Genomic DNA, 54913 nt, shown 5'->3' on the forward strand with positions numbered 1-54913 from the left:
CCGTCGCCACCTTCGCCGCCGTCGCCACCTTCGCCGCCGTCGCCACCTTCGCCGCCGTCGCCACCTTCGCCGCCGTCACCACCGTCGCCGCCGTCACCACCGTCGCCGCCGTCACCACCGTCGCCGCCGTCACCACCGTCGCCGTCATCACCATCGTCGCCGTCGTCACCATCGTCGCCGTCGTCACCATCGCCGCCGCCGCCGCCGCCGGTACCACCGCCGCCGCCGCCACCGCCGGTACCACCGCCGCCGCCGCCACCGCCTGAACCACCACCGCCATTTTCATCAGCAGGGCCGTCTCCTGATCGTTGCTCATTTCCGAGAATAGATGCGGTTGGAAAGTCAGTCAGAACTGCTGCAAAAGCTGGGCAACTCTCCAATGTACGGGACAAGATGTCCTCGAAATCTGAGCGTCGCTGCAAATAGCGCAGCATCCGGGCGTCTACAACAGAACATGCACAAAGCGTTTCAGTCGATACCGACTGTTTGGCTGTTCGTATTGTACACATGTCTGAAGCTGAAGCGGATACAGCTGAAATAACTGGGAATGTTGCTGAAACAAATACTATTGAAAGTAAGCGAGACTTAATGCGCATGGCGCTACTCCTTGATACTCATTACTCAAAACTTGGCAGGCAAACAGGTGCCATACTTTGGACACAAATACATCCCTTTTGAGCCAGAATTACAAGTTTCCTAAAATTGTGAATGTTAAAAGTGAAACAACTTAAAGAAGAAAGTGTAGGTAAAACAAAAAGAAGGCCCGCTTTGAGAGCGAGCCTTCCAGGATGGACCTTAATACGCGTGTGCGCAAATATGTCACGATTGTGTTATTGTTTCCAATCTGTGAACTGCATCACTGCAATGATCAGGCAGATCTTGCCATACGCTTGCGCTCGTGCGGATCCAGAAAGCGTTTGCGCAGACGGATTGCGTTCGGGGTCACTTCGACAAGTTCGTCATCGTCGATATAGGCGATCGCCTCTTCCAACGAGAACTGAATATGGGGTGTCAGGCGCACAGCGTCATCCGATCCGCTGGCCCGGACGTTGGTCAGCTTTTTCCCCTTCAGCGGGTTAACCTCAAGATCGTTGTCGCGCGAATGCTCGCCGATAACCATACCCTGATATACATCGGTCTGAGGGCCAACAAACATGCGGCCACGCTCTTCGAGGTTCCAAAGGGCATAGGCAACTGCCTGTCCGTTCTCCATCGAGATCAGAACGCCTGCGCGGCGGCCCGGAATTTGCCCTTTATGCGGTGCCCAGTCGTGGAACACACGGTTCAAAACGCCAGTACCGCGTGTATCTGTCAGGAATTCACCGTGATAACCGATCAACCCGCGTGACGGCACATGGGCGATGATGCGGGTTTTGCCCGTACCAGCAGGCCGCATCTCGGCCAGTTCACCTTTGCGGACACCTGTTATCTTTTCAATGACCGAGCCGGAATACTCGTCATCCACGTCAATGGTGACTTCTTCGATGGGCTCTAGGCGCTGACCGTCTTCTTCGCGGAAAAGTACCTGTGGGCGAGAGATACTCAGCTCGAACCCTTCGCGGCGCATGTTTTCGATCAGAACACCCATCTGCAATTCGCCGCGTCCCGCAACTTCGAAGGCCTCACCGCCCGGCGTGTCGGTAATGCGAATGGCGACGTTTGATTCTGCTTCTTTCATCAAACGGTCGCGAATGACACGGGACTGAACCTTTTTACCGTCTCGGCCGGCAAGGGGCGAATCGTTGATACCAAAGGTCACTGTGATGGTCGGCGGGTCGATCGGCTGCGCGGGCAGAGCGTCTTCGACCTGTGGGGCAACAAGCGAATCTGCCACGGTCGCTTTGCTCATACCTGCGATGGTAACGATATCGCCCGCCTCGGCCACATCAATGGGTTGCTGCCCCAAACCGCGGAAAGCTAGGATTTTTGAGGCGCGGAAGTTCTCGATAAGTGTTCCATCCCGGCTGAGCGCCTTGAGGGTGTCACCTGCCTTGAGCGTACCACTTTCGACACGGCCAGTCAGAATGCGGCCGATGAACGGGTCGCTGCCCAGTGTCGTGGCAAGCATCCGGAAGGGTTCGTCCTTGCGTTCGATCTGTTTGGGAGCAGGGACGTGGTCAACGATTAGGTCGAACAGTGCAGACAGATCCTTGCGGGGTCCTTCCAGTTCCATATCTGCCCAGCCCGACCGGCCTGAGGCGTACATTGAAGGGAAATCAAGCTGATCGTCATCGGCACCAAGGTTTGCGAACAGATCAAAGCATTCGTCCAGCGCGCGGTCTGGTTCGGCGTCGGGCTTGTCGACTTTGTTCAGCACCACAATCGGACGCAGACCCAGCGCCAGCGCCTTGGAGGTCACGAATTTGGTCTGAGGCATCGGACCTTCGGCAGCATCGACCAGCAGGACAACGCCGTCGACCATGCTGAGGATGCGCTCAACCTCGCCGCCGAAATCGGCGTGGCCCGGCGTATCGACGATATTGATCCGCGTGCCTTTCCACTCCACCGAAGTGGCCTTTGCAAGGATGGTGATACCACGCTCACGCTCGAGGTCATTGCTGTCCATGGCGCGTTCTGCGACAGCCTGATTTTCCCGGAACGCACCGGATTGTTTTAGCAGCTCATCGACCAGCGTTGTTTTGCCGTGGTCCACGTGAGCGATGATTGCGATATTGCGCAGGTCCATGAGAGGTCAGCCTTTGAACGGGAAGTTGACGCGCGCATAACGCGGCTCGGCGAAATATGCCAGCCCTAACCGATCGTCAGTGTCCTGCTGTACTGGAAAAGAGGTGTATGATTAGTATTCCACCCAAAATCATGCTGAGTCCAGCGATCCCGGGTAAATCCAACCTCTGACCAAAGACAATGAAACCGATGATGGCAATCAGCACGATTCCAAGACCGGACCAGATTGCATAGACGATACCAACCGGCATGTATTTGAGCGTGAGGGCCATCAGATAAAAGGCAATTCCATAGCCAACAACCACAAGCACTGACGGCCAGAACCGGCTGAATTGCTGGCTGGCCTGAAGTGCAGTGGTACCAATCGTTTCGGCAACAACTGCCAACAGCAGTAGAAGATATGCTTTGGGCACGGGGGTCTCGCATTCAATAAGGTTGCATTGGGTTGAGCACGAAATGACCGATACGCGCAAGCGATAGCAGGAGTTTACAGGCATCCGTCAGGGGTCAGGATTACCCGACTATGTGGATTTTCGGCAATGTGATACTTTGTCCGGGTTTTATCGTGTTTTTTTATGAGTATCGCCATGACGAAATTTGCAAAATACGTCATCGCTCTTTCGGCACTTATTGTTGCGCTTGGGTGGCTTGCTGGCGGGGGGTCCGTCGAAACAAAAGCAGCCCGAAATGTTGAGCGATTGATTGGTACATCGGTTTAAGCGACTGCCGAATACAGGAAAAAGGGGTGTTATGCTCCTTTTTCCGCTGTGTTTTCAGCCTTCTGCAGTCTCAGAAAAGTAACCCCGAAGCAACGGATCCAGCCATGCCCACAGGGCTGGTGCACCGGGAATAATCACCGTGCCCACACGGCTGTGGATTTGTTCGTATGTGACGTTGTAATCAATCCAGGAACCGCCTCCTGTCTCGAGGTTGCCAACCGGGGTTTGGAAGCGATCAATCGCTTTGGCGAAACAGGCATCGGGGCTTTCAGCCTGTTCAAACTCCTGCCAGATCGACATGAATTCTTGATTTTGCACCTCTGGGAGCATTCCAAACAACCTTTGCGCCGCAGCAAGTTCCTCGGCGGCTTGTGCCGCGTGGTCGACCTGCCCATGAATTGGGTGATCACCGGCGTCAATTTCAACAATGTCGTGCAGCAAAAGCATTCTGAGGGCGCGGTTTACAGAAACGGAAGGGGCTGCATATTCGGACAGGACCCAGGCAAAAAGCATGATGTGCCAGGAATGTTCGGCTGAATTCTCAAACCGGTCATCATAGAGCAGACGCGATGCGCGCTGAACCGATTTGAGTTGGTCAGTTTCGGACAAGAAACCCAAACGCAAAGAAAGCTCGGAGGTTTCGAGTTTGCCTCCATTCAGCAGTGCTTGGGCAAGATTATATGCGTCCGGGAAAGCTTGTTGCAGATAGGCAGCGCGACCTTGTTTCAGGTTGTCATTCACGACAGCTAAATGCTCTGGGTTTGGCCGTTCTGCACACAGCACCTGAAACATCGGTTGCGACCGATCCAGAATCTTGGCGAATTTCGCGTCCGGAGTAGCGTCGGCTTCGAATTCTTGCCAAAGAGCCAGAAACGTCGTGGCCTGATCCGCAGGCAGCATGCCAAACAGCTCTTCAGCAGCTGTTTGTTCCGCCAATTCCAGTGCTTTCCAATCTGTTTTCAGGTGAATCGGGTGATCGCCTACGATGATTTCGACCAGATCATGCAGCAGTAGCATTTTGATCACGCGGTCGATATTCACGTCTGGCCCGGCAACCGGTTCCAAAACCAGGGCCCAAAGCGCCAGTTGCCAACTATGCTCAGCCGCGTTCTCTGGGCGGGACTGATCCAACAAGGCGTTGGCACGATTGACAGATTTCAGCCTGTCCGCGCGTTTAAGGAAGTCGATTTGCGCGGACAATCTTTGCGTCATTGTTTTTCTATAGCTTTCAGTTTTGACCGATGTTCGGTCAATTTCTCGACGACAAACTTGCGGGCCTTACGTTCGGCCATCCGGACACGGATCTCGGTCAGGAATGCTTCTTCCAATGTTTGTGAGGACGCCCCGATCACTTCGCCAACTTCCATGAAGAAGCGGTCGTTTCCGGTTTCGTCCATCACTTTCATTGTGTCTTCGGCCAGCTTGGAAGCAAGCCTGATGATCGTGTCGGACATTAGCGCGTGTTCTCTGTCAGCCGCCGTTTCACATAGTCACTTACATCAGTGATCAGCGTATCCATGTGGCGATCCTGAAAGAAGTGGTCTGCACCCTCAACTTCGTTATGGGTGATTGTGATGCCCTTCTGTTCATGCAGCTTGTTAACCAATGCAGTGGTGTCTGCAGGCGGGGCTACCCGATCAGAGGATCCGTTGATAATCAGACCCGAAGAGGGGCAGGGCGCCAGGAACGAGAAATCATACATGTTGGCTGGCGGAGAAACGCTGATGAAACCGGTAATCTCAGGGCGGCGCATAAGCAGTTGCATCCCGATCCAGGCTCCGAACGAGAACCCTGCGACCCAGCAGTGTTTCGAATTGTTGTTCATCGACTGCAGGTAGTCCAGTGCCGATGCCGCATCACTCAGCTCGCCTACGCCCTGGTCATATTCGCCCTGGCTGCGGCCAACACCGCGAAAGTTGAACCGCAACACGGTGAAACCCATGTTGTAGAACGCATAGTGCAGATTATAGACCACCTTGTTGTTCATGGTCCCGCCAAATTGAGGATGCGGGTGCAACACGATGGCGATCGGTGCGTCTTTTTCCTTTTGCGGGTGGTAGCGGCCTTCCAGGCGGCCTTCGGGTCCGGGAAAAATCACCTCGGGCATGTGTGCATAGGTCCTGTCTTTTTCTTCTGGGTGTCCGGAAATACTTGACGATAATCGTCGGACACCTTAGAACGGTTCTAATTGTGATAGTCGGCGCAAGGGCGCTGTCAGTCGGAGATACGCACTGGCAGCGGCGGCGTCAATGATTTCGCGCGTTAACTGCCATAAGGGAATGAGAATGAAGCTTTCGACCAAGGGTCGTTACGCGATGGTGGCCTTGGCTGATATCGCTCTTCAGTCTTCTGACGGACTGGTAACGCTGAGCGAAATTTCCGAACGGCAGGACATCTCGTTGCCTTATCTTGAACAGCTGTTCGTAAAGCTGCGCCGGGCCGAGCTTGTCTCGTCAGTGCGCGGTCCGGGCGGAGGTTATCGGTTGGCGCGCCCTGCGTCGGAAATCCGTGTAGTCGAAATTCTGTCCGCCGTCGACGAAACTGTAGACGCGTTGAAAAAAGGGGCAGGGGCATCCGGGGCCTCATCGGGCAGTCGTGCGCAATCGCTGACCAACCGATTGTGGGAAGGGCTGAGTGCCCATGTTTATGTGTTTCTGCATCAAACGCGGCTTTCTGATGTGATCAGGAACGACTTGGCACCCTGTCCGGCTGTTCCCAATCTGTTCGCGGTCGTGGACGAGTAAGATGAATTTGCTTTGTCCAAGTCCCTTTGGTTGCCAAAAGGTGCATCCATGAATCGTGTTTACCTTGATCATAACGCCACAACGCCAATTCGCCCCGAAGCGCGCGATGCGATGATCACGGCAATGGATCAGATCGGTAACCCTTCCTCGGTTCACGCTGAAGGACGAGCGGCAAAGGCCATGGTCGAGCGTGCACGGGCGCAGGTGGCCGAAGCTGTCGGGTGCCGACCGCAGGAAGTTATTTTCACCTCAGGTGCGACCGAAGCGGCTCGGGTCCTGCAGAATAGACCGAATAATTGCGATGTGTTCGTCGATGCAACGGCGCATGACGCGCTTTGGTCGCATCTTGATCTATCGAACTGCGACGAACGCCCGTTCGGACCTGGTCACATCTTAGCAATGGGGTTGGCGAATTCAGAAACAGGTATCGTTACCTTGCCACCGAAAAAGGTCGAAGGTCAGTGGCCCTATGGCGCACGGCGCGCCGATTGGTTGTTGCTGGATATTACACAGGCTGTTGGCCGTATTCCCTTTTCCTTCGCCTGGAGCGATGCGGATATGGCGGTTCTTTCGGCGCATAAAATCGGCGGTCCTAAGGGTGTTGGCGCTCTGATCCTAAAACAAGGGCTGGACATCAACCCGCTTGCGGTTGGTGGCGGGCAGGAAATGGGCCGGCGCTCCGGGACGGAAAACGTTGTTGGAATCGCGGGTTTTGGTGCCGCTGCCGAGGCCGCAGTGAAAGATCTGGCTAACGGTGTTTGGGAAAATGTTGCTAAATTTAGAAATATTCTAGAGAACGCTCTTGAGGCCGGATCGAAAGCGACTATTTTTGTCGGGAAAGATCAGGAGCGACTCCCCAACACTTTGTGTTTTGCAACTCCCGGATGGAAAGGGGAGACGCAAGTTATGCAGATGGATCTGGCTGGATTTGCGATCAGCGCAGGTTCGGCCTGTTCAAGTGGCAAGGTAAAGACCAGCCGAGTTTTGACGGCAATGGGATATGACGAGGTAACGGCAGCCAGCGCAATTCGCGTATCGCTCGGCCCTTGGACGACAGAAGATGATGTGCTGCGTTTCGCGGATACGTGGCTGGAAAAAGAGAAAAAGCATCGCGCGCGTGCCGCGTGATCTGACGGAGGATAAGTCATGGCCGCTTTGGACCAGACTCAGGTAAAAGAAGGTGTCGATCAGGAAACCGTTGATGCGGTGCGCGAGGCCGGAACCTATAAATACGGCTGGAACACCGATATCGAGATGGAATACGCCCCAAAAGGCGTGAACCCCGATATCGTCCGTCTGATCTCGGACAAGAATGAAGAACCGGAATGGATGACCGAATGGCGTCTGGCCGCGTTCGAACGCTGGACCAAGATGGAAGAGCCGAAATGGGCGATGGTCAGCTATCCCGAAATCGACTTTCAGAACCAGTATTACTATGCCCGTCCGAAATCGATGGAGGTAAAGCCGAAATCGCTGGATGAAGTGGATCCGAAGCTGCTGGCCACTTACGAAAAGCTCGGTATCCCACTGAAAGAACAGATGATTCTGGCTGGCGTCGAAGGTGCTGAGGATATGCCAGCTGAGGTCCGCAAGGTGGCCGTGGATGCGGTGTTCGACTCGGTGTCCGTTGGCACAACCTTTCAGGCCGAATTGAAAAAGGCCGGTGTGATCTTCTGTTCGATTTCTGAGGCGATCAGAGAGCACCCCGAGCTGGTCAAGAAATACCTGGGCACCGTGGTTCCGGTATCCGATAATTTCTATGCCACGCTGAACTCAGCCGTGTTCTCGGACGGGTCATTTGTCTACATCCCGCCGGGCGTACGCTGCCCGATGGAGCTGAGCACCTATTTCCGCATCAATGCGGAGAACACCGGTCAGTTTGAACGTACCCTGATCATTGCCGATAAAGGAAGCTATGTCAGCTACTTGGAAGGCTGTACTGCGCCTCAGCGCGACACTGCGCAGCTGCATGCTGCCGTGGTCGAAATCATTATCGAGGAAGATGCCGAGGTAAAATACTCGACCGTTCAAAACTGGTACCCCGGGGATGAGAATGGCAAGGGTGGCATCTATAACTTTGTGACCAAGCGCGCGGATTGCCGCGGCGACCGGTCAAAGGTGATGTGGACGCAGGTGGAGACCGGCTCTGCCGTGACATGGAAATACCCGTCCTGCATCCTGCGCGGTAATGAAAGTCAGGGTGAGTTCTATTCGATCGCGATTGCCAATAACTATCAGCAGGCCGACACTGGCACCAAGATGATCCACCTCGGCAAGAACACCAAGTCTCGGATCGTTTCGAAAGGGATCAGCGCGGGCAAGGCGCAGAACACCTATCGCGGGTTGGTCTCGATGCATCCGAAAGCCAAGGACAGCCGCAATTACACCCAGTGTGACAGCTTGCTGATCGGTGACAAATGCGGGGCGCATACGGTGCCCTATATCGAGGTCAAGAACAACTCATCGCGCGTCGAGCATGAAGCGACGACGTCGAAGGTCGATGATGATCAGCTGTTCTATTGCCGTCAGCGCGGAATGGACGAGGAAGAGGCCGTGGCCCTTGTTGTCAACGGGTTCTGCAAGGACGTGCTACAGGCACTGCCAATGGAATTTGCGATGGAGGCCCAGCAGTTGGTGGCCATCAGCTTGGAAGGGTCTGTCGGGTAACCATGAGCCAGTCTGATTTTCAAAGCAGGATTCAGCGTATTCAATCCACGCAGGGTGAGGCCGCAATGTTAGGTGGTGAGGGTCAACAACCCGCACCACGAACCGGTAGCAGCGGAAGTCGTTTGTTGCGTGTCTTTGGGGGGCTATTTTGTGGGCTTCTTGGCCTGGCGATAAATACAATTCTGGCCTTCACAACAGCAAACTACGAAAATTTGAAGGCTGATGCTGAAGAGATGCCGGGTTTCGTATTGTCTGTTCTGGTTGCAGCCGGAGTTTCTGGCTTGGTGATGCTGATCTTTTCCATCTGGGGGGTGATCACTCTTCTGACCTTTAAACGGGGCAGGGTTCGAAACGTTCTTGTAGGCACCTTCTTTGTTGGCATGGGAATTGCAGCGCTGGCGATGCGGGTGGCGGCGATTGGGTGAGAACGAAACATACCGTCGGACATAATTGCGATCGCGATGCGGTCGGACCGGAGAAATTAAGATAAAGGCCTGGTGCGCACTGAGCACGGCCTCCTTAGAAAAGGAAAAAACATGCTGGAAATCAAAAACCTGCACGTCAAACTTGAAGAAGAAGACAAGCAAATCCTCAAAGGTGTGGACCTGACTGTTGAGGCTGGCAAGGTACATGCGATCATGGGGCCGAATGGCTCGGGCAAATCGACGCTCAGCTATGTGCTGTCCGGTCGGGATGGGTATGAAGTGACCGAAGGCTCGGCGACCCTTGGTGGTGAGAACCTGTTCGAGATGGAACCGGAAGAGCGCGCAGCAGCCGGTGTTTTCCTGGCGTTCCAATATCCGGTTGAAATCCCGGGCGTTGGCAACATGACCTTTCTGCGCACCGCTGTGAATTCACAGCGCAAGGCCCGCGGGGAAGAAGAGCTTTCAGCAGCCGATTTCCTGAAAGAGGTGCGCGCCAAGGCCAAATCGTTAAAGATCGATGCGGATATGCTGAAGCGCCCTGTGAATGTTGGCTTTTCTGGCGGTGAGAAAAAGCGCAACGAAATACTGCAAATGGCCATGCTCGAGCCCAAAATGTGCATTCTGGACGAGACAGATTCTGGTTTGGATGTAGACGCGATGAAACTGGTTGCCGAGGGCGTGAACGCGCTGCGCGACGAGGCGCGTGGCTTCCTTGTTATCACGCATTATCAGCGCCTTCTGGACCACATCAAACCTGATGTCGTGCATATTATGGCCGACGGGCGGATCGTAAAAACTGGCGGTCCCGAGTTGGCACTTGAGGTTGAAAACAACGGTTATGCCGACATTCTGGCCGAGGTGAACTGATGGCGTTGCCCCAAGCAAAACAGACTGCGACGGAGGAGCGGCTGGCCGTCCTGTCGTTGCCCGATGCCGGATGTACTCGCGCTGCGCGCGAGGACGCGATTGCCCGTGTGCGTCAAATGGGCTTGCCCAGCCGGCGCGACGAGTACTGGAAATACACCCAACCCGATACGCTCGTATCGGCTGATGCAGCGCATGCGGCGCTGTTCGAGTCGGACGAGCCGCAAATGTTCGATGAATTCGACCGCTTGAAGATTGTCTTCGTTGACGGAGTGTTCAATCCCGAAGAGTCCGATGATCTGACACTCGAAGGTGTTTCGATCGACCGGCTTGAAGATATTTGCTGCAAAGATATCCATTGGGCCAAAGACTTGTATGGCGTTCTTGAAGCGAATGGACAAGTTCCGGTTCAGCGCCCGCTGGCCGCATTGAACACCGCATTTGCATCAGACGGCGTGGCCATCCATGTGACCGGTAAGCCATCGAAACCGATCAGCCTGATCTATCGCCATGCGTGCGAGGATTCGGATGCGATCCTGCATCACGTAGTACGGGTCGAAACTGACGCCGAGGTTACCATTCTCGAAAACGGGCCGGCGGCATCGCGTTTCAACAAATGTATGGAAATTGACATTGCCGATGGTGGCTCGCTGCACCATGTGCGGGCCCAGGGTCGTGACCACGAGCGTCGTGCGGCGACGCATATGTTTACACGGTTGGGTGCCAATTCTGTCTACAAATCCTTCACCCTGACCATGAACGGTGTTCTGACCCGGAACGAACAGGTGATCGAATTGACCGGCGATGATGCGGTGGCGCACGTGGCCGGTGCCTGCGTCGGAGATGGCGACTTTCACCATGACGACACGGTATTCGTCACCCATGACGCGGTTGGTTGCGAAAGCCGCCAGGTGTTCAAGAAGGTGCTGCGCAACGGCGCGACCGGCGTGTTTCAGGGCAAGATCCTTGTGAAAGAGGGCGCTCAGAAAACAGATGGGTATCAGATCAGCCAGTCTTTGCTACTGGATGATGATAGTCAGTTCCTCGCCAAGCCCGAGCTTGAGATCTATGCCGATGACGTTGTCTGTTCGCACGGTTCGACATCAGGTGCGCTTGATGAAACGGCTCTGTTCTACCTGCGGTCTCGGGGTGTGCCCGTCAAAGAGGCAACAAATTTGCTGACCTTGTCGTTCCTGGCCGAGGCTGTGGAAGAGATCGAGGATGAAAGCCTTGCGGAGGCTATGGTTGACCGCCTTGAAGGCTGGCTTTCTCGGCGAAGCTGATGCCGGTAACGTCGGACATAGTGGCCACATACCGTGGACCAGGCCGGGTTGTAAGCCGGCTTCTGGATTTGGGCGAACGTGAGGACCGCGCTTTGGTCTTTGTAATGGCGTTCTGCGTGGTGGCATTCATTGCGCAACTGCCACGTTTGTCCCGGCGGGCGCATCTCGAAGACCTCGAGCTTAACATGCTGTTGGGCGGTGCCTTGCTTGGAACCGTCATTATCTTGCCGCTGTTCTTCTACCTTCTGGCCTTCGTGTCCCACGGTGCGGCGCGTCTGTTCGGCGGAAAGGGGACTGCCTATGGCGCAAGGTTGGCTCTGTTCTGGGCGTTGCTATCCTCGACGCCGTTGATTTTGCTGAACGGCCTTGTCGCTGGATTTATCGGTCCGGGGACAACCATGACCACTGTCGGGTTGGTCTGGTTCGTCGTATTCCTGTGGTTCTGGTTTTCGGGCCTCAGGCAAGCGCAAAGGTATGCGGAATGAATCCGGCCGCGCTGAGTCAGATTGCTGTTCTGACCCTGACCAACCCTGTCGAAGCGGCAAGACGGTTGCTGGATCTGCGTCCCGGGCGTGAAGTTGTCTGGCTGGCATTCTTTCTGGCTGTCGTTCTGAACGGTGCCATCCAAATTGGTATCGAACAGATGGTCCCTGTCCCGCAGGGTGAACCGCTTCCCGTTTCTGATCCTGTTATTCTGAACCTTCTGCGTTCGTCAGGCGCGATGCTGCTCAGCGTGGTGGCTCTTCTTTTTGTTGGTCGTACTATCGGGGGCGTTGCGACATTCAAAGATATCCTGATCCTGACGATCTGGCTGCAATTCCTTCAGATCGCAGCGATGTCGGTAACGCTGATCGTTTCGATGGTTGTTCCATTTATGATGGTCATGTTTTTGCTGGCGACCGCACTTGTCAGCCTTTACGTCTCAATGCATTTCCTGAATGAAGCTCATAAGTTCAACTCGATGCTGAAATCTTTTGGGGTCATTCTGTTATCCGCACTGATTTCAATTTCATTTGTCCTCATGTTCACACCCAACGGCCCGGTCTAGGGAAGAAAAATACGATGTTCGATCTGCAGAAAATTCGCGCTGACTTTCCGATCCTTTCCCGAGAGGTAAACGGCAAGCCGCTGACCTATCTGGACAATGGAGCATCAGCTCAGAAGCCACAGGTTGTCATTGACGCTGTGACGCGGGCTTATACCGAAGAATATGCAAATGTGCATCGCGGGCTGCACTATCTGTCCAATCTGGCGACCGAGAAATACGAATCCGTTCGTGGAACTATTGCCCGATTTCTGGGCGTAACGGATGAAGATGAAATTGTTCTGAACTCGGGCACGACCGAAGGCATCAATCTGGTCGCCTATGGCTGGGCGATGCCGCGTCTTCAGGCCGGGGACGAGATCGTTCTGAGTGTGATGGAGCATCATGCAAACATCGTACCCTGGCATTTCCTGCGCGAGCGTCAGGGAGTAGTGCTGAAATGGGTGGATGTGGATGCGGATGGCGGGCTTGATCCGCAAGCTGTCATTGATGCCATCGGTCCAAAAACCAAGCTGGTCGCGGTGACCCATTGTTCGAACGTGTTGGGCACGGTTGTGGATGTCAAAGCAATCACAGAAGGCGCCCATGCCAAAGGCGTCCCGGTGCTGGTGGATGGCAGTCAAGGCGCCGTGCATATGCCGGTCGATGTCCAGGATATCGGCTGCGATTTCTACGCCATCACCGGGCATAAGCTTTATGGCCCATCGGGATCGGGAGCGATTTACATCAAATCTGGCCGGATGGCCGAAATGCGCCCGTTTATCGGTGGCGGTGACATGATCAAAGAGGTCAGCAAGGATCAGGTGATCTACAATGATCCACCGATGAAATTCGAGGCGGGAACTCCTGGCATCGTGCAAACCATCGGACTGGGCGTCGCTCTGGACTATCTGATGGATTTGGGGATGGACAACGTTGCTGCTCATGAGGCCGGGATCCGAGACTATGCGATGCAGAGGTTTGCGGGGCTGAACTGGATTCAGCTTCAGGGGACACGGCCGGACAAAGCGGCGATCTTTAGCTTCACTTTGGACGGTGCAGGCCACGCACATGACATTTCGACGATTTTGGATAAAAAGGGCGTCGCTGTTCGGGCCGGGCACCATTGTGCTGGACCATTGATGGATTTCCTCGGAGTCACCGCGACATGCCGCGCCAGTTTTGGTCTCTATAACTCGAAAGATGAGGTCGATACCCTGATCGAAGCGCTTGAACTTGCGCATGATCTGTTCGCGTGAAACCTGTTTGATCCGGGTCGATTTTCAGTTGCACCCGGACCGGAACAAGGTTAGCTAACGGCTCAGGCACCTGTAGCTCAGCTGGATAGAGCGCTGCCCTCCGAAGGCAGAGGCCAGAGGTTCGAATCCTCTCAGGTGCGCCATTGCTTGAATATTTGGGCTCGTATTGAAGATCACCTGCAACGGCCGGTATGCGCAGGATTTATGAGGCTGCCTGAGTGGAATGGCACCTACGTAATGGCAGATAAATCTACTCATTCAAACGGTTACGTGACCGACAAACTTCTCTTGACGACGGGCGGGGCGGATCAACCGCCCCAGCTTCTTACCACACCGCAATCCATATGCACGAAGTTCGAGCGGTGGTATTTGCCAACACCACCAGCACGGCAAGACATCGCCGCTTTGGCCATTTGCGAGACCGAACGAGATGACAGGCGGAGGTCGGCTGCCTGGCCTTTCATGTGCAACGAATTCTTGGCAACACGGCGCGACCGTGACCGCAGCATCGCGTTGGTCTGCGGCGAGCGATAGCCCGACAGCAGCATATAGGGTTCGTTGACATCCAACAGATTATGCGATGCCGCCATGATGTCGATCGTGCGGAGGTCCATATCTTTGGCCTGGTCGGTGCGCCAATCGCGCATGAAGTGGTTCACTTCTTTGACCGCGTCTTTGATGTATTTACCGTCAACCCAATAGATCATATCGATCCGCTCGCCAGTGCGTCCGGAATACATGCGAATACGGCGAATATCACCACCTCCACGAAGGAATCCTGCTGCATTGGAGTAGGTTGGAGTTGCTACAACTGCTGTAGCTGCGAATGCGCCCAATAAAGCACGCCGGGTCAAACCCGAGGAACTGCTCGTCGTCATTTTGTGTTTCGTCCCGTACTGTTCCTGCCTGCACACGATGTTACGCGCGCTGTATTAATTTATTCCCATCCCAGATGAGGGATTTATGACACAGTCGTGAAGGGCGGCCAAGAAGTCTTTCGAATTCATCTTTTCAAGGGGGAATTTTCGGCAGTTTTTTGCGCAGGTGGTGCAAAATGGCAAAGATCCAACGTCTTAGGCCGTCGCCGAAATCTGTCCGATGCAAACAAGCATCACGCTTGGGTATAAGCACGAAATTGATGCATTTGTGAATAGACAATGGGTTTCAAGCAAAACCATAATTGTTCGGCATTGCCTGAAACGGCGTATTATATTGAAAATTCAAGGGCTCCAAATGTTCTCTGTTCTTCGTGCAAGCACCGGTATTGCTTTGGCCGCATGTTTTCTAACGTCTTCGGCGATGGCGAACACTGAGGCCAAGCCTGACACCGCATTCCAGATGGCGGTTGCCGAATTTGCACCTTCCGGGTCTGAGATTGCCGATTTCTACCGTGAAAGAGGATTCGTGCCTGTTTGGGTTGGCGACACGGCTGCACATGCTGAACGTCGTCAACGGTTGATTGAGGGGCTTTCTGCGGTCGAATTACACGGGCTACCCGCGAACGCCTATGATGCGCAGGGCTTGGTTGACCGGCTTCAATCAGCAAAATCAGCGCGTCAGCTTGGGGCCGTCGAGGTCGAGTTGACACGCGTTTTTGCAGCCTATGCTCAGGACATGAGGACAGGCCTTTTACGACCATCCGATATAGACGATGGATTAGTCAGGAAGGTCGAGCCGACCTCGACAGCAGGGCATCTGCGTGGACTGACGACCTCGGAGGATGCGGCCTATTTCGATCAGTTGGCGCCAAGCTCGACCCAGTACCGGGCTTTGATGAAGCAGAAACTTGCGTTGGAAGAAATCGTTCGCCGGGGCGGATGGGGGACCACAGTTCCACAAGCGAAGCTAGAGCTGGGAGACACGGGACCCGCCGTAATAGCGATGCGTAACAGATTGGTTGAAATGGGTTTTATGAACCCAACCGCCAGTCCGGTTTTTGACGATTCCTTACTAGCAGCTGTCCAGCGGTTTCAGATCGCACATGGTCTCGCCGCAGATGGCGTCGCGGGTCCGGGCACAATTACTGAACTGAACCGCAACGCCTCGGAACGTCTGAAGGCCGTTTATGTCGCGCTGGAGCGTGAGCGCTGGTTGCCGCGCGAGCGCGGTGAACGCCACATTCTGGTCAATCAGGCTGATTTCTCAGCCAAGATTGTTGATGACGGCTTTATTACCTTTGAAACCCGCGCTGTGATCGGCAAGAACACCCATGATCGTCGGAGCCCCGAGTTTTCCGACAAGATGGAGCATATGGTCATTAACCCCAGCTGGTATGTTCCACGCTCGATCATCACCAAGGAATACCTGCCAAAGCTGCAGTCCAATCCAAATGCCGTCGGGCATATTCAGATTACCGATCGCAGTGGTCGCCAGGTCAATCGCGGGGCAGTAGATTTCACCCAGTTCACCGCAAGCAACTTTCCTTTCGCGATGCGCCAACCGCCCAGCAAAAGCAATGCCCTGGGGCTGGTGAAGTTCATGTTCCCCAACAAGCACAACATCTATCTGCATGATACACCGCAGAAAAGTCTGTTCGCTCGGGAATCTCGTGCCTTCTCGCATGGTTGTATCAGATTGGCGCAGCCTTTCGAATTCGCTTACGCACTGTTGGCGAAGCAAGAAGAAAACCCAAAGGCATTTTTCCATCGGATTCTCGCGACTGGAAAAGAGACCACTGTGAAGCTTGAGCAGCATGTTCCTGTCCACTTGATTTACCGCACTGCCTTTATTGGCCCGAAAGGTGAGGTACAGTACCGACGCGACGTCTATGGCCGTGATCAGAAAATCTGGAATGCTCTGCAGAAAGCAGGGGTGGCCCTGCCGGACGTTCAGGGGTAATCACCGGGGGCAGGTCCTAGTTCCGGGAAGCCCCACATGAAATATACAGTTCAACAAATCGCAGATGCCCTTGACGCTGAGTTCAAGGGCGATGCCAGCCTAGTCGTACATGCTGCTGCTGAACCGTCGGATGCAACTGCCACTGATCTGGCGATGGCGATGTCGCCGAAATATGCCGAGGATCTGGGATCGGGTTCGGCGCAGGTCGCCATCCTTTGGGAAGGTGCTGACTGGCAGGCGTTGGGGCTTAAGGCAGCAATTTTCGTTCGGCGACCGCGGATGGCGATGGCCGGGATCACCTCCATGCTGGATAAAGGGCAGGGCTTTGGGTCCGGGGTTCACCCTTCGGCAGTCATCGACCCAACTGCGGATGTGGCAGATGGGGTCTCAATCGGCCCTCTGGCAGTCATTGGTGCACGGGCCCGGGTTGGCAGAGGGGCGAATATCGGACCGCATTGCGTCATAGGCATGGATGCTGTGTTGGGCGAAGACGCGGTTCTGCGCGAAATGGTCAGCATTGGTGCCCGTGTGCAGATCGGGGATCGTTTTATCGCGCAACCAGGGGCAAGGATCGGTAGCGACGGGTTCAGTTTTGTTACGCCCGAAGTATCGGGGGTAGAGAACGCGCGCAAGACCTTGGGGGATGCAGGAGACGCCAGCGCGCAAAGCTGGCTGCGCATTCATTCACTTGGTTCTGTGGAAATTGGCGACGATGTCGAGATCGGCGCGAATTGTACGATCGACAACGGGACCATTCGTAATACTCGCATCGGGAATGGCACAAAACTGGATAATCAGGTCCATATCGGCCACAACACGCGCGTTGGTAATGACTGTCTGCTGTGTGGTCAGTCTGGTATTTCCGGTTCAGTTGAGCTTGGCAATAACGTGGTTCTGGGTGGGCAGTCAGGCGTTTCGGACAATATTTTCGTTGGCGACGGGGTGATTGTCGGCGGTGGTACCAAAATCCTGTCAAACGTACCTGCCGGTCGTGTGTTGATGGGCTACCCGGCTGTGAAGATGGAAACCTTTACTGATGTCTATAAGGCGCAGCGCAGATTGCCGCGGATGCTTCGTGACGTGGAGGCGTTGAAAAAGGCTGTTTCCAAACAGCCTCCGAGCGATTAAATCACATTCAACGTGATAATCAGAGGATCGATATGAGCATCACCGACCGCGTCATTGCCATCATTGCCGAACAAGCCGTGTTGGAGCCTTCGGATGTGACGCCCGAAAGTACGCTCGAAGATCTGGGGATCGACAGCCTGGGGCTGGTCGAGAGTATCTTTGCCATCGAAGAAGAGTTCGACATTACCGTTCCGTTCAATGCCAATGAACCAACGGCCAGTGACTTTGACATCTCAAATGTCGCCGCGATCATTGCTGGGATCGAAAAGCTTGTGGCAGAAAAGGTCTGACCCAAGCAAATGAAACGGGTAGTAATAACCGGGGCAGGCACGATCAATTCGCTTGGTCATTCAGTTCCAGATACGCTTGAGGCGATGCGGGAAGGCCGTTGTGGCATTTCGGAACTTGAATTTCGAGACGTCGACAGGTTGGCGATCAAGATCGGTGGGCAGGTCCGGGGGTTCGAAGCCGAGGGTCGGTTCAACCGCCAACAGATGACTCTGTATGACAGGTTTACACAGTTTACCCTGACCGCGGCCAAAGAGGCCATAGATCAGTCCGGGATCGAATTCCACGGTGAGTTGGCTGCACGATCTGGCGTGGTTCTGGGAACAGCAGGTGGTGGCGTTTCGACCTGGGACGACAACTACCGTTCAGTCTATGAGGACGGGAAGAACAGGGTCCATCCATTTGTTGTTCCTAAACTTATGAACAACGCGGCGGCAAGCCACGTATCGATGGAACATAACCTCAAAGGTCCCAGCTTTACGGTATCGACTGCTTGTGCCTCATCGAACCATGCGATGGCGCAAGCCTTTCAGATGGTGCGCAGCGGGGCGGCCCCTGCGATGATCACCGGCGGCTCAGAATCCATGTTGTGCTTTGGTGGCGTTAAGGCCTGGGAAGGGCTGCGGGTGATGTCCAAGGATGCCTGTCGTCCCTTTAGCGCCAACCGAAACGGTATGGTGCAGGGTGAGGGCGCAGGCATCTTTGTCTTCGAGGAATACGAGCACGCGAAGGCGCGTGGGGCAGAAATATTGTGCGAAGTTGTTGGTTTCGCGATGACCTCGGATGCATCAGACATTGTGATGCCCAGCAAGCAGGGCGCTGCCCGTGCGATGTCAGGGGCGTTGTCTGATGCTGGCCTGAATGCCAATCAGGTGGGTTATATCAACGCCCATGGCACAGGTACTGCGGCCAATGACAAAACGGAATGTGCCGCTGTAGCTGGCGTTTTCGGCCCGCATGCGGACGAACTTTTGATCTCATCCACAAAGTCGATGCATGGTCACTTAATTGGCGGAACCGGCGCGGTAGAGCTTTTGGCCTGTATCATGGCCCTGCGAGATGGGGTGATTGCACCGACGATTGGCTACGAAGAACCTGATCCGGAATGTGCTTTGGACGTTGTGCCCAACGAGGCACGCGAAGCGAAAATCGAGGTTGCGCTAAGCAACGCTTTCGCTTTCGGAGGTCTGAACGCTGTACTTGCCTTGAAGCGGATTTGAGAAAGCCGCTGGGTTAAACGGCTTTCTCGAAATGTAGTCTTCAGTTGGTTGCGACATCAACAATGTCGTAACCTGCAGTAAACCCGGACAAAGATAGGTCAAGTTCGATCACCTGATCCGGCGCGGGCGCTGGAACGATGGTCAAAGTCGCCTTGCTACCCTGCTTCATTGCGTCGATATCCCCTTGGGTCAGGCCGATTTGGGCAACACAGCCAACAGGGTTACAAAACGAATAGTTGTAGCGTTTGGCAGGCGCCCCGTCGATTGAGAGGGTCAGCTGCGCTTGCAACAGGGTTTCAAGCGGAACCAAGATATTTGCTCCGGCTACAGCCGAACCGCCTTCGGGTAGGCGGAACATGGAAAACTCAGCCATAGGCACATCTTGCGGGCCATTTATGACTTGCAGCAGCGAACACAGATCTTTGCCCGCGTTCATCTTCAAACAGTTCAGGCTCCAGTCGCCGAATTTTTCTTTGTCATAGCGCTGTCCGACCTTGACGGTTTCATCGACCGGCTGCCCCAGGTCGAGACCATTGTCCACCTGCTCGGTCGTAGGGGATTCGGTGGCAGGTTCTGCCGTGTCGGTGGTCTCTTGCGCCAGGGCGGCGCCGTTGAAAAGAAAAGCTGCCGCAACAAGCTTTATCGGTGTCCTGAACATAATTGCCTCGTGATTGTTGATGTGGCTTTTCGCCGGGTCTAGCACCACTGGCGCGCAGTGTCAGGCATTATGCAGCGTAAAAAGACAGAAGTGATCGGAATCTCGCCTGAGGCCCCGTGGGCAACACGTGTGGCCAAGATAAAAGGGAGCCGGTGGAGCGGCTCCCTTTCATGAATTTTTCTCCCCGTCGGACCGGCCGACTTAATTATGAGCAGACGTTACGAGAGGGCGGCGCGGTGGTCAACTGCTAACCTGAAAATTTAATTATGAAGCTATGGTGAAAAAAGGGCCGCGCGTGAACGCGCGGCCAGTCGACAGGGAGGAAGTTTGTTGACCGCGGAATTCTCATACACGAACAACCAGAAAACTATCGCAGCCAAAGGTTAACTTTGTATGCTGGGCGGAGATCGGTAGGAAACAGGGCCTTAAGCATATGAGTGAGAACATATTTCTTGGCGGTGGTGGCGCAGATTACAGCCAACCGCAGACGTTGTCGTTGAAATACGCCAACCGCCACGGCCTGATCGCCGGTGCGACCGGCACTGGCAAGACCGTGACGCTTCAGATCCTGGCCGAGGGGTTTTCCAAGGCCGGGGTGCCGGTGTTTCTGTCTGACGTCAAAGGTGATCTGTCTGGTTTGGCGCTGGCGGGCAGTGAAAGTCACAAGCTACATGGGGCATTTCAGAAGCGTGCCGAAACCATCGGATTCACGGATTACGAATATGCCGCTTGCCCGGTCACTTTCTGGGACCTGTTCGGTCAGCAAGGCCATCCGGTTCGAACCACAGTATCCGAGATGGGACCTTTGTTGTTATCCAGGCTGATGGACCTGAGCGAAGCACAAGAAGGCATTGTAAACATTGCATTTCGGGTTGCCGATGAAGAAGGTATGCCCCTGTTGGATATGAAAGATCTGCAAGCCCTGTTGGTCTGGATCGGAGAGAACAGAGCAAATCTTTCGCTGCGCTATGGGAATGTCTCAACCGCCTCGATCGGTGCCATCCAGCGACGGTTATTGGTTCTTGAAAATCAAGGGGGCACCAATCTGTTTGGCGAACCTGCCCTGGAACTGGCCGATCTTATGCGCACCGATGCCAACGGGAATGGCATGGTGAACATCCTGGCCTCTGACAAGCTGATGGGATCACCTCGTCTGTATGCGACGTTCCTGTTATGGCTGCTGAGCGAACTGTTTGAAGAGTTGCCCGAAGTCGGCGATCCGGACAAACCCAAGCTGGTATTTTTCTTTGACGAAGCGCATCTGTTGTTCGAAGACGCGCCCAAAGTGCTTGTGGACAAGGTCGAGCAGGTCGCCCGCCTTATCCGATCAAAGGGCGTAGGGGTCTATTTCATCTCGCAAAACCCGGCAGACATCCCAGAAGACATTCTGGGTCAGTTGGGTAACCGGGTACAGCATGCTTTGCGAGCTTTCACCGCCCGAGACAGGAAAAACCTTCGCCTTGCGGCTGAAACCTACCGCGAGAATCCAACCTTTGATACTGAGGCCGCCATCCGTGAGGTTGGCGTGGGCGAGGCGGTTACATCCATGCTGCAAAAGAAAGGGGTTCCGGGCATCGTCGAACGCACTTTGATCCGTCCCCCTGGGTCACAGTTGGGGCCGATTACCGCTGCCGAACGGCAAACGGTAATGAATGCGTCTCCGATGAAAGGCAAATACGAAACCCGCATAGATCGCAGATCAGCCTTTGAGATGCTCCAGGCGCGGACTGATGCCGCAGCACAGGCCGCAGCCGAGGCAGAAGAACAGCTTGAGTCTCAATCGATTGCAGAACGCGAATTTGCCACGGCTCGCCGATACTCAGGTAGCAAAGTATCGCGGTCTTCTTCGCGGATCGTGCGAAAGAAGGACACCTTTGCCACCGCCATGAGCGAGGCCGTCATTAAAGAGCTTAAGGGAACAACCGGGCGCAGGATCGTCCGAGGCATTCTGGGCGGGTTATTTCGTAATCGTTGAATGGCGGGCCGGGCTGATTGCCCGGCCACACAACGGTCACTTCAGGCGGCGTTGGCCTTCTTGTCTGCAATATGCATCAGCCTCGGGGACGGACATTTTTGTTGCCGGAAAGTCGATTGCCCGGTCCCAGTCCACGCGGTTCTGCCGGTAGAGCTGGCATGTTACCACGCCCTTGGGGGTCTGGACTTTGACCGGAGTGGTTTCCAGATCTTTTGGTGACGGAATACATGCGGTCAAAGAGGCAAGAACCGGCAACAGAATGAGTGTCTTTGTAAGAGTGGTTTTCATCGGTGTTTTCTATTCCCTGCGGGCAAATGGAAGTAGTCTGCACAAAGGCAAATATTTGGTGAACACGACTGTGAAACTTGTCAGGCCGATGAGTTGCTCTAGTAAGTTCCTCACTCAAAAGCAAGAAACCGCACCAATTTCTTGACGCGGTTCCATATATTGGAGGATCTGTGGCCCTATTTCTCGGGGATCAGCCCTCTTGGACTGAATCTAAGAACAATCAGCAGAATCAACCCCATCGTGAACAGTCGCATATGGGCCGCGCTGTCGATCAGATGCGTCTTGAGCGCACTGCCATCGGGCATTCCGGACGTGATCAGGTTCATAAGCCACAACCCAATCGGTTCGACCTGGACCCACAGGAACCAGATGAGGAATGCGCCCAGCACAGCACCAAAGTTGTTGCCCGATCCGCCCACGATCACCATGACCCAGACCAGAAATGTAAAGCGCAGAGGGTTATAGGTACCCGGCGTCAACTGCCCGTCCAGCGTTGTCATCATCGCGCCCGCGATACCGCAGATGGCAGAGCCCAGAACGAAGATTTGCAAATGGCGGCGGGTGACATCTTTACCCATCGCCTCGGCTGCAACCTCGTTGTCACGGATGGCGCGCATCATGCGGCCCCAGGGGCTGCGCAGCGCCATCTGGGCCATCCACAGCAGGATCAGAAGAACAACCATGAACAGCAGGGAATAGCCCAGCTTGACCGACAGGGTCGAGGCGATTACAGGGTCCAGCCCAAACCAATCGGCACGGGCAATGAAGGATGGATCCTGCTGCAGCTCAACCTCATAGCCGACCACAGGCGAGGGGCGCGGGATGCCGTAGACATTCTTGACACCTCGGGCCAGCCAGTCCTCGTTTTTCATGATTGCGATGATGATTTCGGCAATCCCAAGCGTCGCAATCGCCAGATAGTCCGAGCGCAGGCCAAGGGCTGTTTTGCCGATCAACCAAGCAGCACCGGCGGCCAACACGCCGCCCGCGGGCCAGGCCAGCAGAACCGGCAAATTCAACCCGCCAAGGTTGCCCGCAACGGCTGGGTCAATGGCTTCGACACCAGCAACGCTGGGGTCAAACACCGCACGGTAAATGAAAAACCCGGCGATCAGAATGGCTACGATGGCAATCGTCTGTACACGGCCCCTCGGTATTTTTGTTGCCACCAGAACCGCCGCAACGACGGTCGCAGCCCCCAACAGCAACGCAAGGACGATCCCGTATCCTCCGGATGACCACGCTCCGGGTGTCGGCGGGGTTGAGACCAGCACAACCGCCAGCCCGCCCAGTGCAACAAAGCCCATAACACCAACGTTAAACAAGCCGGCAAAGCCCCATTGCAAGTTCACCCCAAGCGCCATGATGGCCGAGATCAACCCCATGTTCAGGATCAGGATCGCCGAATTCCAGCTTTGCGTGAATCCGGTCAACAGGATCAGGCCGCCAACAACCACGAAAAGCAGCGTATTTTTGACAGTCTCGGTCATACTGCTTTCCCCTTAAACAGACCTGTGGGCTTAAACAGAAGCACGATAAGCAAGATAACAAAGCTGACCGCGAATTTGTAATCGGTGGACAGGAATTGGACCAATCCCGAAGGCTCCAGATGTTCTGGTGCCAGATAGGTCAGCACCTTCTTCCACGCATAGGTGATCGTCACCTCGGAAAACGCGATGATGAACCCGCCCGCGATAGCGCCCAGCGGGTTGCCGAGGCCGCCGACGATGGCCGAAGCGAAGATCGGCAGCAGAAGCTGGAAATAGACAAAGGGCTTAAAGCTCTTGTCCAACCCGTAAAGCACACCCGCAGTTGTCGCCAGCGCCGCGACAAGGATCCAAGTGATCATCACCACACGTTCAGGGTTGATGCCGGACAGCAGCGCCAGATCCTCGTTATCCGAATAAGCGCGCATCGACTTGCCGGTGCGGGTTTTGTTCAAAAACCAGAACAAAAGTGCCACAGCGACAACGGCCACAACCACAGTGATGCCCTGAGAGGTCTTGATCGCCAACCCCTCACGCAGCCCGGTCATCGCCTTGAATTCCCGCGCTGAAACGATGAACCGCTCACCGTCCGAGAACCTTTGATCATCCGGCCCGATTATGAACCGCACCAGCCCGTTCATGATGAACATCACACCCATCGAGACGATCACCAGAATGACCGGTTTGGCCTTTTGTTCCCGGTAGAACCTGTACACCAGCCGATCCGTGATCAGAACCAGAACGATACAGCCCAGAATGGCAAAGGGCAGGGCCAGCAGAGCAGTCGGTAACGGCCCGAAACTGACCCCGGCGGCCTGCAGGCCCCATGTGACCAGCACGGCGATCATCGCACCAAAGGCCATCGTGTCGCCATGGGCAAAGTTCGAGAACCGCAGGATGCCATAGATCAGAGTGACCCCCAGAGCGCCCAGCGCCAACTGGCTGCCATAGGCGATTGCAGGAACGAGGACGAAGTTGGAGAGCGCCACTAGGGCGTTGAGGAAATCCATTATTCAATGACCTCACATGTGCCGATGCTGGATTGAACTGAGAGATCACCGAGCGCGTTGTAAATCTGTGTACGTACGCTTCGGCCATCAGGAAACACCGTTATGGTCAATCCTGCAAGTGGCCCCATTGAAGGGACCAGAAAATGCCGTGCCCCGCCAACCCCAATTTGCTCGATTGGGTTGTTCTGAATGGCGGTGTCAAGTTTGATGGGTTTGGAAGACGACGAATAAGCGAGTGTGGGTGTTCCAGAAAGCGTGCCGGCACTTTCGAGCGAATGGTCGTTAGACCAATCACATTCTATTTCGAATACCTGAGGTAAAGTGTTTGCTGCTTCGGCCGACGCAAAATTGTCTGTTAGACCGATTGCGCAAGCCATGGCAGTAATCCTAACGATCTGGTTTCTTGGCTTTTGAACCACGGCAGACCTATGCCAATCACGTGAACGGGATGTTGAGCTCAAAATTTGCACTGTGCTCATCCCCCCAAGAAACTCTTACGAACCTCTGGATCGGCCAGCAGTTCCTTGCCCGTGCCGGTATAGGCATTCCGCCCCTGAACCAGCACATATCCCTTGTCGGCGATCTCCAACGCCTGACGAGCGTTCTGCTCAACCATCAGGATCGGCAACCCGGTGCGCGAGACCTCGATGATCCGATCGAAAAGCTCATCCATCACGATTGGTGAAACACCGGCGGTGGGTTCGTCCAACATCAGCACTTTGGGCTGGGTCATCAAGGCGCGGCCCACGGCGACCTGTTGGCGTTGACCACCTGATAGCTCTCCGGCAGCTTGACTGCGTTTGTCACGGAGAATGGGAAAGAGGTCATAGACCTGTTCCATCGTGTCTGAAAAGTCGTCACGACGGATGAAGGCACCCATCTCAAGGTTTTCTTCGACCGTCATCGAAGTGAAGATGTTCGAGGTCTGCGGAACAAAGCCCATCCCCTTGATCACCCGATCCTGGGGCGACAGGTTGGTGATGTCTTCTCCGTCCAGTCGCACAGATCCCGCGCGGACATCCAGCATCCCAAACACGGCCTTCATTGCAGTGGATTTACCGGCGCCGTTGGGGCCAACGATTACAGCGATTTCACCGGCATCGACTGAAATCGTGCAATCATGCAGGATATCCGGGCCCTTGCCATAGCCGCCGGACATGGTGTCGCCGATCAGGAATGGGCCACCTTCGACGCGGTGCGTCTTTCCGCTTTTGCGATGTGCGGGCATCATCGTGCCCATGCCTTGGGTATTGGTGATCGAGGCATCCTTGTTGCCGTGGTCATCCTGATAAGGATTATCGCTCATGCCCCGGCCTCCAGCTTGTCTTTGTTCTTCAGGCCGGTGCCCAGATAGGCTTCGATCACATGCTCATTGGCTTTGATCTCGTCCAAAGTGCCCTGGGCCAGAACCTTGCCCTCGGCCATACAAATGACCGGGTCGCAGATTTTGCCGATGAAATCCATGTCGTGTTCAATGACCACAAACGTATAGCCGCGTTCCTTGTTCAGGCGCAGGATTGTGTCGGCGATGGTCATCAGCAGGGTGCGGTTCACACCCGCGCCGACCTCGTCCAGAAACACGATCTTGGCGTCGACCATCATGGTGCGGCCGAGTTCCAGCAGCTTTTTCTGCCCGCCCGAGACCTGACCGGCCTTGTGATCGGCCAGATGTTCGATGGTCAGAAACTCCAACACCTCATCAGCCTTAGCCTTCAGCGCGCGCTCTTCATCGGCGATGCGTTTGCGGCCGAACCAGGTGTTCCAAAGTGATTCCCCGGATTGCGCGCCGGGCACCATCATCAGGTTCTCTCGGCAACTCATCGAGGAAAACTCATGCGCGATCTGAAAAGTGCGCAGCAGACCTTTGTGAAACAGATCGTGTGGTGGCAAGCCGGTTATGTCCTCGCCATCCATGAACACGCGTCCAGAGGTGGGCGGGAGTACACCCGCGATCACGTTGAACAGAGTTGTCTTTCCGGCCCCGTTCGGCCCAATCAGGCCGGTGATCGAACCCTTCTGGATTTCCAGCGATGCCCCATCCACCGCATGAAACCCGCCGAAATGCTTATGCACGTCCTCGACGACGATCATCTTTTCCCCTAGCCGCCGTTTTCGGCGTTCTTATTTTCACACCCTCATTGAAGAGGTGCGGTCTTTTTTCACTGAAGCAGCCCGGACACAAGGTCCGGGCTGCTTATTTTCAGGTCTTCTTAGGTCAAAATCAACGGAAGTTGACGGTCTTGTTTTCGCCGTCGGTGACTTCGATCTCGCGATACGAACCTGCGCTTTCGCCGGGGCCGATCAGCTCAACGCCGGACGCGCCGACATAGTCGATGTCCTGACCAGCGGCCAACAGTTCCAAACCTTTGGCCAGCTCACCCGGATAGATCTTCTCTCCTGGAGCGTTGGCAACATCTAGGATCTTGCTGCCGTAGTCGGCCGGGTTGGTCGAACCAGCGGCCTGCATCGCCAGCATGAACAGCGCTGCGGCGTCATAGCTTTCAGGCGAATAGGGCGACGATCCGTCAAAACCGGCGGCTTCGGCCATGGCAAAGTACTTTTCAGCACCTTCACCACCTGAACCGGCGATCTGACCGAACGAGCCGTTCAGGTCGGGGCCGACATTTGCGGGCAGCGAGTCACCGATCATGCCGCCGGGCAAGCCGAACGTGTCGAATGCACCGCTGTCCAGTGCCGACTGAATGATGCCCAGTCCGCCCTGATCCAGATACCCGGCAACAACCAAAATGTCGCCGCCGGCCGAGGCCAGCGCGCCGACTTCGGCCGAATAGTCTGCTTTGCCATCTTCATGCGCGGCCACGATCGTGACCTCGCCACCCGATGCCTCGAACGAGGACTGGATCGCGTCTGCCAGACCCTTGCCATAGTCATTGTTGGTGTAGGTCAGCGCGATTGAGGTGATACCACGATCATTCAGGATATCCGCCATAACCTGACCTTCACGCGCATCCGACGGGGCGGTGCGGAAGAACAGGCCGTTGTCCTCCATGGTCGACAGACCAGGCGAGGTGGCCGAGGGTGAGATCATCACCATCCCGTTCGGGATCGCGACGTTCTGCAGGATCGCACCGGTCACGCCAGAGCAGTCGCCGCCGATGATGCCGGCAACACCGTCGGCAATCATGCGTTCACCGTTCGAGGTGGACAGACCGTTATCGATACAGCCGGTATCAGCGCGCGATGCGGTGACGGTCGAGCCATCCAGCAGTTTGCCGGATTCGGTGACTTCGGCCATCGCCATCTCGGCGCCTGAACCCATTGCGGGTGCCAGCGATTCAATCGGTCCGGTAAAGCCGAACAGAACACCCAATGTGACGTCTTCGGCCATAGCTGCGCCCGAAAGAAGGGCGGTTGCTGCAGTTGCTGTAAGCAGCTTTTTCATATGGTTACTCCCAGTTGTGAACGTATTCGTTCTGGGCACGACCCTAGGCAAGCTGTTCGAAAAAGAAAAGTCCTAACGCAAACGTGTTTTTGTGGCGCACAGTTCTAGTTGTTCAGATGTGCCCGGCGCGGTGTTTTCGGTAAGGAGAACGAGATGTTTAGACTAGCTTTGATCTTCATCTTTTCTGTTGTTTCAGGGTTGGCAGGGGCAGAATCGCTAACTACCAACTCCGGATCGGCGCGTGTGACGGCGATGGTGAAGGGGCTCGATACGCCCTGGGCAATCGGCATCCTGCCTGACATGTCCTTTCTGGTAACTGAGCGCGAAGGTGAACTTCTGTTTGTGTCGGAGGGAAACATAGTTCGCGTCAAAGGCACTCCCAATGTGGTTGCAAAGGGGCAAGGCGGTTTGCTGGACGTAACCGTTGCCAGGGATTTTTCGCAAAGCCGTGAGGTTTTCCTGACCTATTCCAAGCCTCAACCAAAGGGGGCAGGCACTGCACTTGCGATTGCGCGCCTGTCCGAAGACGGATCAGAGCTGACCGATCTGCGCACGATTTTCGAAGCTGAAAATGGTTGGGATTCTGGGCGTCATTTTGGCTCTCGTATTGTCGAAGCAAAGGAGGGGACATTACTTGTCACTATCGGCGATCGTGGTGATCGCCCGACCGCCCAGGATCAATCGAGTCACAACGGCTCGGTGATCCGTGTGAACCGGGACGGCTCGGTGCCGGCTGATAATCCATTTGTCGGACAACCCGGAATTCAGCCTGAGATATTGTCTTATGGCCACCGGAATCCCCAAGGTGCAGGGCTGGATGCACGGGGGCGCCTATGGGTATCGGAACATGGAGCCAAGGGCGGTGATGAAGTGAACCTAATCCGGCCGGGGCGGAACTATGGCTGGCCGGTGATTTCCTATGGCAAGCACTATTCCGGGCAAACAATCGGCGAGGGGACGGCAAAACCGGGGATGGTGCAGCCTGAATTCTATTGGGACCCTTCCATCGCCCCATCCGGCCTTTTGATTTATTCAGGCAAGCTTTGGCCCGAATGGAAGGGTGATCTATTCGTCGGGTCGCTCAAATTCGACTACATTGCTCGGCTTGAAGGCACTCCATTGACTGAGGTCGAGCAGATCAAGGGCCCTCAGACGGAACGCGTCCGCGACATTGTCGAGGCACCGGATGGATCAATCTGGTTTATTTCCGTCGGGCAGGGCGCTGTCTTTCGCATGACCCCCAGCGATTAAACAGACAAGCGCCCGCTTTGCGCACCGCGCTCACGATAGGGCGTGGTGTTATAATGCGCCCGGTAGCATTTCGAGAAATGGCTAGGCGAGGCAAACCCGCATGCCAGCGCCACGTTGATCACGCTCATGTCGGTCTGCATCAGCAGGTTCCGGGCCTTATGCAGGCGCAGCTCCATATAATAGCGTTTAGGCGACCGGCTGAGGTAACGGCGAAACAGACGCTCTAGCTGCCGTGTGGACATGCCGACCTCTTTGGCCAGAATCGAAGGCGAGATCGGCTCTTCGATGTTCTTCTCCATCATCAGGATGACCTGGCTCAGCTTGGGATGGCGCACCCCAATCCGTGTCGGGGTCGACAGACGCTGGGTGTCCTGATCAGTACGGATCGAGGAATAGATCAGCTGATCGGCCACCGCGTTCGCAAGATCTTCGCCAAAATCCTCGGCGATGATTTTCAGCATCAGGTCGATAGAGGAAGTACCACCGGCTGTTGTCATCCGGTTTCCGTCAATCTGGAATACGGATTTGGTCAGTTCGACCTCATCAAATTCTTCGGTGAAACTGTCTGAGTTTTCCCAGTGAATTGTCGCACGCTTGCCATCCAGTAAACCGGCCTTGGCCAAGGTATAAGCTGCCGTACACAGCCCACCAATGCGTAATCCCCGGCGTGCTTCGCGGCGGACCCAGTTCAGAATTTTCTTGGTGGTAGCGGCTTGTACATCGACACCGCCGCAGATCAGCACGACGTCATCGCGCTGCAGCTCGGCTAGATCAGCGTCCAGTTTGAACTCGGTCCCGGCGGAGCATTTGATCGTCTCGCCGCCTTCGCCAGACAGGCTCCAACTGTAAAGCTCTTTGTCGGCCATGCGGTTTGCGATGCGCAGGCTATCCAGCGCGGATGCGAAACACAGCAGTGAGAATTTGTCCAACAGGACAAACACGAAATGTCGAGGGCTGGCCGCAGTGGTTTCCACCGTGACAACTTGGCGTTGCTCTTGCATGGCGAGGTGTCCTTGATTCGGCGCCGTTTGACCCTACGTCCGGCGACAGATTTGACCGCCACCATGATCAAAGCTTGTTTGCGACGTCAAGAGGTCCAAATCGTATATGGCCTCTCATCAAACGTTTTTGTATAGAGGCGACTTGAATACTTCAGCGGAGATCAAAGCTATGACCGAATGGCAAAAAACGAACTGGCGCAACAAGCCCCGGGTTCAGATGCCAGACTATACCGACGCGGCCGCGCTGGCAAAAGTCGAGGCTCAGCTTTCGCAGTATCCGCCGCTGGTGTTTGCAGGTGAGGCACGTCGGCTCAAGCAACATCTTGGTGCTGCGGGGCGGGGTGAGGCTTTCCTGCTGCAGGGCGGCGACTGTGCTGAAAGCTTTGAACAATTCAGCGCGGATGCGATCCGCGACACCTTTAAGGTGATGCTGCAGATGGCCATGGTTTTGACCTATGGCGCAAAGGTGCCGGTGGTCAAAGTGGGCCGTATGGCTGGACAGTTCGCCAAACCGCGCAGCGCACCGACAGAGGTGGTGGATGGCATTGAGCTGCCCAGCTATCGCGGCGATATCATCAACGAGCTGGATTTCACGCCCGAGGCGCGGATTCCGAATCCGTCCAAGATGTTGCAAGCCTATACGCAGGCAGCGGCAACATTGAACTTGTTGCGCGCCTTTTCGACCGGTGGTTTCGCCGATATGAGCCATGTGCATTCGTGGACACTCGGCTTTGCCGATGGCCAGGATGTTCAGAAATACTCTGAAATTGCTGACCGAATTCAGGATTCGATTGATTTCATGGGGGCTGCGGGCATCACCGCGGACACAACGCATGAATTCTCGTCGGTTGAATTCTATACCAGCCACGAAGGTCTGCTGCTTGAATACGAAGAGGCGCTGACCCGTCTTGATTCTACATCGGGCAACTGGTTGGCCGGGTCCGGCCACATGATCTGGATTGGCGACCGCACCCGTCAACCTGATGGCGCGCATGTTGAATTCTGTTCCGGCGTTCTGAACCCGATCGGTCTGAAATGCGGTCCGACGACATCTGCCGAAGACCTCAAAGTTTTGATGGCCAAACTGAACCCGGAAAACGAAGAAGGGCGTCTGACCCTGATCGCGCGGTTTGGTGCAGGCAAGGCGGGAGAGCATCTGCCGCGTCTGGTCAAAGCTGTCAAGGAAGAGGGCGCCAAGGTGACCTGGGTCTGTGACCCAATGCACGGCAATACGATCAAATCGGCCACCGGCTATAAGACCCGGCCTTTTGATTCTGTGCTGCGCGAAGTACGCGACTTCTTTGGTGTGCATCAGGCCGAGGGCACGATCCCCGGCGGTGTGCATTTTGAGATGACGGGGCTAGACGTGACCGAATGCACTGGAGGTGTACGCGCTGTAACAGAAGAAGATCTGTCAGACCGTTACCATACAGCCTGCGATCCACGTTTGAACGCGTCGCAATCGTTGGAACTGGCCTTCCTTGTTGCGGAAGAACTGACAGATCTGCGCCGGAACCGCGGCAAACGCGCAGCCTCCTAACCACTTGGTCAGACGATTTTAAAAAGGCGGGTCTAATAGGCCCGCCTTCTTTACATTTAACACGCGTTACTCGTTACTTATCCCGTGATACGACCAATCGAAGGTGAGATCCGGGACGTTTGTACTCTTGTTGTTCTTCGGCAAATCCTTCGACAACAGGCTGAACCGGTTGTTGAGGCGCCTGTATTTCTGACACAGCACGCAGTTTATAATGGCTTACATCAAAGCGCCGGGGGGTTGCCCCAATCGCCCCGTCACTGACCATAACGCCAAGAACACGGCTGACATCGCCCAAATCGCTTTTCAGCGGCAAAAGGATCATTCGCGCCTGAAGATCCGTGCGCCCAAACCCACCGGTCGAGGCCAATTCAAGTTCAGCAATGGCAGGACCGGCAAAAACCTGTTCAAGGATCTCGGTAACCTGAGTTCGCGCGCTGGGTTCGAAAAAAGCGGTCAGAGGCATTCCCCGAACCTCCATACCCGCCAGTGTGTTCAAGTGACTGCCGGCCAGACGAAACCGGGCCAGACCGGGTGCAATGCGTTCAAGGATGAAGGTGTTAGGCAGGATATTCTCAAGCCCGCGCGGGTCGATCTGAGATCGCATAGGAACACCATCGCCGGACAGCAAGGCTGTCCAGTACGCTTCGGCCTGTTGTATGGGCGATAGACTGCGCCCACTGTCAAAACGATCCATTGCGACGATCTTTCCAAATTTAGTCCCGGAACCGTTACCGAAAAAGATCTTCATTTTCATCACCCTAACTGCAATCGACCGTCATTTTCATAAAATGCAAGATACCGGGAGCTTTTGCGCCTTGTCGGTACTTGCCTAGACGAGATTGGCACGGGTTGAGTCAATTTTGGAGTAATTCTTTAATGAATGGTTAACCTCTGTCCGACGCTGTCATTCTCAGCAAACTCTTGCCCTGCACACGAGGATGGCATTAGGTGCGGACAAGAACACTGGGCGGGCAAAGCGGAGAAGACAGGCATGATCAGATCCATGACCGGATTTGCCTCGGGCAAGGGAACACATGGTCCACATAGCTGGACCTGGGAGTTGCGCAGCGTAAACGGCAAAGGGCTGGATATGCGTCTGCGGGTGCCTGAATGGCTCACCGGGCTCGAAGCCGCGCTTCGTTCGCGGATTTCGAAAAGCCTGGGCCGGGGGAATGTGACGCTTTCGCTCAAGCTGAGCCGCGAGGAAACGACAGCCGATCTTGTGCTGAACCCGGTTGCGATGGCCGCTGCTCTGGATGCTCTGGCGCGAACGCAGACGATGGCAGAAGAACGGGGACTAGCGCTGGCCCCGTCGACGGCGGCCGAGCTTATTGCTGTCAAAGGCATGTTGGAAACCGGTGGGGATGCGGATGATCCGGCCCCCTTGGTCAAACATCTAACCGGCGCGTTTGGTGATTTGCTGAGCGATTTCATTAAGATGCGTGAATCCGAAGGCCGGGCCCTGGCCGATGTGCTTGAGGCGCAGCTATCGCAGGTTTCAAGCCTTACGGAGCAAGCCGCCAAGCTCGCTGAAGAGCGCCGGGATAAAATCGCTGAAAACTTACAAGAAAATCTGCAGCGCGTGATGGATAATGCGCAAGGCGCGGATCCGGACCGGGTTGCACAAGAATTGGCTCTGATTGCAGTCAAGTCGGATATAACGGAAGAAATTGACAGGCTGAAGGCCCATGTCACTGCCGCACGCGATTTGCTTGCACAGGATGCCGCCGTGGGGCGCAAGCTTGATTTTCTGATGCAAGAGTTCAACCGCGAGGCCAATACGCTGTGTTCCAAGGCACAAAGCGCCGATTTGACATCGGTTGGGCTTGAGTTGAAGGCGGTAATAGATCAGATGCGCGAGCAAGTGCAGAACGTAGAATAATGACAGGAGCGCCCTGATGGCGGATCGACGCGGCCTATTAATCATTCTGTCCTCGCCTTCGGGCGCAGGGAAATCCACGTTGGCCAAGCGTCTGATGCAATGGGACACGGATCTGGAGTTCTCGGTTTCGGCCACAACACGCGCGCCCCGGCCTGGGGAAGAACATGGGCGTGAGTATTATTTCCTGACAGAAGATACCTTTCGACAGCAGGTGTCCGAGGGACAGATGCTGGAACATGCCCATGTGTTTGGCAATTTCTACGGCTCTCCGGCTGGGCCAGTTCGCGAGTCCATCAATGACGGCAAGGACGTTCTGTTCGATGTCGACTGGCAGGGCGAGGTGCAGATCAGGAACTCGGATCTGGGTAAACACGCCCTGTCGATTTTCATCCTGCCGCCGTCCATCCCCGAACTGCGCCGCCGTCTGGAAAGTCGGGGTCAGGACAGCGAAGAGGTTATCTCCAAGCGGATGCTCAAAAGCTGGGATGAGATCAGCCATTGGGGATATTACGACTATGTGCTGGTCAATGACGATCTGGACGAGACCGAAGAAAAGCTGAAAACCATCGTCAGTGCCGAGCGAATGCGGCGTATCCAGCAACCCAAGCTTCAGGATCATGTCCGTACGCTGCAAAACGAATTCGAGGATCAGTCATGACCATCTATGCCCTTGGCTCTGATGTACCGGAAATCCACGAGGACACCTGGGTCGCCCCAGACGCCAATCTGATCGGCAAAGTCGTGCTTGAACAGGGGGCCTCGGTCTGGTTCGGCTGCACGATCCGCGCTGATCACGAAGAAATCCGGGTTGGTGAGGGCAGCAATGTTCAGGAAAACTGCGTCATGCATATTGATGCGGGGTATCCTCTGACCATCGGGAAGAACTGCACGATTGGGCATAAGGTCATGCTGCATGGCTGTACGATCGGGGATAATACCCTGATCGGAATGGGGGCCATCGTGTTGAACGGTGCCAAGATCGGCAAAAACTGTCTGATCGGGGCAGGGGCTTTGGTGACCGAAGGAAAAGAGATACCGGATAACTCTCTGGTCATGGGCTCACCGGGTAAAGTCGTGCGCGAGATCGACAATGCGACCGCCCAGAAGCTGACCTTCAGCGCCTTGCATTATCAAGAAAACATGCGTCATTTTCGCGATACAATGCGAGAGCTATCCTAGCGTCCAACTGCGTTGCTAAGAGAACTGCCCCTATATGACCAACGACCAACTTGAAGAAATTGTAACCGCCATCCCGATGCCCGCGCTGATGGTTGACCAGACGGAACGGATTATTGCGGTCAATACCGAAGCAAAGACGTTGTTGGGCCAGAATATCCTGCAGCGGCATTTCGCGACCATCCTCAGACAGCCGCAGGTTATTGAAGCGATTGAACAAAGCCTGCGCACGAAGGGAACGTCCAACACTCGGCACCTGTCCAATGACGGTGCCCAGGATACAACTTTCGAAGTTCAGTGCCGGTATATGAATGGGGTCGGTGCAGTATCCGGCGGTGCGTTGCTTGCTGTATTTCAGGACGTTACGCATGTTGAGCAAGCAAATCAGATGCGACGTGATTTCGTCGCGAATGTCAGCCATGAATTGCGGACCCCACTGACGGCATTAATGGGCTTTATTGAAACCTTGCGCGGTCCGGCCCGAGATGACGAGGCTGCCCGGGATCGTTTTCTTCAGATCATGAACGACGAGGCAAATCGCATGAACCGGCTTGTCGGCGATCTTTTGTCTTTGAACCGGGTCGAAAGCGAAGAGCGGGTTCGCCCGAAAGAACAACTTGAGCTGACAGCACTTCTTAAATCGACCCTCAATTCTCTGCGCCCATTGGCAGATGACGCGGATGTAGTGCTGAGCCTGGATGCGCCCGAAGACAAAATAATGCTAGTTGGCGACAGCGACCAGTTGCTCCAAGTATTTACCAACCTGATCGAGAACGGAATTAAATACGGCGGCAGCGGTGGTCGGGTAGAAGTTCGCGTCAAATCTTCGGATCACGATACCGCCATGCGCGGTCCCGGCGTTCGCGTTCAGATCGTGGATAGGGGACCTGGAATCGACCCGAAGCATGTATCGCGTTTGACCGAACGATTCTATCGCGCGGACAGTCATAGGTCACGGCAACTGGGTGGAACCGGGTTGGGCCTTGCGATTGTAAAACATATTCTAAACCGCCATCGCGGCAGATTGCGGGTGGAAAGCGATCTTGGAAAAGGCTCTGTTTTTACTGTGATTTTGCCGCGCTGATCGCTTGGATCAAGCCAGTTGTCGGATCTGTTTTGTTTCTTTCACAGCATATGTTCCGTGGCGTATCGGCTGAAAATCCAAACGTGTCATGAAACCGTTACACACATGTCACAAAAGGCTTACGCACGACTTTTAGAGGTTCGGCCAAGATCATCATGAGGATGATCCAGAAACATATTTCTCAAGGAGACTGAAATGTCCTTTGTAAAACTGTCGGCTTCGGTTCTGACTATCGCTGCTGTTTCGGCCACTGCGGCCACCGCGCGTGATCAAGTTCAGGTTGCTGGTTCTTCCACCGTTCTGCCCTATGCTTCGATCGTTGCAGAAGCCTTTGGCGAAAACTTTGACTTCCAGACCCCGGTTGTTGAATCGGGCGGATCTTCGGCCGGCCTCAAGCGGTTCTGTGAAGGTGTTGGCGAAAACACCATCGACGTAGCGAACGCTTCGCGCCAGATCCGTGAAAAAGAGATCAAAGCCTGTGCCGAAAACGGTGTTACCGACATCATCGAAGTTCAGATCGGCTATGACGGCATCGTTTTCGCATCCGACATCAACGGCAACTCTTTCGAGTTCACGCCGGAAGATTGGTACAAAGCGCTGTCCGCTCAGATCGTGGTTGATGGCCAGCTGGTCGACAATCCCAACAAGACCTGGGCCGACGTGAACCCAGCATTCCCGGCGCAGCCGATCGCAGCCTTCATCCCCGGCACCAAGCACGGCACGCGTGAAGTGTTCGAAGACAAGGTGATCCTGGCCGGTTGTGAGCATCTGGGTGACTTTGATGTCTACAAAGCCGCAAATGGCGACGACAAAAAAGCCGCTGAAAAAGCCTGTATCGCTCTGCGTACCGATGGCATTTCGGTCGACATCGACGGCGACTATACCGAGACCCTGGCGCGTATCGACAGCAACAAGGACGGCATCGGCGTCTTTGGTCTGGCGTTCTACGAAAACAACACCGACAAACTGCAGGTTGCGACCATGGCAGGCATCGTGCCTTCGACCGAATCCATCGCAACTGGCGAATACCCGGTATCGCGCCCGCTGTTTTTCTATGTGAAAAAAGCACATATCGGCGTTATCCCCGGGCTGAAAGAATATGCAGAGTTCTTCGTCGCTGATGAGGTTGCAGGCCCCGATGGTCCTCTGGCTGCATACGGTCTCGTATCAGACCCAGAGCTGGTCAAGGTTCAGGAAATCGTAGCCAGCGAAACCACTTTGGGCGGCGGTTCCTAAGCTTTCACACGACTGAACCGGGGCGGTGTCTACGCCCCGGTTTTCTTAAATCCACTCCTGCCGCTTGACGGAGTTCTCATGGCACTAACCTGGCTGCTGCTCATTTTGCTGGCGATTGCTGTTCTTGGCTATTTTGCGGGCCGGTCCCGCGCGATGGCCAGCGCGGACGGAAACCTGCGCAATCTGCACTCACTTCCATCCTATTACGGCTATAACGTTGCTTTGACGGCGCTGATACCGGGGTTCGTTTTGCTGGTCATCTGGTTGCTGGCGCAGCCCTTGATCGTCAGCAATTCTGCCTCTGGGTTGCTGCCGGACTCGGCAATCCCCGAGGGGTCGACCCGCGGCTTGCTGATGAGCGAAGTGCGCCGGGTCGCCAACGGCCTGGACGGCGCGGTTGCCGCAGGCACCATGACCGAAGACTTTGCCCGCAGCGCGCATGAGGATTTTGCCGATGTGACCGCGCGACTGAAAGAGGCTGGTCAGATCATTACGCAAGAGGTAACCGCACCCATTCTGCTGGCGGCGCAGAAATATCGCTCGATGAGCGCAAGCGGAACCATTGCGATGCAGATCGCGGTTTTGGTTGTGACGCTGATCGGGGCCTCATTTGCCTATATCCGCACTCATAAAGAATTTCGCGCCCGAAATGTTGTCGAACAAGGCATTCTGGCGCTGCTGCTGCTGGCCGCTTCGATCGCAGTTCTGACCACAGTCGGCATCGTCCTGTCCATGTTTTTTGAAACAATGAATTTCTTCGAACTTCATTCGTGGAAAGACTTTTTCTTTGGCAACACCTGGGCCCCGAACTTCCGGGGCGGAAGTGAACTGTCGATCCTCCCGCTGCTGTGGGGGACTTTGTATATTTCTCTGATCGCGTTGCTGGTTGCGGTTCCGATTGGGTTGTACGCTGCGATCTATCTTTCCGAATATGCCTCGAGCGTGGCAAGGTCTGTGGCCAAGCCTTTGCTGGAAATCCTCGCCGGTATCCCAACCATCGTTTACGGTCTTTTCGCGCTGCTGACGGTCGGTCCGGCACTGGTATCTGTGTTCGGGCAGGGGGGAGCTTTGGGCGTTGGTTGGATGGCCAGTTCGAACGCTGTACTCACGGCGGGTCTGGTCATGGGCATCATGCTCATCCCGTTCGTGTCGTCACTTTCTGACGACATCATCAACGCGGTGCCCCAGTCGATGCGAGACGGATCGCTAGGCCTAGGCGCAACGCATTCCGAAACTGTCAGGCAGGTCGTCCTGCCGGCAGCTTTGCCCGGGATCGTAGGGGCAATCTTGTTGGCCGCCAGCCGCGCAATCGGTGAGACGATGATTGTCGTGATGGCCGCCGGTGCGATTGCCAAATTCTCGGGAAACCCTTTCGAAGCCATGACCACAATCACCACTAGGATCGTCAGCCAGCTGACCGGGGATACTGATTTCGCAAGCCCGGAGACTCTTGTGGCCTTTGCCCTGGGTCTGACCCTGTTCATCATCACGCTGGGGCTGAACATCTTCGCCCTCTATATCGTGCGCAAATACCGGGAGCAGTATGAATGACTGACATGTCCCAAAAACAAGACGCAGCACCTGCCGCTAAACACAAAGGGGCTTCGCTGTTCAATCAGGACACACAAACCAAGCGTCGCAATGCGGCCGAAACCCGGTTCAAATTGTACGGTATCGCGGCCATTGGTATCGGTCTTGTGATGTTGATTGTGTTGGTGACTAATATCGTCACCGCTGGTACGGGCGCTTTTCAGCAAAGCTTCTTAGAGCTGTCGGTAGAGCTGAAGGCAGACAAGCTCGACAAAAAGGGCAACCGCGACATCGCGGAAATCAGTAAAGTCTCGACCTTTGGATACGCGCCTTTGATCGCCTCAGCGCTTGAGGTTGAGGTGCAGAAACTGGGCATCCAGTCCGATCTGTCGCCCAAAGAGATGGGGCAAATCCTGTCCAAATCCGCACAGGCGGACCTGCGCAACTACGTCATTTCGAACCCGGATGAGATCGGTACGTCGGTCAGCTTCCGCTTTTTGGTGAACAGCCGCGTTGATGGCTATCTGAAGGGCCGTGTGACACGCCAGTCCATCGCAAATGACAAAAGCATCTCTGTCGCACAGCTGGACTTCGTGGATCAGTTGCGTGCTGCTGGTGTGCTGTACAAGGCGTTCAACCCTGACTTTATCTTCGGGGCGGACGCCTCCGATCAGCGGCCCGAGGCTGCCGGGATCGGAGTATCCATGCTGGGTTCTCTGTTCATGATGCTGGTCGTGTTGGCGCTGGCCTTACCGATCGGGGTCGCCGCCTCGATCTATCTGGAAGAATTCGCGCCTCAGAACCGGTTTACCGATATCATCGAGGTGAACATCTCGAATCTGGCGGCCGTTCCTTCGATTGTATTTGGTATTCTTGGCTTGGCCGTGTTCATCAATTATATGCATTTACCGACCTCTGCGCCGCTGGTTGGTGGTCTGGTTCTGACGCTGATGACGCTGCCAACAATTATCATTTCGACCCGAGCATCACTCAAGGCGGTGCCGCCGTCGATCCGAGACGCCGCGTTGGGGGTAGGGGCCTCGAAAATGCAGGCAGTGTTTCATCATGTGCTGCCACTGGCCGCACCTGGCATCCTGACGGGTACTATTATTGGCCTGGCGCAGGCGCTTGGTGAAACTGCGCCGTTGCTGCTGATCGGTATGGTGGGCTTTATCGCCTCGAACCCGCCGGATGGAATAGTGGACGGTTTTCTGTCCCCGAACTCGGCCATGCCAGCACAGATTTACGAATGGTCCAAGCGCGCCGACCCGGCCTTTTACGAACGCGCATGGGGGGGCATCATTATCCTGCTGCTTTTCCTGGTAACAATGAATGCAATCGCAGTCATCCTGCGCCGTCGCTTTGAGCGCCGCTGGTAAATGGGGTCAATTATGAACGATATGACACGAGTGGAGAGAACCGTGGACGCCAAAGACATCAAGATTGCCGCGAACAAGGTTCAGGTTTATTACGGTGAAAATCACGCCATCAAAGACGTCGACGTCAGGATCGAAGACAAGACCGTTACCGCCTTTATTGGTCCCTCGGGTTGCGGAAAATCCACCTTCCTGCGCTGCCTGAACCGGATGAACGACACGATCGACATCTGCCGTGTCGAGGGCGATATCCTGCTGGATGGCGAAGATATCTATGACAAACGCGTCGACCCGGTTCAACTGCGTGCCAAGGTCGGCATGGTGTTCCAGAAACCGAACCCGTTTCCCAAGTCGATCTATGACAATGTGGCCTACGGCCCGCGTATCCACGGGTTGGCCAGAAACAAAGCTGAACTGGACGAGATTGTTGAGAAATCACTGCGCCGCGGCGCCATCTGGGATGAGGTCAAAGACCGTCTTGACGCGCCTGGAACCGGCCTGTCCGGCGGTCAGCAACAGCGCTTGTGCATCGCCCGTGCGGTGGCTACGGAACCTGAGGTCCTGCTGATGGACGAGCCGTGCTCGGCCCTTGATCCGATTGCGACTGCGCAGGTCGAGGAACTGATCGACGAATTGCGGTCGCGATACTCGGTAGTGATCGTTACCCACTCGATGCAGCAGGCCGCTCGCGTCAGCCAGAAGACCGCGTTTTTCCATTTGGGCAACCTTGTCGAGTTTGGTGAAACCGGACAGATTTTCACCAACCCTGAAGATCCCCGCACCGAAAGCTACATCACCGGCCGTATCGGCTGAACATAGGTATTCAGAGATGACAGAACAACATATCGCATCCGCCTTCGACCGGGATCTGGAAGCCATTCAGGCGCATATCATGAAAATGGGCGGCCTCGTCGAAGCCGCAATCATGAGCGCGGCACGGTCGCTTGAATCGCGCGATGTCGAGCTCGCGCAAGAGGTGCGTCAGGGCGACAAGGCCATTGATGCGTTGGAAGAGCTGATCAATGAAGAAACGGCGCGTTTGATCGCGCTGCGTGCGCCAACAGCAAGCGATCTTCGTCTGGTCCTATCGGTATTGAAGGTTTCCGCCAACCTGGAACGCATCGGCGACTATTCAAAGAACATCGCCAAACGCACGACCGTTCTGGTCAATACCAGTGAGATCAATGGCAGTGCCGCAGCCTTGCGACGTATGGCACGTGAGGTCGAGCGGATGCTCAGGGACGCTTTGGACGCCTATGTCCAGCGCGACGCTGAGCTGGCGGCGGATGTGATCGAACGTGATGAGGAAGTCGACCAGATGTATAATGGTCTGTTCCGAGAATTCCTTACTTTCATGGCAGAAGACCCGCGCAACATCTCATCCTGTATGCACCTGCATTTCATCGCCAAAAATATAGAACGTATGGGCGATCATGTGACGGCGATTGCCGAGCAGGTCGTTTATCTGGTGACCGGAGAGCGCCCGACAGAAGCGCGTCCCAAAGCCGATTTTACATCGCAATCCGTCTAGGAGATTTGAGAATGTCCGCTGATCAACCGACCGTTCTGGTTGTCGAGGATGAGCCGGCTCAGCGCGAAGTCCTGGCCTATAATCTCGAGGCAGAAGGTTTCCGCGTATCCAAAGCAGCCAACGGTGAAGAGGCCATGTTGCTGGTCGATGAAGACAGTCCGGACATTATCGTACTGGACTGGATGATGCCTAATCTCAGCGGGATCGAGGTTTGCCGCCGGCTGAAAACCCGCTCCGATACCCGGTCGATCCCAATTATCATGCTGTCGGCCCGGTCGGAAGAAATCGACAAAGTACGAGGTCTGGAAACCGGGGCTGATGACTATGTGGTCAAACCCTATTCGATTGTCGAGCTTATGGCCCGGGTACGCACCCAGTTGCGGCGTGTCCGGCCTGCGACTGTAGGAATTAGGCTGGAATTCGCAGACATCGTTTTGGATTCTGAAACTCATAAGGTCAGCCGCGACAGCAAACCACTAAAGCTTGGCCCAACCGAATTTCGCTTGCTGAGCACATTCATGGAAAAGCCGGGCCGCGTCTGGAGCCGAGAACAGCTATTGGATCGCGTCTGGGGGCGGGATATTTATGTCGATACACGAACGGTCGACGTTCATATCGGCCGCTTACGCAAAGCATTAACGCAGTATGGTGGAGATGATCCGGTTCGCACTGTTCGCGGTGCGGGATACGCGCTGGGTTGAACGCGTGGGGCAGGTGGCTGCAAGCTATGAGTTTTACTCAAGGGTGGATGCGAAACTCTTACTGTTTTTTGGCGGGCCGACGGGTTAGTTTGCCGCGAAGCTGACAAAGCGGAGACGCACCATGAATGCCCCTGACACCAAGCCGACATTACGCGCCAAAGATGCGCCTGACATGGGCCAGTTCGCCTGGGATGATCCGTTCCGCCTGTCAGACCAGCTAGACGAAGACGAACGTATGATTGCGGCCAGTGCGCAAGCCTATGCGCAGGAAAAGCTTCAGCCGCGGGTGACAGAAGCATTTCATAACGAAGAAACTGACCCCGAGATTTTTCGTGAAATGGGTGAAATGGGTTTGCTCGGCACTACGATCCCGGAAGAATACGGCGGGCTAGGGGGCGGATATGTCTCTTACGGCCTTGTCGCCCGAGAAGTGGAACGCGTGGATTCGGGCTATCGCTCGATGATGTCTGTACAAAGCTCGTTGGTGATGTATCCGATCTATGCCTATGGCAGCGAGGAGCAGCGCCGGAAATACCTTCCGAAACTGGCCAGCGGCGAATGGATCGGATGTTTTGGTCTGACCGAACCAGATGCGGGCTCTGATCCGGCAGGTATGAAAACACGTGCGGAAAAGATCGACGGTGGATATCGTCTATCTGGCAGCAAGATGTGGATATCGAACGCCCCGATTGCGGATGTGTTTGTCGTTTGGGCCAAATCTGATGCACATGACGGAAAGATCCGTGGCTTTGTCCTTGAAAAAGGCCTCAAAGGTCTGAGCGCACCGAAAATCCAGAACAAGCTGAGTCTACGCGCCTCGATCACCGGTGAAATTGTGCTGGAGGGTGTCGAAGTCACCGAGGATGCTTTGCTGCCTCATGTTCAGGGCCTGAAAGGCCCGTTTGGATGTCTGAACCGCGCACGCTACGGAATCAGCTGGGGTGTTATGGGCGCTGCCGAAAGCTGTTGGCATGCGGCGCGCCAATATGGGTTGGACCGGAAACAATTTGACAAGCCATTGGCGCAGACGCAGCTTTTCCAGCGCAAATTGGCGGATATGCAGACAGAAATTGCTCTGGGTCTTCAGGCAAGCCTGCGCGTTGGGCGACTGATGGACAAGGCCGAAGCCGCGCCCGAGATGATATCGATCATTAAGCGCAACAATTGCGGCAAAGCCCTGGATATTTCACGTCATGCGCGTGACATGCACGGCGGCAACGGCATTTCGCTAGAGTTTCAGGTCATCCGACATATGGTGAACCTAGAAACGGTCAACACGTACGAGGGGACGCATGATGTTCACGCGTTGATCCTGGGGCGTGCACAGACGGGATTGCAGGCGTTTTACTAAGTTTCCAGAATTCGTGTAATTGGTATTATGTTAAAATAATGCCAATTCGCTTGGGAAACTTTTCGAATCCTCACAATACCTTACGATCTGTTCCTGACACCTACTGCATCATGAGGATCGAATGGAATTGAACGGAAAGTTCGTTGTTGTGACCGGTGCCGCTGATGGCATCGGAAAAGGTTTGGCACAGCGATTTGCTCGTGAAGGTGCCACGGTTGCCTGCGCTGATATCAACAAAACCGGCGCAGACGCTGTCGCAAAAGAGATTGGCGGCCATTCATTCCATTGTGATGTTTCGCTTGAGGCTAATACAGCCGAGTTGATCGAAGCTGTAGAAAGCTCGATTGGCCCTATCGATCTGTATTGTGCAAATGCCGGGATATTGACGATTGGTGGCTTGGAGGTTCCCGATGAAGACTGGGATCGTATCTGGAAAATCAACGTGATGTCCCATGTTTGGACCGCGCGGCATTTGGTGCCCAGAATGCTGGAGCGTGGCGGAGGCTACATCATGACCACGGCGTCTGCTGCGGGATTGTTAAACCAGCCAGGTGCCGCGCCATACGGCGTCACAAAGCACGCCGCCGTTGGGTTTGCTGAATGGTTGTCGCTGACATATGGGCACAAAGGCCTGCGGGTCTCGGTTCTGTGCCCACAGGCCGTACGGTCCGATATGACGCGCGGGCACGAAACTTCCGTGGCTTCGATTGACGGAATGTTGGAACCTGAAGATGTTGCCGAGGCTTGCGTAAAGGCAATAACTTCTGAGCAATTTCTGGTACTGCCGCATCCAAAGGTTCTGGACTACATTCGCCATAAATCCGGAGATTATGACAGGTGGATTTCAGGAATGCAGAAGTTAAATCAAATGTTTATTGAAGAGACTTAACTTTTGTTCTGAGGGCGCCTCATCAGGCCTTCCTGGGCAACTGATGCGACCAGAACGCCATCTTCGGAATAGATTGATCCACGGTTGAAGTTACGCCCTCGTCCGCTCCATGGCGAATCCATGGAATACAGATGCCAATTCTCGAACTTGAGCGGCGCGTGAAACCAAATCGCATGGTCTAGGCTGGCGCCGTTCACTTCACCAGTAAACCAGCTTAGGCCGTGCGGGCGCATTCCCGAGCTCATGAGATACATATCTGAAGCATAGGCCAGCAACAGATGCTGCGTGACCGCATCGGCATTGGCCGCGGCCCCCATCCGGAACCAGATCTGGTTGCGGTCATCCGATTTCTCTGGGTTGAAAGGATCCAGATGGCCGACCTCGCGGACTTCGATCGGGCGCTCGCGTGTTAGTTCTCCGCGAAAGCTGGGCGGTACTTTGTCCAGATATTTCTTCTTGAGCTCTGATCGCGATGGGTAGGATTCGGGCGCTTCCATCTCAGGCATGTCGTGCTGATGATCCCAACCTTCGTCCAGAATGTGGAATGAGGCGGACATGTTTAAAATCTGCTTACCATGCTGAATTGCAACCACACGGCGCGTCGTGAACGAACCTCCGTCACGGGCCCTATCAACTTGATAAATTACGGGAATGCTTGGGTCGCCCGGGCGGATGAAATAGGCGTGCAGGGAATGACACAGACGGTTGTCTACGGTGCGATATGCGGCGGCTAGTGCTTGTGCGATGACCTGACCGCCGAAAATTCGCATAGGTGTTTCGCCGCCCGACCCTGTTCCCCGAAACAGGTCTACTTCCAGTCTTTCAACGTCCAGAAGATCCAGAAGAACTTTCTCTGCTTCGGTCATATGCGGTACTCCGATTAATCTTGGCGAATGGGTATCAGCGCGCCGAATGTCATTCAATGATTGACCCGAGGGTGAGCGCCTTCAATTCTGCGCGGGAGGGATAAGAGCTGGATGGTGACAGTTGGGTGAAAAAGATCGCTGTAAAATCGTTCTGACGATCAACCCAAAAGAAGGTCGATGCCATACCACCCCAGCTGAAATCCCCCATGCTGCCCGGAACACAGGTTCTGCCGGGGTTAATGACGACAGCGCCACCAAGGCCAAAGCCCATGCCCTCCATGGGTTGTTCCGCAAAACTCTGCGGTCCCATCGAGGCAATATCGCCGGGTAAGTGGTTGTGAAGCATGAATTCTACAGTTTTTGGTGCAAGAATCTGTTGATCACCGAACCTTCCGCGATTTCGGAGCATCTCTGAAAATCTAGCAAAGTCATCAATGGTTGAAACCAACCCTCCGCCCCCAGAATACATTGATGCCGATTCAAAGGGCGATGCGTCGGCATTGTCGACCAGACGCAAAGTCTGCTCACCCGTACGGGCTTCGTTTAGCGCCATCGCATTGCCCGCCAAAGGCGTATAGAGCGAGGCAAACCGATCCCCTGCTCCCGCCGGAACCCTGAACCCGGTCTGGGACATGCCAAGAGGTCTGAAAATCCCTTCCGCAAGGAATTGCTCCAGAGATTGGCCAGAAAGAACTTCTATCACGCGACCAATAACGTCTATCCCCACCGAATATTCCCATCGTGTTCCCGGCTGAAAGGCGAAAGGCAAAGTGGACAGCAAAGATACTCTTTCGGCCAAAGACCCTTCTTTAGGGCCGAAAACAAGATCAAGTTCGTCCATTGCCGCAGCCAGGATGCCGGGGTTGAAAGGATAGCTCAGGCCACTTGTATGGGTCAGCAGCTGATGAAGCGTTGGTGCAGGTGCAGGTTCGGTCTGATCCAACCTTGTGGCGCCGGGTACCAGCGCCTGTGTTGCGGTGAAATCAGATATATATTCAGACACTTGTGCGCCGAGGTGAACCTCACCGCGTTCAACAAGGATCATCAGGGCCGCAGTGGTTATCGGCTTGGTCATCGAATAGATGCGAACGAGGGTATCCCGCTCGAATGGCAGATTGTTCTCAACGCTTCTAAGCCCGCAGGAATGAAACAGAACCTCCCTGCCCTGATGCATCATCAAGAATGAGCTTCCGGCATATTTGCGATCATCCACATAGGATTGCATCCAATCGCAAATACGATCTAGCCGGGCTTGTTCGAACTTCATCTGTGTGTGCTCAACTTTGAGAAATTAACGTATCTTTCCCGGATATTGCGGGGTTAAGCGGAAAAAGGACAGCTAAATCACCTCAATCCAACGATGTCCCTGTACGCCAAAAGGGTTTTGCCTGCTAATGTGGTCGCAGATAGATTCGTGTCCGGTTCGACTCTCGCCTGATGGAGGAGAAATATGCCGCAACATATAGAATTTGTTTATGATTTTTGCAGTCCGAACGCCTTCCTCGCGCAGAAGATGATATCTGATATCGCTGCAAAGCACGAAGTCGGTGTTACATATGTTCCGGTTCTGCTGGCCACTGTTTTCAAAGCCACCAATAACCAAAGCCCGTTTAAGGCTTTTTCAGAGAACCGGCAGAAGACGGCCTATTTGACCCGCGATCTCCATCGCTTTGCGCGTCACCGTGGGTTGAGCTTTCATATGAGCCCACATTTCCCGATGAACACCAAATTCGCCATGCGCGGGGCTTTGTTAGCATCCGGTAAATCATGGGAAAACAAATATATAGCGTCCATATTTGATGCAATTTGGGTGCACGGCCAAAAAGTGGATGAGCTGGGTGTCCTTTGCGACATTCTTCAGGATAACGGCTTGCCTATACGAAAACTGCGCGAGGCCATGACCAATCTGAACGTAAAGCAAAACCTGAAAAACCAAACCAAGGCTATGGTCAAGCGAGGTGTTTTCGGTGTCCCCAGCATGTTTGTAGATACTGAGATGTTCTTTGGCAAAAACAGCCTGGCCAACCTTGAGCTTGAATTGTCGAGATTTCATACGCCCTAGGTGGTTTCACCCTCAGCCCAATGCAGTCAGCCCTCGTTGTGCAAACTTAGGAACGTAACTACCAAAAATCTGAGCTCTTTTCGGATCAGAGGCGTTTCCGTCAAGCGCCCGCTTATAAACACCCTGCAAGATCGCAGCCATTCGGAAGAAATTGAACGCCAGATAGAACCCAAAGTTATCAATTCCGGGAAGGTCGCGGCGCTCGCAGTATTGATCAATGAAAGCCTGATCGGATGGCAGGCCGAGCGAGGACCGGTCTATGCCAGCCAGACCCCGCCCCTCTTTTCCAGGTGGCATCTGCCATTGCATGATAACGGCTGCGAGATCGGCAAAGGGATGCCCGATTGTCGACAATTCCCAATCCAGTACGCCCAGACAGCGTGTGCCCTGCTTTTCGAACATCAGATTGTCGATGCGGTAATCGCCGTGAACCAGCGTTCTCTGACCATCATCCTTGGGGGTTGCGTTGGTCAAAGCCTCGATCAAGGTATCCATATCCGGAATCTGAGTGGTTTCGGACGCCCGAAATTGTTTTGTCCACCGCCCGATCTGACGCTCAAAATAGCTTCCCGGCGGGCCATAGTCGGACAGGCCAACAGAATCGATATCGACCTTATGCAGCGCCGCCAGAACGCGGTTCATCTCGTCGATAATTGCCGTGCGGGTTTCGGTTCTTTCGCCAAGCATTGTGGGTTCAAGAAACGTCCTGCCTTCGAGATGCTCCATCACATAAAACGCCGACCCGATGACGTCATCATCCTCGCAAAGCAGCAGCATTTTGGGTACAGGCACATCGCTTTCGGCCAGAGCACTTTGAACCCTGAACTCGCGGTCAACGGCATGGGCGGATTTCAGCAACACTCCCGGCGGCTTGCGGCGCAGGACATAGGAATTCTCAGGCGTTTTTAACTCAAAAGTTGGGTTTGATTGGCCAACCTCGAATTTTTTCGCCTCCAACGGACCCCGATACCCTTTGAGATGCGTGCCGAGATAGGCATCGACGCGTTTCAGATCCAGAATTGCGCTGTCCATTTTGTGGCTCCCTTTGGCCGATGCTTCAGAGTGCTTCAGCAAAGATGTTGCCGGCGGTGACAACATTGATCCCGCCCGAAACCGGGATCACCGCGCCGGTGACATAGCTGCCACCCAGACCGCACAGGAACAGCATACAGCCTGCGATATCCTCGTCACGTCCAACGCGACCCAAGGGTACGGATTTGCCGACTTTCTTGCGCGTCCCTTCGTCAGATGTGGCAAATGCCGTCATCCGAGAGACAAAGGGTCCAGGCGCCAGCGCATTGACGGTGATGTGATGCGGAGCAAGTTCTTTGGCCATGATTTTGGTTAGATGCAGCACAGCCGCCTTTGAGGCAGAGTAGCTATACGCACCGTCGCCCATAGGAACTTCGCCCATAACCGATCCAACATTGACGATGCGGGATGGATCTTCGGCAGTCCCGGAAGACATCAGAATCGGCAACAGTTTTTGGGTCAGTTCGAAGATTCCTGTCACATTGATCGACATGACTTTTTCCCAGGCTTCGTAGGGAAACTGACCCATCGGTGCGCCCCAGGAAACACCGGCATTGTTCATGAGGATATCCAGCCGGTCCGTGCGCTTGAGCACTTCGTCCACCAGATTGCCGACACCCTCTTTTGATCCGACATCACCGGCAAACCCTTCGGCGGTTCCTGTGGCGCCCAGTGCGTTCAATTCGGCCGCGACCGCCTCGCACGCGTCACCTTTACGAGATGCCAACAGTACACGTGCACCCGCCCGGACCAGCGCCTCGGCCGCCATTCGGCCAATTCCGGTGGCCCCACCCGTGACCAGAGCGGTTTTGCCCTGCAATGAGAAAAGAGTTTCGGGGTTCATGACCTGCTCCTCGGTTTTTGATTTTGGCAAACTGTCTCATTTGTCGGTCAAGGGTAACGCCTAACCCGGTTGTGCCGCGTGGTTTCTTGACAACTCAGAACAGTACGCCAAAAGTTCCTCCTTACCGAATAACAGGGACATTAGCGTAAACATGCAAGCCTTACTCAGCGTCGCTCCGGGCGGGCCGGAGACATTGGAACTGACCACCCTGCCCGATCCGTCGCCGGGCAAGGGCGAATTGCTTGTTCGCGTGCGGGCCGCAGGCGTTAATTTCCCGGATACACTGATGATACGCGACCTGTATCAGATAAAGCCACCAAGACCGTTTGCCCCCGGAGGTGAGATCGCTGGCGAGGTTATCGGGTTGGGCGAAGGTGTTTCGGGCTTTAACGTTGGCGACCGTGTGCTGGCCCTGACCGGACACGGAGGTTTTGCCACACATCTGGCGGTCAAAGCGGCGACAGCTGTTAAATTCCCGGACTCAATGCCATTTGAGGACGCGGCGAGCTTTATCTTCACCTATGGCACCTCATATCACGCCCTGAAGGACCGCGCTGCGCTGCAACAAGGGGAAACGGTCCTGATTCTGGGTGCAGCGGGCGGAGTTGGTACGGCTGCGATTGAGCTAGCCAATGCCATGGGGGCTCGGGTTATTGCGGCAGTTTCATCGCAGGACAAAGCAGATTTCTGTCGTCAGATCGGGGCGGACGAAACGATCATTTACGCGCGCGACATGGACAAACCGGCGCAGAAGGCCTTTGGATCGGACATCAAGGCCTTAGCCGGTAGTCAGGGCGTTGATGTCGTCTACGATGCCGTTGGCGGTGCCTATTCAGAGCCAGCGCTGCGCAGCTTGGGGTGGAAGGGGCGATTCCTGGTCGTCGGTTTCCCAGCCGGAATCCCTCAGATACCATTGAACCTCCCTCTGCTTAAGGGTTGTCAAATTGTCGGTGTTTTCTGGGGCGCCTCGGTGTTTCGCGACCCGAAAGGACATGGCAAAAACATGGAAGATTTGTTCGGGTTATACGCCAAAGGGCAGATCAAACCACAGATCAGTGCGCAATTCCCTCTGGATCAAGCCCAAAATGCGCTAGACCTTCTGGCCAGCCGAAAGGCCCTTGGGAAAATTGTCGTGACCATGGCATAGCCAGCCAATATCTGAAACTTCAGCCTCGTGTCCTATAGGCCGCGGTTCTGACACATGATTCAGGTTCGGTGGACATCTCTACCTGTTCACGTTTAAGAACCTTGTTATGGGGACAGTATAACAATGCATAAAGCTCTTATTCTGAATGGTCCGAACCTCAATCTGCTGGGCACGCGACAGCCCGAGGTTTACGGAAGCACAACGCTGCAAATGGTCGAGGATATGTGCCTCGAACACGGTAAGTCTATCGGGATGGAAGTGATTCATTTCCAATCCAACCACGAAGGCGCGTTGATTGATGCCATTCATGCCGCCAAAGGTGTGCAGGACGGCATTGTTTTGAACGCAGGTGCCTATACGCACAGCTCGATTGCCCTGATGGACGCAATCGCCTCGGTTGAGCTGCCGGTCATCGAGGTTCATTTGTCCAATATCCACGCGCGTGAGGAGTTTCGACACCGATCCTATATCTCACGTGTGGCTGTAGGCATGATTTGCGGATTGGGTCCGCAGGGATATGTGCTGGCGCTGGATGCGTTGCGGTCCCATTTACAGGGTGAATGATCGCTATGAAGCTTTCTGAGTATCTGAATTTCCTCAGCTATACCAAAACCCTGGAAGAGCTCTGGGATGCCCATTGCCGGCAAATGGCAGAATATGGGTTCGATCGTTTGCTGTACGGATATACGCGATATCGCACCGAAACGTCGCTGGGGGATCCCGAGGATTTTGTAATCCTGACCAATCACAGCAAAGATTACCTGGATGGGTTTCTGGGAGGCGGGTTGTATTTCCATGCTCCGATGCTGAAATGGGCTTTGCATAATGAAGGGGCCGCAAGCTGGAGGATCGCCCAGGATTTGATGACTGATGGCACCCTGACCGCAAAAGAGCGAGACGTCATCGAGTTCAACAAAACCAAAGGTGTCGTCGCCGGCTATACGGTCAGTTTCGACTCGGTTTCGGTTCGGTCAAAAGGGGCAATTTCGCTTTCAGCGCATGGATCGCGTACACAAGACGATGTGGATGCTGTCTGGGAGGAATTTGGCCAGGATATTCTTCTGATGAACAACGTTGCTCATCTGAAAATCCTCACCCTGCCCTATAACGCACCAAATCGTGCCCTGACAAAACGTCAGCGTGAGGCGCTTGAGTGGGTCGGCGACGGCAAAACAACTCAGGACATTGCGATTCTGATGGGGCTGACTTCGGCCACTGTCGAAAAGCATCTGCGTCTGGCGCGCGAGGCCCTCGTGGTCGAGACAACGGCGCAGGCAGTTTTGAAAGCATCTCTTCAAAATCAGATGTTCATCGTTGGGGTTTGACTCAGGGGGTGACGCGAATATGCGTCAATTTACCTAGGGTAAGGAAAACATGACTTTCCGAATCTAACGCTAAAGTTGCAAAGTGGTATTGTTCCGTGAGTGGTGGCTTTAGCCTGGGAACATTTGGTCGGATCTTTGCAATAACAAAGCTCTCCGATCGCTCTGACAATAGGGCGCCTATTTGTCCGCGTCTCTTTGTCGGAATTTTGGGGGGCCTCGTCCATCCCCATCTTTGCGGGGCCCCTCATTTAAACCAGGTTTAACTTGTGGACGCTTTCGGCGTCCTTTTTCGTTTCTAGGCATCATTTCTACACTAAGGGCAAAGAAAAACCGGATACGCATGGCGTACCCGGTTTCTCAGATTGATACAGGCCCTGTTCAGGGCCTGTGATGCTTAGCCCTGAACTGCTTTTGCAACTTCAGCGGCAAAGTCTTCTTTTTCGACAACGATGCCTTCGCCAACTTCCAGACGCACGAATCCGGTGACGGTCGCGCCTGCTTCTTTGGCAGCGGCCTCAACGGTCAGGTCAGGGTTTACAACGAACTGCTGGTTCAACAGGGTCGATTCAGCGACGAACTTCTTCATGCGTCCAACGATCATCTTTTCGATGACCTGCTCCGGCTTGCCGGATTCGCGCGCGATGTCCATCTGGACCTGCTTTTCTTTCTCGACGATCGCCGGGTCCATGTCTGCCTCGGACAGAGCTGCCGGGTTCACAGCCGCGATATGCATCGCAATCTGCTTGCCGATGGCTTCGTCACCGCCGGTCAGAGCGACCAGAACGCCGATCTTGCCCATGCCGTTAGTGGCTGCGTTATGGACGTAAGATACAACAGTGTCGCCCGACAGTTTGGACATACGGCGCACCGACATGTTCTCACCGATGGTGGCGATCTTGTCGGTCAGCGTTTCCGCAACGGTTTTGCCACCCAGATCAGCTGCCAGCAGAGCTTCGACATTGTCGACGCCTTCTGCGGCATATGCGATCTTACCAACCATTTCCTGGAATTCGGCGTTTTTCCCGACGAAGTCGGTTTCCGAGTTCACTTCAACTGCAACACCATTGTTGCCGTTTACGTGAACGGCAACCAGACCTTCCGCCGCGGTACGACCCGATTTCTTGGCCGCTTTGGCCAAGCCTTTGGTGCGCAGCCAATCAACGGCTTCGTCCATGTTGCCGCCGGTTTCGGTCAGCGCTTTTTTCGCGTCCATCATGCCTGCGCCAGTGGTGTCGCGCAGTTCTTTTACCATTGCTGCTGTGATTGCCATCTTTTGGCTCTCCTCAATTCAAACGGAATTGGGGCAGGTCATACCCTGCCCCAGATGTCATTTACGTGACGGGCAGCTTACGCTTCGGCAGGTGTTTCTGCTGCTGCGGGTGCTTCTTCCGCAACGACTTCTTCAACCGGTGCTTCTTCGAATGCGCCAAGATCTACGCCTGCTGCACCCATCTGAGCGGTCATGCCGTCCAGAGCGGCACGTGCTGCCAGATCGCAGTACAGCGAGATCGCGCGGGCTGCGTCATCGTTGCCAGGGATGATGTAATCGACACCATCGGGCGAGCAGTTGGTGTCGACAACTGCCACGACCGGGATACCCAGCTTGTTGGCTTCGGCGATGGCCAGTGCTTCTTTTTTGACGTCGATGACGAACAGCAGGTCCGGGACGCCGCCCATTTCGCGGATACCGCCCAACGAAGCCTGCAGTTTGCCCTGGTCACGTTCCATGCCCAGACGCTCTTTCTTGGTCAGGCCTTCGGCGCCCGATTCCATGGCTTCGTCAATCTGGTTCAGACGGTTGATCGACTGGGAAACGGTTTTCCAGTTGGTCAGCGTGCCGCCCAGCCAGCGGTGGTTCATGTAGTACTGGGCTGACTTTTCAGCTGCTTCGGCGATTGGGCCTGCGGCCTGACGCTTGGTGCCTACGAACAGAATGCGGCCGCCCTTGGCAACAGTGTCACGAACAGCCTGCAGAGCCTGGTCCAGCATCGGAACGGTCTGGGTCAGGTCCATGATGTGGATGCCATTGCGCGAGCCGTAGATAAACGGGCCCATGCGGGGATTCCAACGCTGTGTCTGGTGACCAAAGTGAACGCCAGCTTCCAACAGCTGACGCATGGAGAACTCGGGAAGAGCCATGCTTTATTTCCTTTTTCCGGTTTACGCCTCGGCGGGGGTGAAAGAAGCGGATGCTCCAACCGGCGGGCCAGATAAGGATGTCTCCCCTATAAAGCCCAAACCCCGCCTGCGGGTTTGAATGGCGCGCGTATACGGCAGGTTTTCAGGCAGTGCAAGGGCCAATCGCCCTATTTTTCAAGCCGCGCAAGGCTGTGCGCCTGACGCACGGTATCTTCGCAATAGGCGGCCAGGGCCTTTCGGTTCTCAAAGTCGCTGACCTTGGCTGGCGAATGATAAATTAGCTCTACGCCACCTTGGCGACGTGCTCCCAAAGTCTTTAACAGATGCGGTGCAAAATCCATGTCACCCCACCAGCCATAAAACCGGTCAGGCTCACCCTTAGGTGCATGGTAAACGACCGACACCGGTTGAACATACATGAAATCGCGTAGATCTTCGGTGAAGAATGCCGCAAAAAGTGTTGTTTTAAATGGTAAAATCCGTAGACCGTCGGTCGACGTACCCTCTGGAAAAAACAGCAGCTTGTGACCGGCTGTCAGGCGCTCCTGAAACAGAAGTGTCTGTTCGCGTGCCTTCTTGCGGTCGCGCTCGATGAAAACAGTACCTGTCGCTCGCGCCAGCCAGCCTATACCGGGCCATTTGGCTACCTCGGCCTTCGAGACAAAATAGATCCTTTTACGGGCATTCAGCGCAAAAATATCAAGCCACGAGGAATGGTTCGCAACAACCGCACCACGCTGGGTCATAAGCTCGCCGGTTGTACGGTAGCTAATCCCGAGAATCCGGAACGCATTACGGCATACGAACTGCGTGATGAAGGGCGTGACCGGACGGTGAACCCCATAGAGCGGGCGCTCGATCATGCGAAGGATCAGCAGGACAATCAGCCCGCTGAATACAAATACAGCAAGTGGTAAACCCCGAAGGAAGACCAATAGCCATCCGCAGACCCCCAGATTGATTGGGTCAGGTGCGTTTTCACTGT

The 54913-nt window shown here is 54.9% G+C and carries 58 protein-coding genes and 1 tRNA gene (1 of these 59 cut by a window edge); 36 read left to right on the forward strand and 23 right to left on the reverse strand.

Features of this window, described 5'->3' with window-relative positions; all coding sequences use genetic code 11:
- Positions 1-266 (forward strand): hypothetical protein (locus AC2FJ5_RS17860; RefSeq protein WP_496794208.1); only part of this gene is annotated, 266 nt, incomplete at its 5' end.
- Positions 267-507: 241 nt separating this feature from the next.
- Positions 508-678, forward strand: coding sequence for a hypothetical protein (locus AC2FJ5_RS17865; protein WP_185956608.1), 171 nt, complete (start codon positions 508-510; stop codon positions 676-678).
- Between the two features lie 190 nt (positions 679-868).
- Here AC2FJ5_RS17865 and typA read toward each other — a convergent pair whose 3' ends face one another.
- A complete protein-coding gene (gene typA / locus AC2FJ5_RS17870) occupies positions 869-2686 on the reverse strand; it encodes a translational GTPase TypA (protein WP_271947178.1) in 1818 nt (605 codons plus the stop codon).
- Positions 2687-2762: 76 nt separating this feature from the next.
- Entirely contained in the window at positions 2763-3098 is a 336-nt protein-coding gene (locus AC2FJ5_RS17875) for a DMT family transporter (RefSeq protein ID WP_496794210.1), read from the reverse strand.
- Between the two features lie 174 nt (positions 3099-3272).
- Between AC2FJ5_RS17875 and AC2FJ5_RS17880 the strand changes: the two genes are divergently transcribed.
- The gene (locus tag AC2FJ5_RS17880; protein ID WP_271947174.1) at positions 3273-3404 is read left to right on the forward strand and encodes a hypothetical protein; all 132 of its coding nucleotides are present in this window, start codon (positions 3273-3275) and stop codon (positions 3402-3404) included.
- A 54-nt stretch (positions 3405-3458) separates the two neighbouring features.
- On the opposite strand, the gene AC2FJ5_RS17885 is transcribed toward AC2FJ5_RS17880, so the two are convergent.
- From AC2FJ5_RS17885 to AC2FJ5_RS17895, 3 genes are read right to left on the reverse strand one after another with little or no spacing between them, the layout of a single operon-like run.
- Entirely contained in the window at positions 3459-4616 is a 1158-nt protein-coding gene (locus AC2FJ5_RS17885; RefSeq protein WP_496794211.1) for an HD domain-containing protein, read from the reverse strand.
- Positions 4613-4858 (reverse strand): hypothetical protein, encoded by a 246-nt coding sequence (locus tag AC2FJ5_RS17890; protein WP_142633727.1) that lies wholly within the window; start codon positions 4856-4858, stop codon positions 4613-4615. Before AC2FJ5_RS17890 ends, AC2FJ5_RS17885 begins: the two co-directional genes overlap by 4 nt.
- Entirely contained in the window at positions 4858-5511 is a 654-nt protein-coding gene (locus AC2FJ5_RS17895; RefSeq protein ID WP_142633729.1) for an alpha/beta hydrolase, read from the reverse strand. Before AC2FJ5_RS17895 ends, AC2FJ5_RS17890 begins: the two co-directional genes overlap by 1 nt.
- Positions 5512-5689: 178 nt before the next feature.
- Here AC2FJ5_RS17895 and iscR point away from each other — a divergent pair, with 178 nt between their 5' ends.
- From iscR to AC2FJ5_RS17945, 10 genes are all read left to right on the forward strand, one after another.
- Positions 5690-6148, forward strand: coding sequence for a Fe-S cluster assembly transcriptional regulator IscR (gene iscR, locus AC2FJ5_RS17900; protein ID WP_142633731.1), 459 nt, complete (start codon positions 5690-5692; stop codon positions 6146-6148).
- 48 nt (positions 6149-6196) lie between these two features.
- Positions 6197-7276, forward strand: a complete 1080-nt coding sequence (locus AC2FJ5_RS17905) for a cysteine desulfurase family protein (RefSeq protein WP_496794212.1) — start codon at positions 6197-6199, stop codon at positions 7274-7276.
- Between the two features lie 18 nt (positions 7277-7294).
- Positions 7295-8815 carry a Fe-S cluster assembly protein SufB gene (gene sufB, locus AC2FJ5_RS17910; protein WP_496794214.1) on the forward strand — a complete coding sequence of 507 codons (1521 nt, stop codon included), beginning with the start codon at positions 7295-7297 and terminating at the stop codon, positions 8813-8815.
- Positions 8816-8817: 2 nt separating this feature from the next.
- Positions 8818-9240 carry a hypothetical protein gene (locus AC2FJ5_RS17915; protein ID WP_496785100.1) on the forward strand — a complete coding sequence of 141 codons (423 nt, stop codon included), beginning with the start codon at positions 8818-8820 and terminating at the stop codon, positions 9238-9240.
- A 111-nt stretch (positions 9241-9351) separates the two neighbouring features.
- A complete protein-coding gene (gene sufC / locus AC2FJ5_RS17920; RefSeq protein WP_271947166.1) occupies positions 9352-10107 on the forward strand; it encodes a Fe-S cluster assembly ATPase SufC in 756 nt (251 codons plus the stop codon).
- Entirely contained in the window at positions 10107-11387 is a 1281-nt protein-coding gene (gene sufD / locus AC2FJ5_RS17925) for a Fe-S cluster assembly protein SufD (RefSeq protein ID WP_496794215.1), read from the forward strand. The genes sufC and sufD overlap by 1 nt, the downstream gene beginning before the upstream one ends.
- The gene (locus AC2FJ5_RS17930) at positions 11387-11872 is read left to right on the forward strand and encodes a YIP1 family protein (protein WP_142633741.1); all 486 of its coding nucleotides are present in this window, start codon (positions 11387-11389) and stop codon (positions 11870-11872) included. The genes sufD and AC2FJ5_RS17930 overlap by 1 nt, the downstream gene beginning before the upstream one ends.
- The gene (locus AC2FJ5_RS17935; RefSeq protein WP_496794216.1) at positions 11869-12435 is read left to right on the forward strand and encodes a YIP1 family protein; all 567 of its coding nucleotides are present in this window, start codon (positions 11869-11871) and stop codon (positions 12433-12435) included. Before AC2FJ5_RS17930 ends, AC2FJ5_RS17935 begins: the two co-directional genes overlap by 4 nt.
- Before the next feature lie 14 nt (positions 12436-12449).
- On the forward strand, positions 12450-13670 hold the full coding sequence (locus AC2FJ5_RS17940) for a cysteine desulfurase (RefSeq protein ID WP_496701050.1): 1221 nt from the start codon (positions 12450-12452) through the stop codon (positions 13668-13670).
- A 66-nt stretch (positions 13671-13736) separates the two neighbouring features.
- Positions 13737-13813 (forward strand) — tRNA-Arg (locus AC2FJ5_RS17945).
- Between the two features lie 165 nt (positions 13814-13978).
- Here the strand turns inward: AC2FJ5_RS17945 and mepK are convergent.
- Positions 13979-14548 (reverse strand): peptidoglycan L,D-endopeptidase MepK, encoded by a 570-nt coding sequence (gene mepK, locus AC2FJ5_RS17950; RefSeq protein WP_142633747.1) that lies wholly within the window; start codon positions 14546-14548, stop codon positions 13979-13981.
- Positions 14549-14969: 421 nt separating this feature from the next.
- Between mepK and AC2FJ5_RS17955 the strand changes: the two genes are divergently transcribed.
- From AC2FJ5_RS17955 to AC2FJ5_RS17970, 4 genes are read left to right on the forward strand one after another with little or no spacing between them, the layout of a single operon-like run.
- Positions 14970-16508: a L,D-transpeptidase family protein gene (locus AC2FJ5_RS17955; RefSeq protein WP_496794217.1), complete on the forward strand. Its 1539-nt coding sequence runs from the start codon at positions 14970-14972 to the stop codon at positions 16506-16508.
- Between the two features lie 36 nt (positions 16509-16544).
- On the forward strand, positions 16545-17636 hold the full coding sequence (lpxD, locus tag AC2FJ5_RS17960; RefSeq protein ID WP_496794219.1) for a UDP-3-O-(3-hydroxymyristoyl)glucosamine N-acyltransferase: 1092 nt from the start codon (positions 16545-16547) through the stop codon (positions 17634-17636).
- A 32-nt stretch (positions 17637-17668) separates the two neighbouring features.
- Complete coding sequence (locus AC2FJ5_RS17965; protein WP_142633752.1) at positions 17669-17926, forward strand: acyl carrier protein; 258 nt, start codon at positions 17669-17671, stop codon at positions 17924-17926.
- 9 nt (positions 17927-17935) lie between these two features.
- A complete protein-coding gene (locus AC2FJ5_RS17970; RefSeq protein ID WP_142633754.1) occupies positions 17936-19144 on the forward strand; it encodes a beta-ketoacyl-[acyl-carrier-protein] synthase family protein in 1209 nt (402 codons plus the stop codon).
- A gap of 40 nt (positions 19145-19184) precedes the next feature.
- Here the strand turns inward: AC2FJ5_RS17970 and AC2FJ5_RS17975 are convergent, their stop codons facing one another.
- On the reverse strand, positions 19185-19802 hold the full coding sequence (locus AC2FJ5_RS17975; RefSeq protein ID WP_282027399.1) for an invasion associated locus B family protein: 618 nt from the start codon (positions 19800-19802) through the stop codon (positions 19185-19187).
- Positions 19803-20235: 433 nt separating this feature from the next.
- On the opposite strand from AC2FJ5_RS17975, the gene AC2FJ5_RS17980 reads away from it, so the two are divergent.
- Positions 20236-21777 (forward strand): helicase HerA-like domain-containing protein, encoded by a 1542-nt coding sequence (locus AC2FJ5_RS17980; RefSeq protein WP_496700312.1) that lies wholly within the window; start codon positions 20236-20238, stop codon positions 21775-21777.
- Positions 21778-21813: 36 nt separating this feature from the next.
- Here the strand turns inward: AC2FJ5_RS17980 and AC2FJ5_RS17985 are convergent, their stop codons facing one another.
- From AC2FJ5_RS17985 to AC2FJ5_RS18015, 7 genes are all read right to left on the reverse strand, one after another.
- Positions 21814-22065 (reverse strand): hypothetical protein, encoded by a 252-nt coding sequence (locus AC2FJ5_RS17985; RefSeq protein WP_142633761.1) that lies wholly within the window; start codon positions 22063-22065, stop codon positions 21814-21816.
- A gap of 176 nt (positions 22066-22241) precedes the next feature.
- The gene (locus AC2FJ5_RS17990) at positions 22242-23555 is read right to left on the reverse strand and encodes a branched-chain amino acid ABC transporter permease (RefSeq protein WP_496708458.1); all 1314 of its coding nucleotides are present in this window, start codon (positions 23553-23555) and stop codon (positions 22242-22244) included.
- The gene (locus AC2FJ5_RS17995) at positions 23552-24562 is read right to left on the reverse strand and encodes a branched-chain amino acid ABC transporter permease (protein WP_282021241.1); all 1011 of its coding nucleotides are present in this window, start codon (positions 24560-24562) and stop codon (positions 23552-23554) included. Before AC2FJ5_RS17995 ends, AC2FJ5_RS17990 begins: the two co-directional genes overlap by 4 nt.
- Positions 24562-24939, reverse strand: a complete 378-nt coding sequence (locus AC2FJ5_RS18000) for a hypothetical protein (protein WP_496794220.1) — start codon at positions 24937-24939, stop codon at positions 24562-24564. The genes AC2FJ5_RS17995 and AC2FJ5_RS18000 overlap by 1 nt, the downstream gene beginning before the upstream one ends.
- A 98-nt stretch (positions 24940-25037) precedes the next feature.
- Complete coding sequence (locus tag AC2FJ5_RS18005) at positions 25038-25868, reverse strand: ABC transporter ATP-binding protein (RefSeq protein WP_496794221.1); 831 nt, start codon at positions 25866-25868, stop codon at positions 25038-25040.
- Entirely contained in the window at positions 25865-26653 is a 789-nt protein-coding gene (locus AC2FJ5_RS18010) for an ABC transporter ATP-binding protein (RefSeq protein WP_496794223.1), read from the reverse strand. Before AC2FJ5_RS18010 ends, AC2FJ5_RS18005 begins: the two co-directional genes overlap by 4 nt.
- 130 nt (positions 26654-26783) lie before the next feature.
- Positions 26784-27965 (reverse strand): ABC transporter substrate-binding protein, encoded by a 1182-nt coding sequence (locus AC2FJ5_RS18015; protein WP_142633772.1) that lies wholly within the window; start codon positions 27963-27965, stop codon positions 26784-26786.
- A gap of 153 nt (positions 27966-28118) precedes the next feature.
- Between AC2FJ5_RS18015 and AC2FJ5_RS18020 the strand changes: the two genes are divergently transcribed.
- Entirely contained in the window at positions 28119-29216 is a 1098-nt protein-coding gene (locus AC2FJ5_RS18020; RefSeq protein ID WP_496794224.1) for a PQQ-dependent sugar dehydrogenase, read from the forward strand.
- Here the strand turns inward: AC2FJ5_RS18020 and AC2FJ5_RS18025 are convergent.
- Positions 29213-30217: a GlxA family transcriptional regulator gene (locus AC2FJ5_RS18025; RefSeq protein ID WP_496691228.1), complete on the reverse strand. Its 1005-nt coding sequence runs from the start codon at positions 30215-30217 to the stop codon at positions 29213-29215. The genes AC2FJ5_RS18020 and AC2FJ5_RS18025 overlap by 4 nt on opposite strands.
- Positions 30218-30386: 169 nt before the next feature.
- On the opposite strand from AC2FJ5_RS18025, the gene AC2FJ5_RS18030 reads away from it, so the two are divergent.
- Complete coding sequence (locus tag AC2FJ5_RS18030) at positions 30387-31757, forward strand: class II 3-deoxy-7-phosphoheptulonate synthase (RefSeq protein ID WP_142633778.1); 1371 nt, start codon at positions 30387-30389, stop codon at positions 31755-31757.
- Positions 31758-31830: 73 nt separating this feature from the next.
- Here the strand turns inward: AC2FJ5_RS18030 and AC2FJ5_RS18035 are convergent, their stop codons facing one another.
- Entirely contained in the window at positions 31831-32505 is a 675-nt protein-coding gene (locus tag AC2FJ5_RS18035; protein WP_282021242.1) for a PAS domain-containing protein, read from the reverse strand.
- A 243-nt stretch (positions 32506-32748) separates the two neighbouring features.
- Between AC2FJ5_RS18035 and AC2FJ5_RS18040 the strand changes: the two genes are divergently transcribed.
- The 12 genes from AC2FJ5_RS18040 (at position 32749) to AC2FJ5_RS18095 (ending at position 44513) form a co-directional block, all read left to right on the forward strand.
- Positions 32749-33639 (forward strand): YicC/YloC family endoribonuclease, encoded by an 891-nt coding sequence (locus AC2FJ5_RS18040; protein WP_496794225.1) that lies wholly within the window; start codon positions 32749-32751, stop codon positions 33637-33639.
- Between the two features lie 16 nt (positions 33640-33655).
- Positions 33656-34297 carry a guanylate kinase gene (gmk, locus tag AC2FJ5_RS18045; protein ID WP_142633784.1) on the forward strand — a complete coding sequence of 214 codons (642 nt, stop codon included), beginning with the start codon at positions 33656-33658 and terminating at the stop codon, positions 34295-34297.
- Positions 34294-34818 carry a gamma carbonic anhydrase family protein gene (locus AC2FJ5_RS18050; RefSeq protein ID WP_282027405.1) on the forward strand — a complete coding sequence of 175 codons (525 nt, stop codon included), beginning with the start codon at positions 34294-34296 and terminating at the stop codon, positions 34816-34818. The genes gmk and AC2FJ5_RS18050 overlap by 4 nt, the downstream gene beginning before the upstream one ends.
- A 34-nt stretch (positions 34819-34852) precedes the next feature.
- Positions 34853-35899 (forward strand): sensor histidine kinase, encoded by a 1047-nt coding sequence (locus AC2FJ5_RS18055; protein WP_496794226.1) that lies wholly within the window; start codon positions 34853-34855, stop codon positions 35897-35899.
- Between the two features lie 195 nt (positions 35900-36094).
- The gene (locus tag AC2FJ5_RS18060; RefSeq protein ID WP_496794228.1) at positions 36095-37135 is read left to right on the forward strand and encodes a substrate-binding domain-containing protein; all 1041 of its coding nucleotides are present in this window, start codon (positions 36095-36097) and stop codon (positions 37133-37135) included.
- Positions 37136-37213: 78 nt separating this feature from the next.
- The gene (gene pstC / locus AC2FJ5_RS18065; RefSeq protein WP_496794229.1) at positions 37214-38686 is read left to right on the forward strand and encodes a phosphate ABC transporter permease subunit PstC; all 1473 of its coding nucleotides are present in this window, start codon (positions 37214-37216) and stop codon (positions 38684-38686) included.
- Positions 38683-40044, forward strand: a complete 1362-nt coding sequence (gene pstA / locus AC2FJ5_RS18070; protein WP_496794230.1) for a phosphate ABC transporter permease PstA — start codon at positions 38683-38685, stop codon at positions 40042-40044. Before pstC ends, pstA begins: the two co-directional genes overlap by 4 nt.
- A 12-nt stretch (positions 40045-40056) precedes the next feature.
- A complete protein-coding gene (gene pstB, locus AC2FJ5_RS18075; protein ID WP_142633794.1) occupies positions 40057-40854 on the forward strand; it encodes a phosphate ABC transporter ATP-binding protein PstB in 798 nt (265 codons plus the stop codon).
- 16 nt (positions 40855-40870) lie between these two features.
- Entirely contained in the window at positions 40871-41572 is a 702-nt protein-coding gene (gene phoU, locus AC2FJ5_RS18080) for a phosphate signaling complex protein PhoU (RefSeq protein ID WP_271947126.1), read from the forward strand.
- 11 nt (positions 41573-41583) lie between these two features.
- On the forward strand, positions 41584-42273 hold the full coding sequence (gene phoB / locus AC2FJ5_RS18085) for a phosphate regulon transcriptional regulator PhoB (RefSeq protein ID WP_142633798.1): 690 nt from the start codon (positions 41584-41586) through the stop codon (positions 42271-42273).
- A gap of 121 nt (positions 42274-42394) precedes the next feature.
- Complete coding sequence (locus AC2FJ5_RS18090; protein ID WP_282021246.1) at positions 42395-43624, forward strand: acyl-CoA dehydrogenase; 1230 nt, start codon at positions 42395-42397, stop codon at positions 43622-43624.
- Between the two features lie 121 nt (positions 43625-43745).
- Positions 43746-44513: an SDR family oxidoreductase gene (locus AC2FJ5_RS18095; protein ID WP_496794232.1), complete on the forward strand. Its 768-nt coding sequence runs from the start codon at positions 43746-43748 to the stop codon at positions 44511-44513.
- On the opposite strand, the gene AC2FJ5_RS18100 is transcribed toward AC2FJ5_RS18095, so the two are convergent.
- Positions 44510-45379, reverse strand: coding sequence for an acyl-CoA thioesterase (locus AC2FJ5_RS18100; RefSeq protein WP_496794233.1), 870 nt, complete (start codon positions 45377-45379; stop codon positions 44510-44512). The genes AC2FJ5_RS18095 and AC2FJ5_RS18100 overlap by 4 nt on opposite strands.
- A 49-nt stretch (positions 45380-45428) precedes the next feature.
- The gene (locus AC2FJ5_RS18105; RefSeq protein WP_496794234.1) at positions 45429-46646 is read right to left on the reverse strand and encodes a serine hydrolase domain-containing protein; all 1218 of its coding nucleotides are present in this window, start codon (positions 46644-46646) and stop codon (positions 45429-45431) included.
- Between the two features lie 183 nt (positions 46647-46829).
- Between AC2FJ5_RS18105 and AC2FJ5_RS18110 the strand changes: the two genes are divergently transcribed.
- Positions 46830-47441 (forward strand): 2-hydroxychromene-2-carboxylate isomerase, encoded by a 612-nt coding sequence (locus AC2FJ5_RS18110; RefSeq protein WP_496794235.1) that lies wholly within the window; start codon positions 46830-46832, stop codon positions 47439-47441.
- Positions 47442-47453: 12 nt separating this feature from the next.
- On the opposite strand, the gene AC2FJ5_RS18115 is transcribed toward AC2FJ5_RS18110, so the two are convergent.
- Together AC2FJ5_RS18115 and AC2FJ5_RS18120 are read right to left on the reverse strand one after the other, a co-directional pair.
- A complete protein-coding gene (locus AC2FJ5_RS18115) occupies positions 47454-48473 on the reverse strand; it encodes a phosphotransferase family protein (RefSeq protein WP_496704607.1) in 1020 nt (339 codons plus the stop codon).
- Positions 48474-48498: 25 nt separating this feature from the next.
- The gene (locus AC2FJ5_RS18120; RefSeq protein ID WP_496794237.1) at positions 48499-49317 is read right to left on the reverse strand and encodes an SDR family NAD(P)-dependent oxidoreductase; all 819 of its coding nucleotides are present in this window, start codon (positions 49315-49317) and stop codon (positions 48499-48501) included.
- A 151-nt stretch (positions 49318-49468) separates the two neighbouring features.
- Between AC2FJ5_RS18120 and AC2FJ5_RS18125 the strand changes: the two genes are divergently transcribed.
- The 3 genes from AC2FJ5_RS18125 to AC2FJ5_RS18135 all read left to right on the forward strand — a co-directional run bounded on the left by AC2FJ5_RS18125 (position 49469) and on the right by AC2FJ5_RS18135 (position 51789).
- Positions 49469-50464, forward strand: a complete 996-nt coding sequence (locus tag AC2FJ5_RS18125) for an NADPH:quinone oxidoreductase family protein (RefSeq protein ID WP_496794238.1) — start codon at positions 49469-49471, stop codon at positions 50462-50464.
- A 123-nt stretch (positions 50465-50587) separates the two neighbouring features.
- Positions 50588-51028, forward strand: coding sequence for a type II 3-dehydroquinate dehydratase (aroQ, locus tag AC2FJ5_RS18130; protein WP_271947108.1), 441 nt, complete (start codon positions 50588-50590; stop codon positions 51026-51028).
- A gap of 5 nt (positions 51029-51033) precedes the next feature.
- Entirely contained in the window at positions 51034-51789 is a 756-nt protein-coding gene (locus AC2FJ5_RS18135) for a LuxR family transcriptional regulator (RefSeq protein WP_142633818.1), read from the forward strand.
- A gap of 394 nt (positions 51790-52183) precedes the next feature.
- Here AC2FJ5_RS18135 and tsf read toward each other — a convergent pair whose 3' ends face one another.
- The 3 genes from tsf to olsA all read right to left on the reverse strand — a co-directional run.
- On the reverse strand, positions 52184-53059 hold the full coding sequence (gene tsf, locus AC2FJ5_RS18140; RefSeq protein ID WP_142633819.1) for a translation elongation factor Ts: 876 nt from the start codon (positions 53057-53059) through the stop codon (positions 52184-52186).
- Positions 53060-53136: 77 nt separating this feature from the next.
- Entirely contained in the window at positions 53137-53928 is a 792-nt protein-coding gene (gene rpsB / locus AC2FJ5_RS18145; protein WP_142633821.1) for a 30S ribosomal protein S2, read from the reverse strand.
- A 167-nt stretch (positions 53929-54095) separates the two neighbouring features.
- Positions 54096-54913, reverse strand: partial view of a lyso-ornithine lipid O-acyltransferase gene (gene olsA, locus AC2FJ5_RS18150; RefSeq protein WP_496794263.1) — the 3' portion only. 19 nt of this gene lie beyond the right edge of the window; the window shows 818 of its 837 coding nt (coding positions 20-837); its start codon lies off the right edge, out of view — the gene reads right to left on this strand; the stop codon is at positions 54096-54098.

The organism is Ruegeria sp. CDSA221 (genome assembly GCF_059611825.1).

What these genes read in the sequence shown, in the direction of transcription:
- lpxD (WP_496794219.1), top strand. Translation starts at nt 16,545, where the DNA reads ATGAAATATACAGTTCAACAAATCGCAGATGCCCTTGACGCTGAGTTC.
- AC2FJ5_RS18010 (WP_496794223.1), bottom strand. Translation starts at nt 26,653, where the DNA reads ATGATCGTCGTCGAGGACGTGCATAAGCATTTCGGCGGGTTTCATGCG.
- AC2FJ5_RS17975 (WP_282027399.1), bottom strand. Translation starts at nt 19,802, where the DNA reads ATGTTCAGGACACCGATAAAGCTTGTTGCGGCAGCTTTTCTTTTCAAC.
- AC2FJ5_RS17980 (WP_496700312.1), top strand. Translation starts at nt 20,236, where the DNA reads ATGAGTGAGAACATATTTCTTGGCGGTGGTGGCGCAGATTACAGCCAA.
- AC2FJ5_RS17965 (WP_142633752.1), top strand. Translation starts at nt 17,669, where the DNA reads ATGAGCATCACCGACCGCGTCATTGCCATCATTGCCGAACAAGCCGTG.
- AC2FJ5_RS18125 (WP_496794238.1), top strand. Translation starts at nt 49,469, where the DNA reads ATGCAAGCCTTACTCAGCGTCGCTCCGGGCGGGCCGGAGACATTGGAA.
- phoB (WP_142633798.1), top strand. Translation starts at nt 41,584, where the DNA reads ATGTCCGCTGATCAACCGACCGTTCTGGTTGTCGAGGATGAGCCGGCT.
- tsf (WP_142633819.1), bottom strand. Translation starts at nt 53,059, where the DNA reads ATGGCAATCACAGCAGCAATGGTAAAAGAACTGCGCGACACCACTGGC.
- pstA (WP_496794230.1), top strand. Translation starts at nt 38,683, where the DNA reads ATGACTGACATGTCCCAAAAACAAGACGCAGCACCTGCCGCTAAACAC.
- AC2FJ5_RS18110 (WP_496794235.1), top strand. Translation starts at nt 46,830, where the DNA reads ATGCCGCAACATATAGAATTTGTTTATGATTTTTGCAGTCCGAACGCC.
- AC2FJ5_RS17865 (WP_185956608.1), top strand. Translation starts at nt 508, where the DNA reads ATGTCTGAAGCTGAAGCGGATACAGCTGAAATAACTGGGAATGTTGCT.
- AC2FJ5_RS17990 (WP_496708458.1), bottom strand. Translation starts at nt 23,555, where the DNA reads ATGACCGAGACTGTCAAAAATACGCTGCTTTTCGTGGTTGTTGGCGGC.
- AC2FJ5_RS18060 (WP_496794228.1), top strand. Translation starts at nt 36,095, where the DNA reads ATGTCCTTTGTAAAACTGTCGGCTTCGGTTCTGACTATCGCTGCTGTT.
- mepK (WP_142633747.1), bottom strand. Translation starts at nt 14,548, where the DNA reads ATGACGACGAGCAGTTCCTCGGGTTTGACCCGGCGTGCTTTATTGGGC.
- pstB (WP_142633794.1), top strand. Translation starts at nt 40,057, where the DNA reads ATGAACGATATGACACGAGTGGAGAGAACCGTGGACGCCAAAGACATC.
- sufC (WP_271947166.1), top strand. Translation starts at nt 9,352, where the DNA reads ATGCTGGAAATCAAAAACCTGCACGTCAAACTTGAAGAAGAAGACAAG.
- AC2FJ5_RS18040 (WP_496794225.1), top strand. Translation starts at nt 32,749, where the DNA reads ATGATCAGATCCATGACCGGATTTGCCTCGGGCAAGGGAACACATGGT.
- AC2FJ5_RS18035 (WP_282021242.1), bottom strand. Translation starts at nt 32,505, where the DNA reads ATGAAGATCTTTTTCGGTAACGGTTCCGGGACTAAATTTGGAAAGATC.
- phoU (WP_271947126.1), top strand. Translation starts at nt 40,871, where the DNA reads ATGACAGAACAACATATCGCATCCGCCTTCGACCGGGATCTGGAAGCC.
- AC2FJ5_RS17995 (WP_282021241.1), bottom strand. Translation starts at nt 24,562, where the DNA reads ATGGATTTCCTCAACGCCCTAGTGGCGCTCTCCAACTTCGTCCTCGTT.
- AC2FJ5_RS17885 (WP_496794211.1), bottom strand. Translation starts at nt 4,616, where the DNA reads ATGACGCAAAGATTGTCCGCGCAAATCGACTTCCTTAAACGCGCGGAC.
- sufB (WP_496794214.1), top strand. Translation starts at nt 7,295, where the DNA reads ATGGCCGCTTTGGACCAGACTCAGGTAAAAGAAGGTGTCGATCAGGAA.
- AC2FJ5_RS17930 (WP_142633741.1), top strand. Translation starts at nt 11,387, where the DNA reads ATGCCGGTAACGTCGGACATAGTGGCCACATACCGTGGACCAGGCCGG.
- AC2FJ5_RS18090 (WP_282021246.1), top strand. Translation starts at nt 42,395, where the DNA reads ATGAATGCCCCTGACACCAAGCCGACATTACGCGCCAAAGATGCGCCT.
- AC2FJ5_RS17985 (WP_142633761.1), bottom strand. Translation starts at nt 22,065, where the DNA reads ATGAAAACCACTCTTACAAAGACACTCATTCTGTTGCCGGTTCTTGCC.
- AC2FJ5_RS18135 (WP_142633818.1), top strand. Translation starts at nt 51,034, where the DNA reads ATGAAGCTTTCTGAGTATCTGAATTTCCTCAGCTATACCAAAACCCTG.
- AC2FJ5_RS17915 (WP_496785100.1), top strand. Translation starts at nt 8,818, where the DNA reads ATGAGCCAGTCTGATTTTCAAAGCAGGATTCAGCGTATTCAATCCACG.
- AC2FJ5_RS17905 (WP_496794212.1), top strand. Translation starts at nt 6,197, where the DNA reads ATGAATCGTGTTTACCTTGATCATAACGCCACAACGCCAATTCGCCCC.
- AC2FJ5_RS18055 (WP_496794226.1), top strand. Translation starts at nt 34,853, where the DNA reads ATGACCAACGACCAACTTGAAGAAATTGTAACCGCCATCCCGATGCCC.
- AC2FJ5_RS18050 (WP_282027405.1), top strand. Translation starts at nt 34,294, where the DNA reads ATGACCATCTATGCCCTTGGCTCTGATGTACCGGAAATCCACGAGGAC.
- gmk (WP_142633784.1), top strand. Translation starts at nt 33,656, where the DNA reads ATGGCGGATCGACGCGGCCTATTAATCATTCTGTCCTCGCCTTCGGGC.
- sufD (WP_496794215.1), top strand. Translation starts at nt 10,107, where the DNA reads ATGGCGTTGCCCCAAGCAAAACAGACTGCGACGGAGGAGCGGCTGGCC.
- AC2FJ5_RS18100 (WP_496794233.1), bottom strand. Translation starts at nt 45,379, where the DNA reads ATGACCGAAGCAGAGAAAGTTCTTCTGGATCTTCTGGACGTTGAAAGA.
- AC2FJ5_RS18005 (WP_496794221.1), bottom strand. Translation starts at nt 25,868, where the DNA reads ATGAGCGATAATCCTTATCAGGATGACCACGGCAACAAGGATGCCTCG.
- AC2FJ5_RS17955 (WP_496794217.1), top strand. Translation starts at nt 14,970, where the DNA reads ATGGCGAACACTGAGGCCAAGCCTGACACCGCATTCCAGATGGCGGTT.
- rpsB (WP_142633821.1), bottom strand. Translation starts at nt 53,928, where the DNA reads ATGGCTCTTCCCGAGTTCTCCATGCGTCAGCTGTTGGAAGCTGGCGTT.
- AC2FJ5_RS18095 (WP_496794232.1), top strand. Translation starts at nt 43,746, where the DNA reads ATGGAATTGAACGGAAAGTTCGTTGTTGTGACCGGTGCCGCTGATGGC.
- aroQ (WP_271947108.1), top strand. Translation starts at nt 50,588, where the DNA reads ATGCATAAAGCTCTTATTCTGAATGGTCCGAACCTCAATCTGCTGGGC.
- AC2FJ5_RS18120 (WP_496794237.1), bottom strand. Translation starts at nt 49,317, where the DNA reads ATGAACCCCGAAACTCTTTTCTCATTGCAGGGCAAAACCGCTCTGGTC.
- AC2FJ5_RS18000 (WP_496794220.1), bottom strand. Translation starts at nt 24,939, where the DNA reads ATGGCTTGCGCAATCGGTCTAACAGACAATTTTGCGTCGGCCGAAGCA.
- AC2FJ5_RS18030 (WP_142633778.1), top strand. Translation starts at nt 30,387, where the DNA reads ATGACCGAATGGCAAAAAACGAACTGGCGCAACAAGCCCCGGGTTCAG.
- AC2FJ5_RS17880 (WP_271947174.1), top strand. Translation starts at nt 3,273, where the DNA reads ATGACGAAATTTGCAAAATACGTCATCGCTCTTTCGGCACTTATTGTT.
- pstC (WP_496794229.1), top strand. Translation starts at nt 37,214, where the DNA reads ATGGCACTAACCTGGCTGCTGCTCATTTTGCTGGCGATTGCTGTTCTT.
- AC2FJ5_RS18015 (WP_142633772.1), bottom strand. Translation starts at nt 27,965, where the DNA reads ATGAAAAAGCTGCTTACAGCAACTGCAGCAACCGCCCTTCTTTCGGGC.
- AC2FJ5_RS17935 (WP_496794216.1), top strand. Translation starts at nt 11,869, where the DNA reads ATGAATCCGGCCGCGCTGAGTCAGATTGCTGTTCTGACCCTGACCAAC.
- AC2FJ5_RS17970 (WP_142633754.1), top strand. Translation starts at nt 17,936, where the DNA reads ATGAAACGGGTAGTAATAACCGGGGCAGGCACGATCAATTCGCTTGGT.
- AC2FJ5_RS18105 (WP_496794234.1), bottom strand. Translation starts at nt 46,646, where the DNA reads ATGAAGTTCGAACAAGCCCGGCTAGATCGTATTTGCGATTGGATGCAA.
- AC2FJ5_RS17940 (WP_496701050.1), top strand. Translation starts at nt 12,450, where the DNA reads ATGTTCGATCTGCAGAAAATTCGCGCTGACTTTCCGATCCTTTCCCGA.
- AC2FJ5_RS18020 (WP_496794224.1), top strand. Translation starts at nt 28,119, where the DNA reads ATGTTTAGACTAGCTTTGATCTTCATCTTTTCTGTTGTTTCAGGGTTG.
- AC2FJ5_RS18025 (WP_496691228.1), bottom strand. Translation starts at nt 30,217, where the DNA reads ATGCAAGAGCAACGCCAAGTTGTCACGGTGGAAACCACTGCGGCCAGC.
- AC2FJ5_RS17890 (WP_142633727.1), bottom strand. Translation starts at nt 4,858, where the DNA reads ATGTCCGACACGATCATCAGGCTTGCTTCCAAGCTGGCCGAAGACACA.
- AC2FJ5_RS18115 (WP_496704607.1), bottom strand. Translation starts at nt 48,473, where the DNA reads ATGGACAGCGCAATTCTGGATCTGAAACGCGTCGATGCCTATCTCGGC.
- AC2FJ5_RS17895 (WP_142633729.1), bottom strand. Translation starts at nt 5,511, where the DNA reads ATGCCCGAGGTGATTTTTCCCGGACCCGAAGGCCGCCTGGAAGGCCGC.
- iscR (WP_142633731.1), top strand. Translation starts at nt 5,690, where the DNA reads ATGAAGCTTTCGACCAAGGGTCGTTACGCGATGGTGGCCTTGGCTGAT.
- typA (WP_271947178.1), bottom strand. Translation starts at nt 2,686, where the DNA reads ATGGACCTGCGCAATATCGCAATCATCGCTCACGTGGACCACGGCAAA.